This is a genomic window from Leucobacter musarum subsp. musarum (genome assembly GCF_001273845.1).
GTDB classification, from domain to species: Bacteria; Actinomycetota; Actinomycetes; order Actinomycetales; family Microbacteriaceae; genus Leucobacter; species Leucobacter musarum.
The window spans coordinates 744,518-802,188 of sequence record NZ_JHBW01000087.1 but is presented as its reverse complement, the minus strand read 5'-3'; the positions used below and the strand labels follow the sequence as shown (position 1 = coordinate 802,188).

At 67.0% G+C, this 57,671-nt stretch carries 53 protein-coding genes and 1 tRNA gene (1 of these 54 cut by a window edge); 40 read left to right on the top strand and 14 right to left on the bottom strand.

Going from position 1 to position 57,671, the window contains the following annotated elements; all coding sequences use genetic code 11:
* Positions 1-102 carry the start of a hypothetical protein gene (locus tag CH42_RS12675; protein WP_053353476.1) on the bottom strand. The gene continues 933 nt to the left of window position 1, outside the view, so the window shows 102 of its 1,035 coding nt (coding positions 1-102); the start codon lies at positions 100-102; its stop codon lies beyond the left edge, outside the window.
* A gap of 218 nt (positions 103-320) precedes the next feature.
* Here CH42_RS12675 and CH42_RS16610 point away from each other — a divergent pair, with 218 nt between their 5' ends.
* The 3 genes from CH42_RS16610 (at position 321) to CH42_RS12660 (ending at position 2,421) form a co-directional block, all read left to right on the top strand.
* Positions 321-935 (top strand): hypothetical protein, encoded by a 615-nt coding sequence (locus CH42_RS16610; protein WP_053353475.1) that lies wholly within the window; start codon positions 321-323, stop codon positions 933-935.
* Between the two features lie 125 nt (positions 936-1,060).
* Entirely contained in the window at positions 1,061-1,810 is a 750-nt protein-coding gene (locus CH42_RS16605; RefSeq protein ID WP_053353474.1) for a YcnI family copper-binding membrane protein, read from the top strand.
* Positions 1,807-2,421: a copper resistance CopC family protein gene (locus CH42_RS12660; protein WP_053353473.1), complete on the top strand. Its 615-nt coding sequence runs from the start codon at positions 1,807-1,809 to the stop codon at positions 2,419-2,421. Before CH42_RS16605 ends, CH42_RS12660 begins: the two co-directional genes overlap by 4 nt.
* A 99-nt stretch (positions 2,422-2,520) precedes the next feature.
* Here CH42_RS12660 and CH42_RS12655 read toward each other — a convergent pair whose 3' ends face one another.
* Positions 2,521-3,561 (bottom strand): GTP-binding protein, encoded by a 1,041-nt coding sequence (locus CH42_RS12655; protein WP_239684040.1) that lies wholly within the window; start codon positions 3,559-3,561, stop codon positions 2,521-2,523.
* A gap of 90 nt (positions 3,562-3,651) precedes the next feature.
* Between CH42_RS12655 and ykgO the strand changes: the two genes are divergently transcribed.
* Positions 3,652-3,774, top strand: a complete 123-nt coding sequence (ykgO, locus tag CH42_RS16075; RefSeq protein ID WP_053388021.1) for a type B 50S ribosomal protein L36 — start codon at positions 3,652-3,654, stop codon at positions 3,772-3,774.
* Positions 3,775-3,789: 15 nt separating this feature from the next.
* On the opposite strand, the gene CH42_RS12650 is transcribed toward ykgO, so the two are convergent.
* From CH42_RS12650 to CH42_RS12635, 4 genes are all read right to left on the bottom strand, one after another.
* Complete coding sequence (locus tag CH42_RS12650) at positions 3,790-5,328, bottom strand: hypothetical protein (protein WP_156322550.1); 1,539 nt, start codon at positions 5,326-5,328, stop codon at positions 3,790-3,792.
* Positions 5,318-6,115 carry a TIGR03943 family putative permease subunit gene (locus CH42_RS12645; protein ID WP_053353471.1) on the bottom strand — a complete coding sequence of 266 codons (798 nt, stop codon included), beginning with the start codon at positions 6,113-6,115 and terminating at the stop codon, positions 5,318-5,320. Before CH42_RS12645 ends, CH42_RS12650 begins: the two co-directional genes overlap by 11 nt.
* Entirely contained in the window at positions 6,105-7,109 is a 1,005-nt protein-coding gene (locus CH42_RS12640) for a permease (protein WP_053353470.1), read from the bottom strand. The genes CH42_RS12645 and CH42_RS12640 overlap by 11 nt, the downstream gene beginning before the upstream one ends.
* A gap of 83 nt (positions 7,110-7,192) precedes the next feature.
* A complete protein-coding gene (locus CH42_RS12635; protein WP_053353469.1) occupies positions 7,193-7,597 on the bottom strand; it encodes a Fur family transcriptional regulator in 405 nt (134 codons plus the stop codon).
* A 176-nt stretch (positions 7,598-7,773) separates the two neighbouring features.
* Between CH42_RS12635 and CH42_RS12630 the strand changes: the two genes are divergently transcribed.
* The 5 genes from CH42_RS12630 to gap all read left to right on the top strand — a co-directional run bounded on the left by CH42_RS12630 (position 7,774) and on the right by gap (position 14,331).
* Positions 7,774-8,262: a type III secretion system chaperone family protein gene (locus CH42_RS12630; RefSeq protein ID WP_053353468.1), complete on the top strand. Its 489-nt coding sequence runs from the start codon at positions 7,774-7,776 to the stop codon at positions 8,260-8,262.
* A 9-nt stretch (positions 8,263-8,271) separates the two neighbouring features.
* Entirely contained in the window at positions 8,272-10,173 is a 1,902-nt protein-coding gene (locus CH42_RS12625; protein ID WP_075205362.1) for an HSP90 family protein, read from the top strand.
* Positions 10,170-12,176: a hypothetical protein gene (locus CH42_RS12620; RefSeq protein WP_156322549.1), complete on the top strand. Its 2,007-nt coding sequence runs from the start codon at positions 10,170-10,172 to the stop codon at positions 12,174-12,176. The genes CH42_RS12625 and CH42_RS12620 overlap by 4 nt, the downstream gene beginning before the upstream one ends.
* 52 nt (positions 12,177-12,228) lie before the next feature.
* The gene (locus CH42_RS12615) at positions 12,229-13,170 is read left to right on the top strand and encodes a GlxA family transcriptional regulator (RefSeq protein ID WP_053353466.1); all 942 of its coding nucleotides are present in this window, start codon (positions 12,229-12,231) and stop codon (positions 13,168-13,170) included.
* A 159-nt stretch (positions 13,171-13,329) separates the two neighbouring features.
* Complete coding sequence (gene gap / locus CH42_RS12610) at positions 13,330-14,331, top strand: type I glyceraldehyde-3-phosphate dehydrogenase (protein ID WP_053353465.1); 1,002 nt, start codon at positions 13,330-13,332, stop codon at positions 14,329-14,331.
* A gap of 138 nt (positions 14,332-14,469) precedes the next feature.
* Here the strand turns inward: gap and CH42_RS12605 are convergent, their stop codons facing one another.
* The 5 genes from CH42_RS12605 to CH42_RS12585 form a co-directional block, all read right to left on the bottom strand.
* Positions 14,470-14,880, bottom strand: coding sequence for a DUF3054 domain-containing protein (locus CH42_RS12605; protein WP_053353464.1), 411 nt, complete (start codon positions 14,878-14,880; stop codon positions 14,470-14,472).
* Complete coding sequence (locus tag CH42_RS12600) at positions 14,877-15,686, bottom strand: inositol monophosphatase family protein (protein ID WP_053353463.1); 810 nt, start codon at positions 15,684-15,686, stop codon at positions 14,877-14,879. Before CH42_RS12600 ends, CH42_RS12605 begins: the two co-directional genes overlap by 4 nt.
* 71 nt (positions 15,687-15,757) lie before the next feature.
* A tRNA-Lys gene (locus tag CH42_RS12595) sits at positions 15,758-15,830 on the bottom strand.
* An 87-nt stretch (positions 15,831-15,917) separates the two neighbouring features.
* Entirely contained in the window at positions 15,918-17,159 is a 1,242-nt protein-coding gene (gene nhaA, locus CH42_RS12590) for a Na+/H+ antiporter NhaA (protein WP_053353462.1), read from the bottom strand.
* 93 nt (positions 17,160-17,252) lie between these two features.
* A complete protein-coding gene (locus tag CH42_RS12585) occupies positions 17,253-17,462 on the bottom strand; it encodes a hypothetical protein (protein WP_053353461.1) in 210 nt (69 codons plus the stop codon).
* Positions 17,463-17,625: 163 nt separating this feature from the next.
* Here CH42_RS12585 and CH42_RS12580 point away from each other — a divergent pair, with 163 nt between their 5' ends.
* The 5 genes from CH42_RS12580 (at position 17,626) to ilvC (ending at position 23,190) form a co-directional block, all read left to right on the top strand.
* On the top strand, positions 17,626-17,862 hold the full coding sequence (locus CH42_RS12580) for a hypothetical protein (protein WP_053353460.1): 237 nt from the start codon (positions 17,626-17,628) through the stop codon (positions 17,860-17,862).
* A 148-nt stretch (positions 17,863-18,010) separates the two neighbouring features.
* Positions 18,011-19,705: a dihydroxy-acid dehydratase gene (ilvD, locus tag CH42_RS12575; protein WP_053353459.1), complete on the top strand. Its 1,695-nt coding sequence runs from the start codon at positions 18,011-18,013 to the stop codon at positions 19,703-19,705.
* A 92-nt stretch (positions 19,706-19,797) separates the two neighbouring features.
* Positions 19,798-21,594 carry an acetolactate synthase large subunit gene (locus CH42_RS12570; RefSeq protein WP_053353458.1) on the top strand — a complete coding sequence of 599 codons (1,797 nt, stop codon included), beginning with the start codon at positions 19,798-19,800 and terminating at the stop codon, positions 21,592-21,594.
* 2 nt (positions 21,595-21,596) lie between these two features.
* Positions 21,597-22,106 (top strand): acetolactate synthase small subunit, encoded by a 510-nt coding sequence (gene ilvN / locus CH42_RS12565; protein WP_053353457.1) that lies wholly within the window; start codon positions 21,597-21,599, stop codon positions 22,104-22,106.
* 67 nt (positions 22,107-22,173) lie between these two features.
* Positions 22,174-23,190: a ketol-acid reductoisomerase gene (ilvC, locus tag CH42_RS12560; RefSeq protein WP_370726595.1), complete on the top strand. Its 1,017-nt coding sequence runs from the start codon at positions 22,174-22,176 to the stop codon at positions 23,188-23,190.
* Between the two features lie 94 nt (positions 23,191-23,284).
* On the opposite strand, the gene hrpB is transcribed toward ilvC, so the two are convergent.
* Together hrpB and CH42_RS12550 are read right to left on the bottom strand one after the other, a co-directional pair.
* The gene (gene hrpB, locus CH42_RS12555; protein ID WP_053353455.1) at positions 23,285-25,948 is read right to left on the bottom strand and encodes an ATP-dependent helicase HrpB; all 2,664 of its coding nucleotides are present in this window, start codon (positions 25,946-25,948) and stop codon (positions 23,285-23,287) included.
* A 45-nt stretch (positions 25,949-25,993) separates the two neighbouring features.
* Positions 25,994-26,899: a hypothetical protein gene (locus CH42_RS12550; RefSeq protein WP_053353454.1), complete on the bottom strand. Its 906-nt coding sequence runs from the start codon at positions 26,897-26,899 to the stop codon at positions 25,994-25,996.
* Positions 26,900-26,993: 94 nt separating this feature from the next.
* Here CH42_RS12550 and CH42_RS12545 point away from each other — a divergent pair, with 94 nt between their 5' ends.
* The 3 genes from CH42_RS12545 (at position 26,994) to serA (ending at position 29,589) form a co-directional block, all read left to right on the top strand.
* A complete protein-coding gene (locus tag CH42_RS12545) occupies positions 26,994-27,584 on the top strand; it encodes a hypothetical protein (RefSeq protein ID WP_053353453.1) in 591 nt (196 codons plus the stop codon).
* A gap of 3 nt (positions 27,585-27,587) precedes the next feature.
* A complete protein-coding gene (locus CH42_RS12540) occupies positions 27,588-27,908 on the top strand; it encodes a hypothetical protein (protein WP_053353452.1) in 321 nt (106 codons plus the stop codon).
* 88 nt (positions 27,909-27,996) lie between these two features.
* Positions 27,997-29,589: a phosphoglycerate dehydrogenase gene (serA, locus tag CH42_RS12535; protein ID WP_053353451.1), complete on the top strand. Its 1,593-nt coding sequence runs from the start codon at positions 27,997-27,999 to the stop codon at positions 29,587-29,589.
* An 88-nt stretch (positions 29,590-29,677) separates the two neighbouring features.
* On the opposite strand, the gene CH42_RS12530 is transcribed toward serA, so the two are convergent.
* Positions 29,678-30,343, bottom strand: coding sequence for a FadR/GntR family transcriptional regulator (locus tag CH42_RS12530; protein ID WP_053353450.1), 666 nt, complete (start codon positions 30,341-30,343; stop codon positions 29,678-29,680).
* 174 nt (positions 30,344-30,517) lie between these two features.
* On the opposite strand from CH42_RS12530, the gene CH42_RS12525 reads away from it, so the two are divergent.
* The 23 genes from CH42_RS12525 to CH42_RS12415 all read left to right on the top strand — a co-directional run bounded on the left by CH42_RS12525 (position 30,518) and on the right by CH42_RS12415 (position 57,536).
* Positions 30,518-32,005, top strand: coding sequence for an amino acid permease (locus CH42_RS12525; protein ID WP_053353449.1), 1,488 nt, complete (start codon positions 30,518-30,520; stop codon positions 32,003-32,005).
* On the top strand, positions 32,002-33,060 hold the full coding sequence (locus CH42_RS12520) for an asparaginase domain-containing protein (protein ID WP_082309422.1): 1,059 nt from the start codon (positions 32,002-32,004) through the stop codon (positions 33,058-33,060). Before CH42_RS12525 ends, CH42_RS12520 begins: the two co-directional genes overlap by 4 nt.
* Before the next feature lie 234 nt (positions 33,061-33,294).
* Positions 33,295-35,559: a polyribonucleotide nucleotidyltransferase gene (locus tag CH42_RS12515; RefSeq protein ID WP_053353447.1), complete on the top strand. Its 2,265-nt coding sequence runs from the start codon at positions 33,295-33,297 to the stop codon at positions 35,557-35,559.
* A 127-nt stretch (positions 35,560-35,686) separates the two neighbouring features.
* Positions 35,687-36,181, top strand: coding sequence for a thioredoxin family protein (locus CH42_RS12510; RefSeq protein ID WP_075205386.1), 495 nt, complete (start codon positions 35,687-35,689; stop codon positions 36,179-36,181).
* On the top strand, positions 36,178-36,699 hold the full coding sequence (locus CH42_RS12505; protein ID WP_053353445.1) for a DUF4395 domain-containing protein: 522 nt from the start codon (positions 36,178-36,180) through the stop codon (positions 36,697-36,699). The genes CH42_RS12510 and CH42_RS12505 overlap by 4 nt, the downstream gene beginning before the upstream one ends.
* Before the next feature lie 62 nt (positions 36,700-36,761).
* A complete protein-coding gene (locus CH42_RS12500) occupies positions 36,762-38,156 on the top strand; it encodes a M16 family metallopeptidase (RefSeq protein ID WP_053353444.1) in 1,395 nt (464 codons plus the stop codon).
* 46 nt (positions 38,157-38,202) lie between these two features.
* Positions 38,203-38,961 carry a 4-hydroxy-tetrahydrodipicolinate reductase gene (gene dapB / locus CH42_RS12495; RefSeq protein WP_053353443.1) on the top strand — a complete coding sequence of 253 codons (759 nt, stop codon included), beginning with the start codon at positions 38,203-38,205 and terminating at the stop codon, positions 38,959-38,961.
* The gene (locus CH42_RS12490) at positions 38,958-39,416 is read left to right on the top strand and encodes a hypothetical protein (protein ID WP_239684039.1); all 459 of its coding nucleotides are present in this window, start codon (positions 38,958-38,960) and stop codon (positions 39,414-39,416) included. Before dapB ends, CH42_RS12490 begins: the two co-directional genes overlap by 4 nt.
* 113 nt (positions 39,417-39,529) lie before the next feature.
* Complete coding sequence (locus CH42_RS12485; RefSeq protein WP_053353442.1) at positions 39,530-41,128, top strand: APC family permease; 1,599 nt, start codon at positions 39,530-39,532, stop codon at positions 41,126-41,128.
* A gap of 111 nt (positions 41,129-41,239) precedes the next feature.
* Positions 41,240-42,208 (top strand): GGDEF domain-containing protein, encoded by a 969-nt coding sequence (locus CH42_RS12480; RefSeq protein WP_053353441.1) that lies wholly within the window; start codon positions 41,240-41,242, stop codon positions 42,206-42,208.
* Positions 42,209-42,251: 43 nt separating this feature from the next.
* The gene (locus tag CH42_RS12475; RefSeq protein ID WP_053353440.1) at positions 42,252-43,061 is read left to right on the top strand and encodes a thymidylate synthase; all 810 of its coding nucleotides are present in this window, start codon (positions 42,252-42,254) and stop codon (positions 43,059-43,061) included.
* A gap of 14 nt (positions 43,062-43,075) precedes the next feature.
* Entirely contained in the window at positions 43,076-43,576 is a 501-nt protein-coding gene (locus CH42_RS12470) for a dihydrofolate reductase (protein ID WP_082309439.1), read from the top strand.
* 23 nt (positions 43,577-43,599) lie between these two features.
* Entirely contained in the window at positions 43,600-44,577 is a 978-nt protein-coding gene (dapA, locus tag CH42_RS12465) for a 4-hydroxy-tetrahydrodipicolinate synthase (protein ID WP_053353629.1), read from the top strand.
* Between the two features lie 15 nt (positions 44,578-44,592).
* Positions 44,593-46,269: a ribonuclease J gene (locus tag CH42_RS12460; RefSeq protein ID WP_053353438.1), complete on the top strand. Its 1,677-nt coding sequence runs from the start codon at positions 44,593-44,595 to the stop codon at positions 46,267-46,269.
* A 4-nt stretch (positions 46,270-46,273) separates the two neighbouring features.
* Positions 46,274-47,347 (top strand): lipid II:glycine glycyltransferase FemX, encoded by a 1,074-nt coding sequence (locus CH42_RS12455; RefSeq protein ID WP_053353437.1) that lies wholly within the window; start codon positions 46,274-46,276, stop codon positions 47,345-47,347.
* The gene (gene murJ / locus CH42_RS12450) at positions 47,347-48,966 is read left to right on the top strand and encodes a murein biosynthesis integral membrane protein MurJ (protein ID WP_053353436.1); all 1,620 of its coding nucleotides are present in this window, start codon (positions 47,347-47,349) and stop codon (positions 48,964-48,966) included. Before CH42_RS12455 ends, murJ begins: the two co-directional genes overlap by 1 nt.
* Positions 48,963-49,997: a lipid II:glycine glycyltransferase FemX gene (locus CH42_RS12445; protein ID WP_053353435.1), complete on the top strand. Its 1,035-nt coding sequence runs from the start codon at positions 48,963-48,965 to the stop codon at positions 49,995-49,997. Before murJ ends, CH42_RS12445 begins: the two co-directional genes overlap by 4 nt.
* Before the next feature lie 115 nt (positions 49,998-50,112).
* Positions 50,113-53,013: an FtsK/SpoIIIE family DNA translocase gene (locus CH42_RS12440; RefSeq protein WP_053353434.1), complete on the top strand. Its 2,901-nt coding sequence runs from the start codon at positions 50,113-50,115 to the stop codon at positions 53,011-53,013.
* A gap of 56 nt (positions 53,014-53,069) precedes the next feature.
* Positions 53,070-54,080: a hypothetical protein gene (locus tag CH42_RS12435; protein WP_053353433.1), complete on the top strand. Its 1,011-nt coding sequence runs from the start codon at positions 53,070-53,072 to the stop codon at positions 54,078-54,080.
* A gap of 10 nt (positions 54,081-54,090) precedes the next feature.
* Entirely contained in the window at positions 54,091-54,687 is a 597-nt protein-coding gene (pgsA, locus tag CH42_RS12430; protein ID WP_053353432.1) for a CDP-diacylglycerol--glycerol-3-phosphate 3-phosphatidyltransferase, read from the top strand.
* The gene (locus CH42_RS12425; protein ID WP_075205361.1) at positions 54,684-55,286 is read left to right on the top strand and encodes a CinA family protein; all 603 of its coding nucleotides are present in this window, start codon (positions 54,684-54,686) and stop codon (positions 55,284-55,286) included. The genes pgsA and CH42_RS12425 overlap by 4 nt, the downstream gene beginning before the upstream one ends.
* 22 nt (positions 55,287-55,308) lie before the next feature.
* On the top strand, positions 55,309-56,766 hold the full coding sequence (locus CH42_RS12420) for an amino acid ABC transporter substrate-binding protein/permease (protein WP_053353431.1): 1,458 nt from the start codon (positions 55,309-55,311) through the stop codon (positions 56,764-56,766).
* On the top strand, positions 56,763-57,536 hold the full coding sequence (locus tag CH42_RS12415; protein ID WP_053353430.1) for an amino acid ABC transporter ATP-binding protein: 774 nt from the start codon (positions 56,763-56,765) through the stop codon (positions 57,534-57,536). Before CH42_RS12420 ends, CH42_RS12415 begins: the two co-directional genes overlap by 4 nt.
* The last annotated feature ends 135 nt before the right edge of the window (positions 57,537-57,671 follow it).

Below are 57,671 nucleotides of genomic sequence, written 5' to 3'. Positions count from 1 at the left end.
TCCGCCCATGCACCCGCTCAGTGCCACCGCGGCTGCGAGCGCGAGCGCCGGCGCCAGGATGAAGCGGGTACGTGTTCGGGGAGAAGTAATGCGCGTGTACATGGGAACCTCGGTTTCGGCGTGCCCGGGCAACGATGCCCTTCAGTCGGAATCGATGTTGAATCGAATGTATTTTGGATAATGCCCTTACTTTAAGTGAAGCGCTGGGTGTGCGTTGCATGGATCGCCGCGGTTCCGGGATCGGATGTTGGATACCGGCCTCGCGGTGGCGCGCAGGCGACCGCAACGCAAGCGGATCGCCGCCCGGGTAGGATCGAGGCGTGGAATCGACGCGGGGCGAGCGAACAGGCCGAGGCCTGATCGCTGCGGGTGTCGCTACGTTCGTCGCTGCGTTGTCGCACTCGCTTGCCGACGGGAACCCGGCCCCGCTGCTCGGCGTTCTGCTCGCGCTCGTCTTCGCGGCTCCGGTGTGCGTTGCGCTCGCTGGTCGATCGCTCTCGTGGGTGCGCCTCGCTATCGCCGTCGGCGCCAGCCAGTTTGCCTTCCACGGGTTGCTCCTCGTTGGGCTCGGCGAAGGGTCATTCGGGTGGCCGGCATCCGGCGGCGCGCATCTGCATGCAGCCGCAGCGGCGACGATCTCGTCGGGAGCGTCACCCGCGCTCGAGGCGGTTGCGCACACTGCGCACGCCACTCCGGCGATGTGGGCGGCGCACGTCTGCGCCGCCGTCATCACGGTGCTCGCACTCGGGGCAGGGGAGCGCGCGGTCGTCGCGATCCTCGGGCTCGTCCGCCTCGCGCGCGTCTCTGCGCTGTTGCGGTGGAGCCCGCGAGCACTCGGCGATCCCGAACCCATCCCGGCGACCTGGCGCCTGAGCGCGCCCCGGCTCGCGGTGCTCACGGTGATGCGTCTGCGAGGGCCGCCCGTCGTGGCGTAACCCTCCCAGCTCATCACTCGCGTGACGGCCATTCGCCGCCGCTGAGCACTGCCCGTATCGCGTATCGCGCGGGGCCAGTGCGTGTGGCCGCCGCCGCGCACCCTCAACATCACCGGAGTTATTCCATGTCTCAGCACACCCGTACCCAGATTCTCGTCCGCACCCTGTCTGGCGTTGCCGCGGGCGCCGTCCTCGCCGTCGCCGCTCCGCTGGCGGCGTCGGCTCACGTGACCGTCACCCCTGACCAGGTCGAGTCGGGCGGATGGTCGTACCTGACGTTCCGCGCGCCGACCGAGTCGGAGGCGGCGAGCACCACCAAGCTCGAATTCCATCTGCCCGAAGACACCCCGTTCTCGCACGTCTCGTACCAGCCCGTGGCGGGCTGGTCGGCGAAGATCGATGACGAGCAATTGCCGAAGCCGGTCGAGGTGCTCGGTAACACCATCAGCGAGGCCCCGGTGACCGTGACCTACACCGCGGATGGCGCCGGCATCGAACCCGGCCAGGTGCAGATGTTTACGCTGTCGGTCGGACCGATCGCCGACACCGGTCATATCGTCATCCCGGTGACGCAGACTTACAGCGACGGCTCGGTCGTCGAGTGGCAGGCGACCCCTGAAGAGGTCGCGGCCGACGACACGCTGGAGCCGGCCCCCGTGCTCTGGGTGAATGATGCCCCGCCGGCCGACGATCACCACGCGAGCGGTGCCGCAGCGGGCGACCACGACACGGCAGCTACTGAAACGGAGACCGCAGCGGCGTCGGATTCGAGCGGCGTGACGCTCGGTCTGAGCATCGCCGCGCTCGTGATCGCTGCCGGAGGCGCCCTGCTCGGTGCCCTCGCTCTGGCGCGCACCCGCAAGGCGTCGGCGTGACGCTCGCGCATCGCATTCGGCTCGCAGCGGCGGGCGCGCTCGTCGCGCTCGTCGCGGTGCCCGTGGCGGCGACCGCCGCGTTCGCGCACGACAGTCTTGTGAGCGCGGATCCGCTCGCCGGTACCACCGTCGAGTCGCTCGACAGCATCACCCTGCAGTTCAACAACTCGCCGCTCGGTCTCGACGGCAGCAATTTGGTGCAGGTGATCGGCCCCGACGGCAAGTACTACGAGACCGGGTGCCCCACACTCGCCGGCCCCGTCGTCACCGCACCCATCGCCTTGGGTGCAGCGGGCGAGTATCAGGTCGAGTGGCGGGTGGTCTCATCAGATGGGCACCCCATCTCCGAGGAGTACACGTTCACCTACGCGCCGGCGGCGGGCACCGAAACCGCCGCCGGGTCTGAGACGCCGCAGTGCGGCACTGCCGCCGGATCGCCCGGCGATGCGGCGAACTCCGCCGCCACAGGCGGTGACACCGCCGACGAGCGCGTCGCCGAGACCCGGAGCCCCGTGAGCGGGCTCGGCATCGGTGTCGGGGTCGGTGGGTTCGCTGTCATTGCGATTGCGGCTGCGGCCTGGTTCATCCTGCGGAAGCCGCGCGGCGAGTAGCAGCGTCGAGTGACGCGTGGTGGCGCCCCAGCCGTGAGGTCTGGGGCGCCACCGCAGGGCGCGGAGTGAGCCAGGCGGTGTCGACCAGCACCGCCCGGCTCACTCGTGCGCGTCGTCAGCAGTTGCCCACTCGGGGAATGGGTCGGGAAGCGCGAGCCACGCCTCGGGCCCGGCCTCGAACTCGGCGTCGGTGAGCGCTGCCTCGTCGAGCGCTGCGCCGAGCCCGTCGCGGTCGACGTCGATGCCGATGAATGCGAGGTCTTGACCGATCGCGAGCAGCTCGGCGTCGACGCCGACTCCACTGCCGAGCGGTTCGAACGAGATGACGCGCCCGACATGATCCCAGCTCGCGACAGTGGCAGGTCGGGTCGCCAACCGACAGAACCCTGCGGAGCGCGCGACCGTGCCGAACTCGCCCGGTTCGATGCGCTGGTCGAGTACCTGTTGCAGGCGCCCGGGGTGCAGGGGGCGCTCGTGCGTGTAGCGGAAGCCGCTGACGCGTGGGTCGGTCATGTGTGGATCGAATTCGCTGTTGAGGAGCGCGATCCACCCTGCGCCGTCTTGCCCCTCCTTGATGGCATGTGTCGCGCCGCCAGCAATTGACGCCGCCCTGCCATCGAGGGAATCGCCTGCCTGCTGGAGACTGAGTCGTGCTCGAGGTGCCAGGTGATTCGCGAGAGCCATAAGCGTGGAGAGATCGGGCGTCGAGAGTGCCTCCCAATTCACGAGCACGATGTGCGATGCGAATTCGACCTGCGTGACCAGCAGTTCGGAGCGCGCAACGTGCAGTGCGCTGCCTCGCGCACGCACGTAGTCGTCGCGCATCAGGTCGGTGAGTAGGTGGCTGGCGTCGACGACGCAGACGACGCGGGTGAGGCGCAGATCGTCGGGCTCCGATGAAAACGCGCCGATGATCTCGGTGGCGCGGATGTCGGCGGGCAACTCGACGACGACGCTGGTTCCGGAGCCGGCCCAGGGTGCCAGTGCGATAGTTTCGCGAATCGGATCGATGGCGACCGCGAGGTGAGCGGCTGACAGGAGCATGGCGCGATCGCGCTCGGCCAGGCGAGCGGCGTAGGCGCGCCGCTCGGGTACGCAGGCGCCGACGACGGCGATGACGTTGATGTGGTGCTCGGACACATGAGCCTCCGGAGGTGTGGGGAGCGGCGGTACAGGGTTCTGCCTCTACTATAATGATAATTCTTATCAATAAGGATCGGAGAAATGCACATGAAAGTACGCGCGTCACTGAAGTCGCTCAAGCAGCAACCGGGGGCTCAGGTTGTACGGCGGCGAGGCCGGGTGTACGTCATCAACAAGCAGAACCCCCGGTTCAAGGGGCGTCAGGGCTGATTCGGGCCTCCGGGCTCAGCGGCACCAGTCGCTGAGCCCGCCAATCACCGAGCGCACGGTCTCGCCGGTCGTGAGGCGCACGTAGTTCGTCGTCGTATGCGAGTACCCGCCCGTGACCGGCACCCCATCGGGCTCTCCCTCGCGCGACACCGCCTCAACCGCGGCGAATTCGCCGTTCGGGGAGACGCAGACCCGCCCCACGCCCGTATCTCCGGCGGAGGGAGTGTATACGGGGGTGCCGTCGATCGGTTCGGGGTCTCCGGCGGCGGCGGTGTCAGAGGGGGCGCCGTCGTTCGTCAGGCGAAGCAACTGCCCGCCCGACGCGAGGCTGCCATTGCCGAGCTGCGACCCCGCCGATCGTGGATCGACCCGCATCGCGTCTGTCGCAAGGTCGACGCTCTGGCTACCCACGGGTGCGGCGGACGAGGCACCGGTGCGCACGAGCGCGCTGCGTGTGTCGAGCGGAAGCTTGGCGTTCGGATCGCCCGTACCGTGATCGAGCGGGGTTGCCGGCGGTGCGCCCGCGAACGTTCCGGTCACAATGCTCGAGAGATCCAGGAGTACGTCGCCCGTCGCCGTCGCGACCGCGAGGTTCGTGCTCCCGGGTGCGAAGCCGAGCAGGTCACCGGTGATGCCCAGATCGAAGCTGCGCGGCGTCGGAGCCGCCTCCCAGCCATGGAGTCGGCCATCGGGGGTCTGGAAGACGAGCGAGGTGGTGCCGGGAATGAAACGCCAATCGCGAACCGGCAGTGCGACGCCGGCATCGTCGGTCACCGTCGACACAATGATGGCTTGTGGATCGATGACGAGGAGGGTGCGGTCGTAGTGCGTGCCGTCTTCGCCGACGCCGGATCCGACCACACCGAGAACCCCGCCATCGGGTTCGCTGCGCAACTGACCGAGGTCCGCGAGCCCCATGATGCGGAACGGTTGGTCGCTCGCGCCGCCTCCAGGGTTTGCCTGCGGTCCGTGGACGGCGAGTTCTGCGCTTCCGGTGTCATCGCGGGTGATGACCGCGAGTCCGGTGGTGACCTGCGCATACTCCTGGATGTGTGGCGCGGTGAATGCGGTGCGCGTGGCCGCAGCATCGTGCACGCGGTGCTCGAGCAGGCGATCCTCGGTGTCTCCGCGTACCAGCGTGTACGTCAGCGGATCCGGGGTGCGAAATGCCGCCTCGACGGTGCCTGAGCTGCCCGTCGCCATTCCTGTGACGGACGCCGAGATGCGGTACTCCGTGTCGGTCTGGAGCATACCGGCGAATCGCAGCGTGACGGTACCGCCGTTCGTTGAGACCCCGAACGGGGCTGCGGGCGTCACGGTCACGGCAGCAGCCTCCATCTCGGTGACCGGTTGACTGAGGTGCAGCTGTACCCGCTGTGCGGTGCGCGACACCAGCAATTCGGTGTTGGCATCGGTCGACTGCAGTCGCGGTGCTTGGAGGAGGTTGGCGATCGCGAGACCCGACGCGAGCAGCACCAGGATCGCGAACACCGCGATCACGGTAACGCGAGCACGCCGGCGCGCACCGGCTTCGAGGGCCCGTTCAGTAGACATACGGATCATCCGGCTCTGCGATCGCGGTCACCGAGTAGGGGCGCAGCACGACCGGCTGGTCGCTCGTCACATCGGGGTTCGGCACGAACGCACCCTCGACCTCGACCCACGACCCGGCCGGGTGATCCTGCGACCACCCGGGTGCGAGCACCGGTACGCCGAGCGGCTGGGCGTCGACGGCGCAACACGACACGACAAAGCGTGAGGCGTAGAACAGGTCAGATTGCGCATCGGGGCCGGCGAGCACGAACCCGGTGAATCGTGCGGTACGCCCCTCGGCCTCGGCGCCGCCGTTCTGACGCAACAGCATGGCCCAGTCGCGAGGATCCCGGTCTTCATCGGCGGCGTTCATATCGGCGATGCCGCCACCTCCGCCTGCGTTGACCTCCCGCTGCTGCGCGGTCGCCGCCGAAAGCGTGGTGGGTGGCGCGATGAGCAGCGCGGCGGCGGTACCGCTGACCAACAGTGCGGCACCGGCGATGTGTAGGAGGCGGCGTGCGGTGCGGCGAGGCGCCGGGGCTGCGGGATCGCCGTGCGCGTGCGGCTCATCGTGCATTGGCCCGTGCTCGTGCTCGTGCTCGTGCTGATCTCGTGCCCGCCGCACCACGGGCACGGCGGCGATGAGGGCAATCGCGGCGATGGCGCTCAGCGACACGGTGAACCACAGGTAGCGGGGGTGCACGTACCAACTCAATCGCCCAGTGGCGGCGAGCCAGACCACGGCGGCGATCCCGATGCCGCTGAGCAGCAGGCCGCGCCAGTACTTCGAGAAGCGATCAGGCGACAAGGTTGAGCCCCCATCCGATGACGAGGCAGCAGAGGGCGACCAGCGCGGTCACGAGAACCAGCGTGCGCGCCGTGAACGTGGTGCGCAGCAGGGCCAGCATCTTGACGTCCATCATTGCTCCGAAGAGGAGAAATGCGACGATGCTGCCGGGCAAGAACGTGGCGCTCAGCGAGAGAATGAAAAACGCATCGACGCTCGAGCAGATCGCGATGACGAAAGCCAGAAGCATGAGCGCGAGCACCGACCAGAGCGGGTGCGCGCCGAGCGTCACGAGGAGGTCGCGCGGAGCCCCGACCTGAATCGCGCCGGCGATCGCCGAGCCGATGATGAGCGCAGGCATGAGGGCGCTGGTCTCTTCTGCGATACCGAGGAGACTGCGCTGCCAGCGGCTGCCGCTCTGGTGCTCGTCGGCGTGCTCGCAGTGCGCCCTGAACTCGCGAGTCAGTGCGGAAGCGGGATTCGATGAGCGGCTGAGAAGCCACCCCGCGAGGTTCGCAATGACGAACCCGCCGATGATGCGGGCGGCGAGAATGCCGTCGCTCCAGCCGAAGGCCTGATAGGTCGTGATGATCGTGACCGGGTTGAGCACGGGGGCGGCGAGGAGAAAGGTGACGGCTTCCGGTACCGAGAATCCGCGCAGCATGAGCCCGCGGGCCAGGGGCACGTTGCCGCACTCGCACACCGGGAGCAGGATGCCGGTCACCGAGAGGACGGCTCGCCGCAGCGCTGGCCTGCGGGGGAGGATGCGGTCAATGAGGCGCTGCGGAACCCACACCTGCACCGCGGTCGAGAGCAGGATGCCGAGGAACACGAACGGCAGCGACTCGATGAAGACGCTGAGCGCGAGTGTCACGAAGTCGGCGACCGCGGTGGGCAGCGCGAGGGCGGCCCCGGCTCGATCGGTCAGCGCACGGACGCCAATCGCTGCGAGCAGCGCGGCGGCTGCAATGGCGATGGGAACGGCGTTTCGCGGACGCGTGGCGGTCAGGTGCACGCCGCCTCCATACTTTCCGAGCGCAGCGGTATGGTCCTGCCGCGAGTCACGGGAGATCGATAATCGTTCTCAGTATAAGTCGGTTATGAGCGACCCGCGGCACGGCACTCCGCACAGATGCCGAAGACCTCAAGCGTGTGCGAGTGGATCTCGAAATCGTGCGTGCGCGCCACCGAGGTGAACCACGCTTCATCAGGAGGCTCGATCTCGATCGTCGTGCCGCAGCTCGTGCACACCATGTGGTGGTGATGCGTCTGCGGATCGTCGCACGCCCGGTACAACTGCCCGTCGGGAGTCGAAATCGCGTCGGCCTCCTGGTTGTCGACCAGCGTGTTCAGCTGTCGGTACACCGTAGCAATACCGATCTTCATGCCGTCATCGGCGAGGCGACGATGGAGCTCCTGGGCTGAGATGAATCCGGCCATGGATTCGAGCGCCGTGCGCACCGCAGTTCCCTGCGTTGTGCGCCGGGTGCGAATGGTCGTCACGGTGAAACTCCCGGGGGTCGATGGTCGCCTCCGATGCTAGCAGCGGCGTGTCGAGCGCGGGGGACGCCGCCAGCGAACGAAGACGGCGTGCGGAAATGGTTGGAGTCCGCCTTCGCCCCTTTCGAGCGTCGGTCGCGATCGATAATCTGGACAAACGACCGAAAGGACATTCGCGCATGGGCTTCTTCACCAAAGACACGGCAGCCGCCGGCGGCGCAGCAGGCGCCCTGGCCCCGCTTTCGAAAGACCGCATCAAGGCTGCCTTGGAGGCCGCCGGCTGGTCATACAGTGTCGACGGCGACGGCGATATCGGGGGCGGGTGGGAGTACGGCTCGTTCTTCTTCTTCGTGAACGGCAACCAGGATGAACTGCTGTGCGTGCGCGGGTACTGGCGCGGCCGACTCGAGGAGACCGACTACCTGCGGGCACTGGAACTTGCGAACGAGTGGAACGCGGAAAAGCTCTGGCCCAAGACCTATATCGGCCGTGACGACGAGGGCGCTGTGCGCGTCAACACCGAGCACAACGTTGACTACGAGCCCGGGCTGACCGATGAGCAGCTTGCGCAGCACCTGCTCTGCACCGTCAATACCAGCATGGCGTTCTTCGAACGCGTCAACGAGGTCTTCCCCGAAGCCTGGGCGACGTTCAAACCCGAAGGCTGATCGCCAACCGTGGATCAGCGATTTCAAGTTGACCTCGCCGGAATGGTTGACCTCCTCTCCCGGCATCTCTACTCGGGGCCGCAGGTGTACCTGCGCGAACTCATCCAGAACGCCGTCGACGCGGTGACGGCTCGCCGTGAGCAGGATGCCGGCGCGCCCGCGACGATCCGGCTTCGCACCTCTGTCGATGCCGACGGACACGCCCACCTTGAGATCGCCGACACCGGAATCGGGCTGACGGCCGAAGAAGCCGCCGAACTGCTCGCAACGATCGGGCGATCGTCGAAGCGCGATCCGGTGCTCGGCCTGGGCCGAGACGCGTTTATCGGCCAGTTCGGCATCGGCATGCTTGCGGCCTTCATGGTGGCAGACCGCATCGTCGTGCACTCGCGCTCTGCGAGAGGAACGGAGTCGATGCGCTGGGAAGGGCGAGCTGACGGCACATTCACAGTCGCCGTCGAGCCCGCGGGGGCGGACATCGAAGAGACCGGTCCCGGATTCACCGAGACCGGATCGACCGTGCGCCTCACGGCCCGAGCCGATGCTGCGCACTGGTTGGCGAACGACACGGTGGTCGGGCTCGCAACCGAGTTCGCCTCCCTGCTGCCATTCGACGTCGCCGTCGAAGTGCCAGTGACGGCGACCGAGCGCGCCTGGCGCAGAATCACTCAGGCTGAGCTTCCCTGGCGGGTGGCGCACGAGACGACGACGGCCCGCTCGCGAGCGCTCGCCGAGTACTGCGAGCGGGTGTTCGGCTTCACGCCACTCGGGCACATCGACCTCGACGTGCCGCTCGCCGGCACGACCGGGGTCGCATTCATCCTGCCCCAAGCCGTGTCGCCCGGTACCGGACAGCACCGCGTCTACATGAAACGCATGCTGCTCGGGCCCCGTGTCGACCGGGTGCTGCCCGAATGGGCATTCTTCGTACGCGCGGTGATCGACTCGGATGCACTCTCACCGACCGCCTCCCGCGAGCACCTCCACGACGACGAGATCCTGCTCGGCGTGCGCGAATCGCTCGGCGCGCAGCTGAAGCAGTGGGCGACGCGCACCCTGCGGCAGCCCGGTGACGTGATGAACCGGTTCATCGAGACCCACCACCTCGCGCTGCGCGCGCTCGCGGTCACCGACCCCGACATGCTCGCGCTCGTCGCTGAGGTACTGCCATTCGAGACGAGCGATGGGCCGATGACACTCGCTGGCGCCGCGTCGCACGGAGAAATCGTCTACACGGCGACGCCCGAGGCCTATCGCCGCGTGGCCGCGGTCGCACGCGCTCAAGAACTCGTCGTGGTCAACGCCGGCTACGTGTACGACGCCGACATCATGGAGCGGCTGGGGCGCCTCGACGGCTGGGCGGTCCGCGAACTCGACAGCGCCGACCTGGTGCAGGTACTCGGCGTGCCCGCCATCGAACGCGAGCTCGCCGTGGCCGATGCGGTCGCTCGCGCTCGCGAACTGCTCGAGGGCGACGACTGCGATGTGCTCGTGCGCACGTTCGCACCCGACACCGTTCCGGCAATCCTGCTGCGTGATTCCGACGGCGAGCACCGGCGAGCACTCGATCGTGAGCGTCGAGCGACACCCGACCTGTGGGGTGGGTTGCTCGACGCCTTCGCCGAGACGAACGCGGGGACGCGGCGCACCCGCACGCTCGTACTGAATGACGCGTCACCCGTCGCGCGCCGACTCTTGGCAGCGCCCGGCGGTGCGGTGTTCGCAGCCGGGCTGCGCTCCTTGTATCTCTCGGCGGTCATGCTCGCCGGTGACGGGCTGCGCGCGAGTGAATCGGCATCGCTGTCGGACGCGCTCGGCGTACTGCTCGACGCGTCGCTCGCAGACGCATCCGAGCGTGACGCAGGGCTGCCGCACCCGTCCGACCCCCGCAGACCGGAGGACCCCCGATGATGATCGACCAGCAACTCCTCGATCTGCGAGATCTCCCGTACGGCGTCGCGCGTACCGCCGCGACCGAAGCCATCGCCCGCCGCGTTGAAACCGAGGGACCGCTCGAGCACCTGGCAATGGCGTTACTCGAACTCGTCGAGGCGTACACCTTCACCGACGAGGGTGTGAAGTCGTTCGTGGTCTTCGCCCAGCTGCTGCGGCTCTGGGACGAGTCGCCCGAACTCTTCGACGCAGCCGACGAGCGCAACCTCTTCTGGGAGTTCAAATGGATCGCGGCCGATGTGCCCGAATACCCCCAGATCTCGCACGCCCAAGCGGCCGCCTTTCTCGACGACATGCAACGGCGATTCGAGCTCGCGGGGCACGGGCTGTCATCGGTGCGCATGAGCCGATTCCGGTGGGCCTGGCACGTCGGCGATCCCGAAGCCGAGGCGGCCCGCATCGACTGGGTCACCGGCATGCGCGACGAGTTCGAAGATTGCGTGGCCTGCACGATCGGCCAACAGGTCGATTTCTTCACCGAGACCGGCCGCCCCGCAGAAGCCGTGGCACTCGGGCTCACGCAGGAGTTCGACTGCAATCTTGAGCCGGCCCGTACCCGGTACGCCGTCGCACTCGCAGCACTGGAAATCGGCGATGCCGAGCTCGCCGCACGCTCGGCCGGCGACGCGCTCGCCGCAGACGACGGAGGGGCGACCGACTTCGGGCCGGCACGGGGCAAGCTCTTCGCCACACTCGCGCGGGGCGGGGACTTCGACCGCGCACTCCGAGTGCTGCGCAACGAGCACGTCGCGCTGCTGCGGGGCGGCTCAAGCCCGCTCTTCCGCTTGAGATTTCTGCTCGGGGTGCTCGCCGGGCTTTCGGCTCGGCTCGATCAGGGAGCTATGGAGACCGGTCTGCGTGACCCGGAATGGCGCACAGTCGCAGATCTGCATACCTGGGTGCACCGGGAGAGTACCGCGCTTGCCGACCTCTTGGATCCGCGCAATGGCAATCGCTACTACGCCGATGCGATCGCTGCAGCGCTCGCGACACAGCCCAGCGCGTTGCACTTGCCGACGAGCGGGCAGCCCGTCGAGGTCGCTGCGGAGCCTGCCGGGCTGGCCGGCAACGGTCCGACTGGCGAACGGTCGGCGGAGGCGGACGTCACGGCCACCGCGAGGTCGGGAGTGCGCGTCGACACCAATGCGGCCTGGATGTCAGGCGAAGCCGCATTCGCCACTGCGGAACACGCCGCCGGTCAGCGCGACCACGCCGCCGCCGCTCGAGCCTACGGGCGAGCGGCAGAGCTGTTTGAAACGGAGGGGTGGCTGGAGCGCGCCGGGTTCGCGCACGCGGAAGCCGCGCAGTGCGCTGCCCTGTCGGGCGCCGACCCCGACGCCCACCGCCGATTCGCCGCAGCGATCCCGCGTCTGCGAACGGGAGGAGCCGACCCGGAGGCGATCGTCGCGGTGCTCGCGGCCTGGGCCCCCGTGGCGTCACGCATGTCTGACCCCGAGATGCATCTGCGTGAGGTGGCGGCTGAACTCGATCGCATGATCGCGTTTGACGCCGGAGATGCTGCGGAGGCGCTGGCCGAGCGGCAGCGCGACGCGTGGAGTGCGCGGCGTGCGACGCTCAGAGACACGCTCGCCCGCTCGATCGCGGCTGCGCCGCCGGAGGTTGCCGCGGGCGCGCGAATCTCGCCAGAGACGACCGAAGCCGATCGTGACCTCTCCGTCGGGCGGGCGATCGTGGAAGCGCTGCTCGCGGGTGAGGAGTTCGCGGCACTCGGACGTCTCGCCGACGCAGCGCATGCGTTCTGGCTCGCCGGCCGCCTGCAACGCGATCAAGGCGACACCGCCGATGCGATCTGGTCGCTCGAGTCCGCATTCGAGGGCTTCACGCTGGCGCGGCAGAGGCCCGATCGCGCCCGTGTCGCCGGAGAGCTCATCGACTTGCTGCGGGCCTCGGGTCAAGAGACCCGCGCCGAGGCGATCGTCGAGACCCTGGCGAACGGCTGACGCGAGGTCGACCTCGCGATGCGTTGGCGACCGCAGCGGTAGGCTGGTGGCTATGAAACGGGTCGCCGTGGTGGTGCTCGAGGGCGCCAAGCCGATGGATGTCGGGATACCCGCGCAGGTGTTCACCCACCGCGCGAGTATGCCCTACACCGTCGACGTCTGCGGGGTGCACCCGGGGCTGATCGCCGGCGGCGACGGGCTCTCGTACCACGTCGATCATGGTCTGGAAGCGCTGGAGACTGCCGACCTCATCTTCGTTCCCGGATATCGATTCCCGGATCGCGATGCGCCTCCCGCCGCGCTCACCGCCGCACTCGGGGCGGCGCACGAACGCGGGGCGATCCTCGCCGCCATCTCGACTGGGGCATTCGCGCTCGCGGCGACGGGCCTGCTCGACGGACGCCGCGCGACCACGCACTGGCACTACGCGCGCCGACTCGCCGAGCAGTTTCCGGAAGTGCGCGTCGATGAGCGGGTGCTGTTCGTCGATGAAGGGTCGGTGCTCACCTCCGCAGGGGCCGCGTCGGGCATCGATCTCTGTCTGCATCTGCTGCGCCGGGATGCCGGTATGGCGGTCGCGAACCATGCGGCACGACGTCTCGTCGCTGCGCCTTACCGCAGTGGCGGCCAAGCGCAGTACCTGCCGCACAGTGTTCCCGAGTCGCACGGCGAACGCTTCACACAAACCCGCGAGTGGGCGCTCAGGCACTTGGGGTACCCGCTCACCATTTCACGGCTCGCTGCGCACGCGCGGGTGTCGGAGCGCACGTTCTCACGACGCTTCCTCGATGAAACGGGATACACCCCGATGCAGTGGATCATGCGGGCGCGCGTGGACCGGGCCCGCGAGTTGCTCGAAGAGACCGACCTCGGGGTCGACGAGATCTCGGCCAGCGTCGGGTTGGGGTCGGCGACGAACCTGCGCCGCCATTTTCGCCAGGTGCTCGGAACCGCGCCGACTGCGTATCGGCGTACCTTCTCGCAAAGCTCCTGAGGTGTGACCCGGGCGATTTCCGGGGTGTTTCCACCGCATGTCAGATCATGGCAGTTTCTGTTCGAATGATGGCATTGCGGCCACTGGCGTGGATGCTGTCGAGCGGCCACTCTGGAGATGGTTCATCATGCACGTCATTGTGAAGGAGATCGTGAAGCCATGACCCGTCGGGTAGCAATCAACGGATTCGGACGCATCGGGCGCGGGGTACTGCGCGCACTGCTGCAGCAGGGGAGCGACCTGGAGGTCGTCGCCATCAACGATCTGACCGATGCGCCCACGCTGGCGCACCTGCTGGCACGCGACACCCTGTACGGCAAGCTTGAGCAGCCCGTTTCGGTTGACGGCAGCACGCTCGTCGTTGGCGATCGCCGCATCGAGATCCTCGCCGAGCGCGACCCCGCCAAGCTGCCCTGGGGTGAGCTCGGTGTCGACGTCGTACTCGAATCCACCGGCTTCTTCACCTCCAAAGAAGGCGCGAACAAGCACATCGAAGCGGGCGCGAAGCGCGTGCTCGTCAGCGCCCCCGCGAAGGGTGCCGACCTGACCATCGTGGTCGGCGTGAACGACGACCTGTACGATCCCGAGCAGCACCGCATCGTGTCGAACGCGTCGTGCACCACAAACGCTCTCGCGCCCCTCGCCAAGGTGCTCGACGACCTCGCCGGAATCGAGTGGGGCACCATGATGACGGTGCACGCCTACACGCAGGATCAGCGTCTGCAAGACGCCCCCCACTCAGATCTGCGCCGTGCACGCGCCGCTGCGCTGAACATCGTGCCGACGTCGACCGGCGCGGCGACCGCGATCGGCCTCGTGCTGCCCCAGCTCGACGGCAAGCTCGTCGGCGGCTCGCTCCGCGTGCCGGTTCCGGTCGGTTCCATCGTCGAGCTCACTGCGGTGGTATCGCGCGAGGTCTCTCGTGACGAGGTGCTCGCGGCCTACCGCGCCGCTGCAGACGGCCCGCTCGCCGGAGTGCTCGAGTACTCGGAAGAGCCGCTCGTCTCCTCTGACATCGTTGCGAACCCGCACTCCTCGATCTTCGACTCGGAGCTCACCTACGCCGACGGCAAGCACGTCAAGGTGACCGCCTGGTACGACAACGAATGGGGCTTCTCGAACCGCGCCGCTCAGGTGCTCGGAACGCTCGCCGCGTCGTAATCGACGGCACAGAACAGCCCCGCCCCGGATACGTCCGGGGCGGGGCTGTTCTGCATGCGCTCGCCCGCAGCCTCTGGGCGATTGCGCACGCGCGCGGTGCGATAGGGTGGCGCGGTTAGGCGGGGTTGGACGGCCCAGTTAGGCGGCACGGCGTCGCAGGCGAAGCACCAGGGCCGCAATTGCGCGCCAGCCGAGGACGAAGACCGCGAGTGTGATCGTCGCGACAATGATGAACGCCGGGGCGATACTTGCACCGGTCGCGGCGCGGAGCAGCATGCCGATCACGACCGTGCCGATCCATACCGGTAGCCCGGCTCGCAGCACGGAGAGGGGGTGCCGTGCGACGCGCAGCGCCAACCACGTGATCGCGAGGCCGACGAGAAACGGCCAGGCGGTGCTGAACAGGCCGATCAGTGACGCCTCGCGCTCGTGACTGCTGCGACCGATGCCGGCGAACAGCAGCACGAACGCGATGTCAGCGCACAGCGCAAGCGTCACGGTTCGAGCGAGGGAGCACTGTGCGTCGGCCCGGTGCGCCGTCGAGCTCATCGCGACTCCTGTTTCGACGTCGTGGCGACGTGCTCGAGCACCGCATCGTGCAGGGCCCCGTTGGTCGCGAGCGCGCTGCCATTCCAGGCGCTCGACGCGCCGTCGATGTCAGTGAAGCGGCCTCCGGCCTCTCGCACGATGGGCACCAGCGCGGCGAGGTCGTAGGGCTTCACATCGAACTCGGCAACGATGTCGACGAGGCCCTCTGCGAGCAGCATGTACGACCACATGTCGCCGTAGGCGCGGTCGCGCCAGACCGCGCGGGTGAGCGAGATCAAGGGATCCAGATACCCTGCAAGATCCCATTGCTCGATGCTCTGGAAACTGAGGGAGGCGTGTTCGAGGTCGGATACGCCCGAGACGCGCAACGGGCGCGGCGCCTCGCCTTGACGCTGCCCCCAGGCGCCGGAGCCGGTCTCGGCCCACCAGCGTGCGCCGAAGCCCGGCGCTGACACGACGCCGACGGTGGGTTGACCAGCCACCTCAAGCGCAATCAGCGTCGCCCAGTTGGGAACACCGCGGAGAAAATTCGACGTTCCATCGATCGGGTCGATGATCCACCGCCGTTCACCGCCGTCGACGACGCCCGACTCTTCGCCCAAGAAGCCGTCTGCGGGGCGCTCCGTCTGAATGCGTGCGCGCAGTGCCGCTTCGACAGCCGTGTCGGCGTCGGTCACGAACGTGCGGTCGGGTTTCGTATCGATCGTGAGGTCTGCTGCCTGAAATCGGGGCAGCGCGATGCTGTCGGCGAGGTCGGCGAGTGCGAGTGCGAACTCGAGATCGGCTGAGGGGGCGTGAGTGGTCATGGCGCCTGCCTTCCGGGACCGGTGGCGGATATGCGAAAAGCCCGGTAGTAACTACCAGGCTTTTCGATCTGTGCGCCCTCACGGGCTCGAACCGTGGACCCGCTGATTAAGAGTCAGCTGCTCTACCAACTGAGCTAAAGGCGCATTTTCGCTGATTCAGAACGTGATTCCCGCGCTGAGCAACGGATGAAACTCTAGCACGGGGTTCACGAACCGTTCAAATCGGTGTCGTCATCCCGCGCGCGTCGCGCGTCGCGGGCGGTACAGCAGCGCGGTCGCGAATGCGACGGCGACCAGCGAACCCACCATGACGGCGAGTCTCGCGGTATCTGCGTCGCTCGGGTCGGGCAGGCTCAACTCGGTCACGAGCAGCGAGACGGTGAATCCGACACCGGCCAGAGCGGCGACGCCGATCAGCTCCCGCCACCGAACGGCGGCGTCGAGCTCGGCGCGGGTGAAGCGCGTGACGAGCCAGGTCGTGGCGGCGATGCCGACCGGCTTGCCGACCACGAGACCGAGCATCACGCCGATGGCGATCGGGTCTGCGGGGAAGCGCGAAGCGCCACCGAGTGCAACGCCGGCGGCGAAGAACGCGAACACCGGCACGGCGAACCCGGTCGACAGCGGACGAATGCGGTGCTCGAGCGATTCGGCCAGGGCGGCACCACGACGGCCTCGCACGGGGATGAGGAAGGCGAGGAGTACGCCGGCGATGGTGGCATGGATGCCCGAGGCGAGCACCAACGCCCACACGATCACGCCGACGGGCAGGAGCGCCACCCAGGGCAACCAGGGCAGTCGCACCAGCTGGGGTGCGAATCGGTGCGCGATCCAGCCGAATACCGCGAGGGGGAGGAGGGCAATGAGGAGCGGCAGGAAGCTGAGTTGCTGCGTGTACACAATGGCGATGATGAGGATCGCGATGAGGTCGTCGACGACCGCCAGCGTCAGCAGGAAGAGGCGCAGAGCCGGAGGGACTCCCGGGGTGATGACCCCGAGTACCGCGACGGCGAAGGCGATATCGGTGGCGGTCGGGATCGCCCACCCGTGCAGGCCGCCGCTCTGGGCATTGACCGCGGCGTACACGAGAGCGGGCACGACCACGCCTCCGACTGCCGCCGCGACTGGAACGATGGCCGTCGAGACGCGGCGCAATTCTCCGGCGACGAACTCGCGCTTGAGTTCGAGACCGACGATGAAGAAGAAGATCGCGAGGAGCCCGTCAGAGGCCCAGTGGCCGATGCTGAGATCGATGCCGATCGCCGGAATGCCGATATGGGCATCTCGCAGTGCACGATAGGCATCACCTGCGGGGGAGTTGGCCGCAAGGAAGCCGAGCGCCGCGGCGATGACCACGATCGCACCACCGATCGACTCGGTGCGCAGAAGCCTGCCGAGTCGGGATGCCTCTCGTCGGCTCAGCGCGGCAAGAACGGTGCGGCGGCGTGCGGGAGGCGATGCGGGTGAGGTCACGGTTGGCCTTTCCGAGTGGAGACGACTGTATCAATCGTCGACCAGGCTTCCCGACTCACCACCGCCCATTCTACTGGGCGAGGCCGCGCGACGTCACTCCGTGTCGGAGTCGTGCGCGAATTCGTCGTCACGCTCCTGCATGGCGACGCTGGCGACGGCGAGTGCGAGCCCGGCGATCCAGACCCCCCAGACGAGAAAACGGCGCCAGTCCTTGCGCATGGACTGCGTGCGGCGTGCCGTGCTGACGGCGCCGAACGCGGCTCCGAGTACTCCGGGGTTGGTGACGTACTTGCCGATCGACACGGTGACTCCCTCGAATTCGGTACTGCGACATCTTCAGCCTATCGTTCGGGTCACGGGCGACGAGGGGGTTGCGGTAGCCTGGGGGCACGAGATTCCGCGCGCGCGGAACCCCACCCGAGCGACCGCGATGCGGGCGCCGAGCCACGATAAAGGAGAAGCCAGCATGGCGAAGGAGAACGGCGCACTGTTCGAGGAGAGCTCGCAGGGTGCGGTGAGTGCAGTCACCGGCATCATCTTCATTCTCTCGATCGTGCTGGCCTTCGGCGGGTTCATCGTGATGAGCTACGGCGTGAACCCGGAACTGGGCGCGGCTGAGATCTGGACGTTCGTGGCCGGTCTCGCAGCGACTATCCTCGGTTTCGCGCTGCCGTTCACACTGCTGCCCGCCACCGGCAAGTAGTCGACGCGTACGAACGGGGCCGAGGGAGCAATCGCTCCCTCCGGCCCCGTTCGTCATTTTCTGCGGTGCGCGGGTCGGTTGACGTGGGTGCGCGCCGGCGTCGTGACCCCGCGCCTGTGCGGCATGCGGGTGCCTCTAGAATGGCGGCATGGCAGAGATTGACATGAAGCCGCGCAGTCGCGACGTCACCGATGGAATCGAGAAGGCTGCGGCGCGAGGCATGCTCCGTGCGGTCGGCATGGGAGACGAAGACTGGGACAAGCCCCAGATCGGTATCGCCAGCTCGTGGAACGAGATCACTCCCTGCAACCTGAGTCTCGATCGCTTGGCGCAGGGCGCCAAGGAGGGCGTGCACTCGGGTGGCGGGTATCCGCTGCAGTTCGGCACCATTTCGGTGTCTGATGGCATTTCGATGGGCCACGAGGGCATGCACTTCTCGCTGGTCTCGCGTGAAGTCATCGCCGATTCCGTGGAGACCGTCATGATGGCGGAGCGCCTCGACGGTTCGGTGCTGCTCGCGGGGTGCGACAAGTCGCTGCCCGGCATGCTGATGGCCGCTGCGCGTCTCGATCTGGCCTCGGTGTTCCTGTACGCCGGTTCCATCGCCCCCGGTTGGGTGAAGCTCACCGATGGCACGGAGAAGAAAGTCACGATCATCGACGCCTTCGAGGCCGTCGGCGCCTGCAAGGCGGGCACGATGAGCGAGGAAGACCTCAAGCGCATCGAGTGCGCGATCGCTCCGGGTGAGGGCGCCTGCGGTGGCATGTACACCGCGAACACCATGGCCTCGATCGCCGAGGCGCTCGGCATGAGCCTGCCGGGTTCGGCCGCTCCGCCCAGCGCTGACCGCCGCCGCGACTACTTCGCGCACCGCTCCGGCGAAGCTGTGGTGAACATGCTGCGTCTCGGGATCACCGCGCGCGACATCCTCACGAAGAAAGCGTTCGAGAACGCGATCACGCTGCTCATGGCCTACGGCGGGTCGACGAATGCCGTGCTGCACCTGCTCGCGATCGCCCGCGAGGCTGAGGTTGATCTCACCCTCGAGGACTTCAACCGCATCGGAGCGAAGACGCCCCACCTTGCCGACATGAAGCCGTTCGGCAAATTCGTGATGGCGGATATCGATCGCCAGGGCGGCGTGCCCGTCGTGCTGAAGGCGCTGCTCGATGCTGGGTTGCTGCACGGCGACGCACTCACGGTCACGGGCAAGACCATGGCCGAGAATCTCGCCGAGCTGAACCCCGACCCCATCGACGGCACGGTGATCCATCACCTCGACGATCCGATTCACGCGACGGGCGGCCTCTCGATCCTGCACGGTTCGCTGGCTCCCGAGGGGGCGGTCGTCAAGACCGCGGGCTTCGACGCCGAGCTCTTCGAAGGCCCGGCGCGGGTGTTCGACCGTGAGCGCGCCGCCATGGACGCGCTGACCGAGGGACGCATCGGCAAGGGCGACATCGTCGTGATCCGCTACGAGGGTCCGAAGGGCGGGCCGGGCATGCGCGAGATGCTCGCGATCACCGCGGCCATCAAGGGTGCGGGCCTCGGCAAAGATGTACTACTATTGACGGACGGACGATTCTCAGGCGGCACAACCGGCCTGTGCATCGGCCATATTGCACCTGAGGCAACGGACGGCGGTCCGATTGCCCTGGTTCGCGACGGAGACCTGATTCGGGTCGATATCGCCGCACGAACGCTCGATCTGCTGGTAGACCCCTCCGAGCTTGAGGCCCGCCGAGAAAACTGGGCCCCGCTTCCTCCGCGGTACACGCGCGGTGTGCTGGCGAAGTACGCCAAGCTCGTCAAGTCGGCGTCTCACGGCGCCGTCACCGGCTGATCTGAGTCAGTCGATGTGCGCGCGATTCGCTCACGTCGGCCGGCTGCACCAGCCGCGTACCGCGACATCACCTCCGATCACGAAAGCTGGACATGACCTCGGAATCGAGTGCACTCCCATCACCCTCCGCCGCGCAACGCGGCGAGCGGATGACCGGCGCACAGGCCGTCGTTCGCAGTCTCGAAGCCCTCGGAATATCCGATGTCTTCGGGCTGCCGGGCGGTGCCGTGCTGCCGCTGTACGACGCGCTGATGAGCGCGGAAAAGCTGAACCACATCCTCGTCCGTCACGAGCAGGGGGCGGGTCACGCTGCTGAAGGTTTCGCGAGCGCGAGCAACACCGTCGGTGTGTGCATCGCGACTTCGGGACCTGGCGCAACGAACCTGGTCACCGCGATCGCCGACGCCTACATGGATTCGGTGCCGCTCCTCGCGATCACCGGCCAGGTCTTCTCGCACCTCATGGGCACCGACGCATTCCAGGAAGCCGACATCGTCGGCATCACGATGCCGATCACGAAGCACTCGTTCCTGGTGAAGCGCCCCGAAGACGTTCCGGAAGCGATCGCCGCTGCGTACCACCTCGCATCCACGGGCCGCCCTGGCCCGGTGCTGGTCGACATCACGAAGGACGCGCAGGAGGGGGAGCTCGACTTCGTCTGGGATCCGCGCGTCGACCTCGCCGGGTACCGCCCGATCACGAAGGCGAACAGCAAGCAGATCCAGGCCGCAGCCGACCTCATCGCCGACGCGAAGCGCCCCGTGTTCTACGTGGGCGGCGGTGTCGTGCGCGCCGGAGCGGCCGAGGAGCTCAAGCAGCTCGTCGAGCTCGTGGGAGCGCCGGTCGTGACCACGCTCATGGCGCGCGGTGTCTTCCCGGACTCGCACCCGCAGCACCTCGGCATGCCCGGGATGCACGGAACGGTGCCCGCAGTGCTGGCGCTCCAGGAAGCCGACCTGCTGATCACGCTCGGCGCGCGATTCGACGATCGTGTCACGGGCCGCGCTGCACTGTTCGCCCCTGAAGCGAAGGTGATCCACGCCGACATCGATCCCGCCGAGATCGGCAAGATCCGCGCGGCCGATGTGCCGATCGTGGGCGACGCGGCAGAGGTGATCGCCGACCTGATTGCCGCGATGACGACGGCGCAGGTGAGCCGCGAGTGCGCGAACATCAGTACCTGGTGGGAGCGTCTGCGCGGGCTGCAGCAGCAGTTCCCGCTCGGGTACCAGGAGACGAGCGACGGTCTCCTGTCGCCGCAGCACGTGATCCAGCGCATCGGTGAGCTCACCGGACCCGAGGGCATCTATGCCGCGGGCGTCGGTCAGCACCAGATGTGGGCCGCGCAGTTCATCAAGTACGAGCGCCCCGGCGCGTGGCTGAACTCCGGTGGCGCGGGAACCATGGGGTACTCCGTACCCGCCGCGATGGGGGCCAAGGTCGCCGAGCCCGACCGGGTGGTCTGGGCGATCGACGGTGACGGCTGCTTCCAGATGACCAATCAGGAGCTCGCGACGTGCGTCGTGAACAACATTCCGATCAAGGTCGCGGTCATCAACAACTCGTCGCTCGGCATGGTGCGACAGTGGCAGACGCTCATCTACGACGGCCGCTACTCCAATACCGAGCTCAACACGGGCCACGGTTCGCAGCGCGTGCCCGACTTCGTGAAGTTGGGCGAAGCCTACGGCTGCCTGGCGATCCGCGTCGAGCGCGAAGACCAGGTCGATGAGGCGATCCAGCTCGCTCTCGCGACCAACGATCGGCCGGTGCTCATCGACTTCGTCGTGAGCGCGGATGCCATGGTGTGGCCGATGGTGCGCCAGGGCACGTCGAACAGCGACATTCAGTACGCGTTGGAGCACAGCCCCGAGTGGGAGGGAGAGTAACCATGAGCCGTCACGTTCTCAGCCTCCTCGTCGAGGACAAGCCGGGTCTGCTGACCCGGGTGGCCGGGCTGTTCGCCCGACGCGGATTCAACATCGAGTCGCTGGCCGTCGGCCCGACCGAGATGCGCGGCCTGTCACGCATCACGGTCGTCGTCGACCAAGACGACATCCTGCTCGAGCAGGTCACTAAGCAGCTCAACAAGCTCGTCAACGTGATCAAGATTGTTGAACTCGAAGCCGGCACATCGGTGCAGCGCGAGCACGTGCTCATCAAGGTGCGGGCCGACAACCAGTCGCGTTCGCACGTGCTCGAAGCCGTCAACCTGTTCCGCGCTCGCGTCGTCGACGTCGTGCCCGACGCGCTGACGATCGAGGTGACCGGAGACCGGGGCAAGATCGAGGCCTTCCTGAAGGTGCTCGAACCCTACGGCATCAAGGAGATCGCCCAGTCGGGGCTCATCGCCATGGGCCGTGGCGCGAAATCGATCACCGAACGCGTCTTCAAGAACTAGCGGAACCCCGTTCCGCTGCAGTACCCGTAACGAATCACCAAACGAAGGAGAGTCCCAAGTGGCTGAGATGTACTACGACGCCGACGCAGATCTGTCGATCATCCAGGGCAAGAAGGTCGCCGTTGTCGGCTACGGTTCGCAGGGCCACGCCCACGCGAAGAACCTGCGCGACTCCGGTGTCGAGGTCGTCATCGCGCTCAAGGAGGGCTCGAAGTCCACCGCCAAGGCCGAAGAAGCCGGCTTCGAGGTCAAGAACGTGGCCGACGCCGCGGCATGGGCCGACCTCATCATGATCCTCGCACCGGATCAGCACCAGCGCAGCATCTTCAACGAGTCGATCAAGGATCAGCTGACCGAGGGCAAGACCATCGCCTTCGCCCACGGCTTCAACATCCGCTTCGGCTACATCGAGGCACCGGCGGGCGTCGACGTCATCCTCGTCGCTCCGAAGGCCCCGGGTCACACCGTGCGCCGCGAGTTCGAGGCCGGCCGCGGCATCCCCGACATCATCGCCGTTGAGTCGGATGCGTCGGGCACCGCGTGGGAGACGGCGAAGTCGTACGCGAAGGCGATCGGCGGCACCCGTGCCGGCGTCATCAAGACCACCTTCACCGAGGAGACCGAGACCGATCTCTTCGGCGAGCAGTCGGTGCTCTGCGGTGGCACCAGCCACCTCGTGCAGTACGGCTTCGAGGTGCTGACCGAAGCCGGTTACCAGCCCGAGATCGCCTACTTCGAGGTGCTGCACGAGCTGAAGCTCATCGTCGACCTCATGTGGGAGGGCGGCATCGCCAAGCAGCGCTGGTCGATCTCTGACACCGCCGAGTTCGGCGACTACGTGTCGGGCCCCCGCGTCATCGGCCCCGAGGTTAAGGAGCGCATGCAGGAGGTGCTCGCAGACATCCAGTCGGGAGCCTTCGCCAAGCGCTTCATCGATGACCAGGACAACGGTGCCGTCGAGTTCGCCGAGCTGCGCAAGAAGGAGGAGTCGCACCCGATCGAGAAGACCGGTGCCGAGCTCCGCAAGCTCTTCGCATGGCAGGCGCAGGACGAGGACTACGTCGAGGGCTCTGCCGCTCGCTAATCCGCGTCACACGCAGTGAACGCCCGTCGGGAATCTCCCGGCGGGCGTTCCGCATTTTTGCAGTGGAGTCGCGGGCCGCGGCGGCCGAGGCCGGTTACCCGGAGGCGCGTTTCGTGCGCGCCGTCGCGGGCGCCGTCCACGGATCCTCGGGCCACGGGTGCTTCGGGTAGCGCCCGCGCATCTCCTTGCGCACCTGCTGGTACGGCCCGTTCCAAAACGACTCGAGGTCATCGGTGACGGCGAGCGGACGGCGTGCGGGGGAGAGCAGATGGAAGAGCACCGGCACCCGGCCATCGACGAGCCGCGGGGTCTGCGCGAGGCCGAAGAGCTCCTGCAGCTTGACGGCGACGACCGGACGATCTCCATCCCCGGCATTGTGGCCGGAAGCGGAAGCGGAAGCGGAAGCGGAAGCGGAAGCGGAAGCGGAAGCGGAAGCGGGGTAATCGATGCGTGCGGTGTTGCCCGACGGCACCTCGAGGCGTTCGGGCACGAGCGCGTCGAGACGCGCGGCGTCGGGCCAAGGCAGCAATCGTCGCAGTGCGGGGGCGAGGTCGAGCCGATCGAGCGCCGCCCGAGGGCTGAGTCGTTCGAGATCCGGGCCGAGCCAGTCGTCCAGGTCGATGAGCAGCGCTGCATCGTCGACCGCCGGCCATGGCGCTCCCAGTTCGCGGTGCAGCAGTGCGAGGCGATGACGCAGTGATGCGGCACCGTCGCTCCAGGTGAGCGCCCGCATCCCGGAGGTCCGCACCAGCGCGGTGATCGCCGGGCGCGTATCGGTGGGACGTGCTGCAACCGGTGTCTCGGCGAGCAGGATCGCACCCAGGCGCCGTTCTTCTCGCACCTGAACCCGACCCTCCGCAATGGTCGCGGTGCGCCGGTCGCTGCGCAGCCCCGCGCCGAGACGCAGTGCAGTCGGGTGGTCGAGGGGTGCGGCGAGGCGAATCACAGCTCCGGTTCCGTCAGCGGCCCGCCCGGCGGCGCGCTGCACGTCGTGCACCGCGATCCATTCGCTTCCGATGAGCGTGCTGCCCTCGGGAATCACCGCGCGGGTGCCGCTCGCGAACAGATACACGCGCGACGCAGGTGCGACGCGACGAGCGAGCCATTCGGGTCGCGCGAGTGCGAGCACAGCCCCGGGCGCGAGTGAATCGGGAGTCGCCGAGGCCAGCACGCCGTCGTCGCCCGGTGTACCCGCAGACTGCATTGCGATCTCGCGCAGACGCGCGGATTCACGGCGCCACCGGTCAGCGCCGACGGTCCGCCCGGCGCGCAGCTCCCGGAGCAACACTGTGAGATCGGCCCCTGCTTCACGGAAGTCGCCGGTGAACGCCGCCACGATCTCCGCAGCAGCTCGCGCGCCGCCGGCCTCGCTGCTGCCGGCGAGCAGCGCACGAGCGGCGCGCGCTCCGACCGGTAACTGCGCGACGGTGATCCCGGTCGCCGTGACTCTGCCGTCTGCATCGACGAGGTCAAGGGTGCGCAAGACCGTTTCGGCTTCACGCATGGCAGTGGGTGGAGGTGCGGTGGGCAACCGAAGCCCGTCGCCGCGCGGTGTGCCCCACGCGGCGAGCATCAGTGCGGCATCGGTGAGGTCGGCTGCGGCAATCTCGGGCGGTGCGTTCGCCGGCATGCGCGCGAAGTCTGACTCGGCATAGGCGCGGATGACCTGGCCCGGGCCGAGTCGGGCCGCGCGCCCTCCGCGCTGTTCAGCGCTGGCGCGCGAGGCGCTGACGGTGACGAGGCCGGTCATAGCGCGCGATTGGTCGCGGCGCACTTCGCGAGAGAGCCCGGCGTCGATGACGAGTCGCACCCCCGGTACGGTGAGCGAGCTCTCGGCGAGCGAGGTACTCACCACGATGCGCGCGGGCTCACTCCCCGTTCGGCCCCGCACGGCGCGGTCTTGGTCACGTGCCGGAAGCCGTCCGTGCAGGGGAAGCACGTCGATGTCGTGCGGCGTGCCCGGAGCATTGAGTCGCGCGCGCAGCAGCCGCACCGTCTCATCGACTTCCCGCACGCCGGGCACGAAGACGAGGGCGTCGTGCCCGGAGCGGCGCTGCGCGTCGACGGAGATGTCGGCGAGGTGGGCCAGAAATGCGCGTGAGACGCCACGGTCATCGAGTCGTGGCCCAGGTGCCGGGGCGTAGTCGATGCGAAGCGGATGCAGTGCGCTCGCGATGTCGACGACTGCGGCGGCAGATTTCTGCCCATCCGCTCCGCCGAGCAGTGCGGCGAACCGCTCCGCCTCGAGCGTGGCCGACATGGCGATCACGATGAGGTCGTCGCGGAGCGCACGTGCCTCGGCGATCATGCCGAGCAGCAGGTCGCCCTCGAGTGAACGCTCATGCACCTCATCGAGGATCACTGCACCGACGCCCGGCAGGTCAGGGTCGCGTAACAGGCGACGCAGCAGCACACCGGGAGTCAGCGCCTCGATGCGATCGTCGCGGCCGACCAGGCGCTGCCCGCGCACGGTGAAGCCGACCGCGTCGCCAACGGCGGTGCCGTCGAGCTCGGCGATGCGTGCGGCAGCCGCACGAACGGCGACGCGACGGGGCTGCGTGAGGAGCACGCGCGTTGCGGCGCCGCCGTGCTCGAGCAGCAGGTTCGCGACGAGCGGTGGCACGTACGTCGACTTGCCCGTGCCGGGAGGGGCCGTGACCACCGCCGCTCCTGAGAGCGTCGCCGCGCGTATCTCATCATGTGCGTCGGCGACGATGAGCCCGAATCCGATGGCCGGGAGGTCAAAGCGATGCGGCATGCGCTCCAGTCTAGGAGCGCATGCCGCATGGCCGTGCGGTGTGCGTTACTCCGCAGGCGTCTCGGTGGGCTCGTCTGTCGACGTATCGGTCGAGTCGTCGGCAGCGGGGGCCTCTTCGAGCACGGCGACATCGCCTGCCAGCGCTGACTCGACGGCGTCGACCTGCTCCTGCGTGTAGCCGCAGTAGTTCACGGCCTCGCGCTGCCAGTAGCTGACGAGCCGGTCCTTGCCGGCCTCGTGCGCAGCCGCGACCGTACCCTGGTAGATCTGACCGTCGTTCGATTCCTTGTTGACGTCGGGAACCGCATCGCAGACGTGGAAGACCGAGCCGCCCTTGACCCAGAATACCTCGTCTGCGCCGGTGAGCTGTTCGACGATGTTCGTCTCAGCGGCGTACTGCTCTTGCGACGGCGACTCGAACGACGCGCCGAAGAAGCCGGCGACGAGCAGCACGACGACGCCGATGCCACCGGCGAGCGCCTTTTGCTTGCCGTTGAGATTCTTGTTCGTGAAGATCAGGATGATCAGCGGCAGGAACGCGATGATCGCGATGATCGCGCCGAGCTGGTTCTGCACGAAGAAGCGAACGGCGTCACGCTTCGATGCGGGGTCGAGGCGGTTCGCCTGCTTCCACAGCAACGAACCGACCATCGAGAGCACACCGGTGACCACGATCGCGCCGATGAGCAGCAGCATGTTGACGGGAACCTGCTTGAGCACCCAGAAGATCGCGAAGATCTCGATGGCGATGGCGAGCACCCACAGCCCGGCTGCGATCCACCGGAACTTCGTCGCTTTCGCCTTGGACTCCGGTGTCGGAGTCCAGACCGGCTCGTCGGGTGCGCCGGCTTCGGAGGCTCGTGCACCGCCCGCGGGGGCAGTGCGCGATGCCGCCGGAGTCTTGGGCGACTCGACGCGGACGACCTTTTTCTTCTTCGGCGTTTCGGCCATGCTGTCCCCCCGGGAAGTCGAATACGGCTCCCAGCATATCCATAAGGTCCCCGCTCCCGGCAGTCTCAAAGACATCGAGAGTTACCCTGTAAGGATGAAGCAGAAGCCGGGCCGCGCGTCGCGGGAGTCGCGGTCACGGGATGCTCGAGAGAGCACGCTGGCCAGCGGGTGGACCGTTGAGGGGGAGCGGAGTACCGACGCACCCGACGTGACGGGCGACGACCACGCAGTGGTGACCAGTGATGGCGGATCGCCCGGCCCCGAGGTCGCTCCGCCAGACCCGGCGGCTGTCGACTCGACGGTGGGCCGCGACACAACGGAAGAGACGCTCGGCGATGCGCTCGACGACGTGGCAGACGCGGCCGAACCCCGAGCGCAGGTCTCGAACGGCGCTCTGGTCGTGCTGGGCGTGTTCGGTGGCCTCTATTTGCTGTACACCTGGGGATGGTTCATCGTGGCGCAGGCCTATTCCGCGGTGAATGCGGTCACCGCGGCTGGGAGCGGCGTTATCGGCGGCGTGCTGCAGCAGATCGTCTTCTGGGCGGCACCGATGGCGGCACCCCTCTGGTTCTTCACCGCACTCGCGCTCAGCCGCGGTGGCAAGACGAAGCGCCTGGCGATCCTGCTCGTCGTCGGCGCAGTGGTGCTGCTGCCGCTGCCCATGCTCATCGCGAGAGGGGCCTGATCCGTGCTTACACGCATTCTTTCGTGGATCGGCGGGCTGCTGCTCGCCCTTCTGTACCTCTACGCGGTCGTCACCGGAATCGGCAACTTCGTCGGCTTTGTGGGTCTGAGCGGTGCGCTCGACACCGACCTCAGCGCGCTGGGCCGCATCTGGTTGATCGTCGGCATCGCTTTCCCACTGATCGTGTTCGTGCTCGCGCTGCTCGCCGGGCGACACCGCAGTGCGGGCGTGCGCATTCTGCTGCTCGCTGCGGGTCTCGCGCTCGTCGCGGCGTGGCAGATCGACATCATGCACGTCATCCCCGAGTCGTCATATTTCGCGTAGCCGCGGGTCGTCACGAGTGCGCCGCTAGACTGGTGGCCTGCGTGCTCCGCACGCATCGTCCTCGTTATCAACCCGAAGGATCTGCTTGATGTCTGCGCCGGTCGTGCTGATCGCCGAACAACTCTCGCCCGCCACCATCGCCGCACTCGGCCCCGACTTCGAGGTGGTGCATGTTGACGGCACCGATCGCGACGCACTGCGGTCGGCGCTCGGTTCGGCTGATGCGGTGCTCGTCCGGTCTGCCACGCAGATCGATGCCGAGGCTCTCGGGTGGGCCCCGAAGCTCAAGGTGATCGCTCGCGCCGGAGTGGGTCTCGACAACGTCGACATCAAAGCGGCCACGCAGGCCGGCGTTATGGTCGTCAATGCACCGACCTCGAACATCATCAGCGCCGCCGAGCTCACCGTGGCGCACATCCTGGGCCTCGCGCGTCACTTGCCGCGCGCCCACGCGTCGCTGTCGGCGGGGGAGTGGAAGCGCTCCTCATTCACCGGCATTGAGCTCTACGAGAAGACGGTCGGCATCATCGGTCTTGGCCGCATCGGCGCACTGATCGCCGAGCGCCTGCGCGGCTTCGGCGTCGAGCTCATCGCCTTCGATCCGTACGTGACCGCGGCCCGTGCGCAGCAGCTCGGCGTGCAGCTCGTCACGCTCGACGAGCTCATCAACCGCGTCGACTTCCTCACCATCCACATGCCCCGCACGCCCGAAACGCTCGGCATGATCGGTGCGGAGCAGCTGCGCGCGATGAAGAACACCGCGTACGTCGTCAACGTCGCTCGCGGCGGACTCATCGACGAAGAGGCGCTCGCCGAGGCGCTCGCGAACGGCGAGATCGCCGGCGCCGCGCTCGACGTGTTCGTCAGCGAGCCCCCCGCCGACACCCGGCTCACCGGCCTGCCGAACGTCAACGTGACCCCGCACCTCGGTGCGTCGACCGATGAGGCGCAAGAGAAGGCCGGCGTCTCGGTCGCGAAGTCCGTGCGTCTCGCGCTCGCAGGCGACCTGGTGCCCGACGCGGTCAACGTGGCAGGCGGCGTCATTGACGAGTACGTGCGTCCGGGCCTCCCACTCACCGAGAAGCTCGGCCAGGTGTTCGCCGGTCTTGCCGACGGCGCGATCGCCTCGGTCGACATCGAGGTGCACGGCGAGCTCGCCGAGCACAAGGTGGAGGCGCTGCGCCTCGCCGCACTCAAGGGCATCTTCTCGAAGATCGTCAGCGACCCGGTGTCGTACGTCAACGCGCCGCTGCTCGCCGAGCAGCGCAACATCGAGGTGCGCTTCAGCGTCGATGCGGTGTCCGAGAGTTACCGCAACGTCATCACGTTGCGCGGCGCCCTCACCGACGGCACCGCGATCTCGGTCTCGGGTACGCTCACCGGCCCGAAGCAGGTCGAGAAGATCGTCGAGATCAACGGCTACGAGGTCGAGTTGCCCATTCCTGAGCACCTCATCGTCTTCAGCTACACCGATCGCCCCGGCATCGTCGCGACGTACGGCGGCGTGCTAGGTGAGGCGGGCGTCAACATCGCCGGTCTGCAGATCGCCCGCGACGAAAAGCAGGGCACCGCGCTGTCGGTGCTCTCTATCGACGCCCCGGTCGAAGAGGCGATCATCGTCGCCCTGCGTGGTGCGATCGGCGCCGAGAGCCTGCACACGATCGACATCGACGCGCTCTAACTCGTCGACGCCCATGCCGGCGGTTCCCTCGGGGGAGCCGCCGGCATCGCTGTGCGCGGCGCAGACGAGTGCGCGGGTCGGCGCGCGTTCAGCGGCCGGCGCGGATCGCCGAGGCGACCGCGTCGATGTGGTGCAGCGCGGCGCGCTCGGCCTCGAGCCGATCGCCCGATTCGATCGCGGCGAAGATCTCGGCGTGCTCGACATCCGAGGTGTGCTGACGCGCCTGCGTGATGTTCAGGAACTCTGACTGCAGGTCGAGCGAGCGACGCATGGAGGCGGTGATGCTCAGCAGTACCGAGTTGCGGCTCGCCTCGGCGACGAGGGTGTGGAAGTCGCGGTCGAGCCGCACCCATTCGTGCAGCACCGAGGTGTCGCGCATGCGGGCGAGCAGACGGCGCATGGCGTCGAGTTCTTCGGTGGTGCGGCGCTCTGCGGCGTGGCCGGCGGTGGGCACCTCGACGTGGATGCGTGCTTCCATCAGGTGATCCGGATCGAACCCGCCGAACTCCGAGACACCCGACGGCGTCTTCGAGAGCACGTAGGTGCCGCTGCCGCTGCGGGTCTCTGTGAGGCCGAGCGTTGCGCAGGCATGCAGCGCCTCACGCACCACGGAGCGACTCACACCGAACTGCTTGGCCAGTGCGAGCTCGCCGGGAAGCCGGTCGCCCACGGCGAGCGTCTGATCGTCGATGAGTCCCCGAATGGCGCTGAATGCGGCTTCGGTCGCGCTGACGCGCTGAACGGGGGAGTGCATGTTGGGGGAACCTTTCGGGAGCGCGTCGCGGTCTCCCTGGCGGAGTGGTCGGCGTCGGCGCAGATCTACTCGAATAAGGATATTGAGATTCTATCGGATTCGGGTAATCTGTCTGACAGCCGGACAGATGTGCGCACAGCGGCGCCACCGAGCGACAGAGAAGGGTCTCGACTCATGAACAAAGAAGTTCTTCCGCCCCACGCGGCGTCGGGCGAAGCCGTCGACGCCGGCGATAGCGGGTATCACCGCGGTTTGAAGCGCCGACACCTCACCATGATCGCGATCGGCGGCTCGATCGGCACGGGCCTCTTTCTCGGCGCCAGCGGCCGCATGGAGATCGCCGGACCGTCGCTCGCCTTCGTCTACATCATCTGCGGCATCTTCGCGTTCCTCGTCGTGCGCGCGCTCGGCGAACTCGTCATGTATCGCCCCTCCTCTGGGGCGTTCGTCTCGTACGCGCGCGAGTTCATGGGGGAGAAGGGCGCCTACACCGTGGGCTGGCTCTACTTCCTGAACTGGTCGACGACGGTCATCGCCGACATCACCGCCGTCGCGCTGTATCTGCACTTCTGGGCGGTCTTCGTGCCCGTGCCCCAGTGGCTGCTCGCGCTGATCGCACTCGCGATCGTCTTCGCGATGAACGTCGCCTCCGTCAAACTCTTCGGCGAGATGGAGTACTGGTTCGCGATCATCAAGGTCGGCGCGATCGTCATCTTCGGCCTGATCGGCATCTATCTCGTCGTCACGCAGACCCCAGTCGATGGGCACACTCCGGGTTTCCAACTCATCACCGACAACGGCGGCTTCTTCCCGAACGGGATCGGTGCGATGTTCGTGATTGCGCTCGGCGTGGTGTTCGCGTTCGGCGGCACCGAGATGGTGGGCGTCGCGGCGGGCGAATCGGAGAACCCGCGCGCGGCGATCCCGAAGGCCGTCAACTCGATCATGTGGCGCATCATTCTCTTCTACGCGGGTTCGGTGATCCTCTTCACCCTGCTGCTGCCGTGGAACGCGTACTCGGGCAGCGAGAGCCCCTTCGTCACCGTGATGAACTCGATCGGCATTCCCTACGCGGGCGACATCATGAACGTTGTGGTGCTGACCGCGGCCATGTCGAGCCTCAATGCGGGGCTGTACGCCACGGGTCGCACGCTGCGCTCGATGGCGGTCGCGGGTACCGCGCCGGCGTTCGCGAAGCGCCTCAACTCCGCAGGGGCGCCCTACGGTGGCATCATGATCACCGCGGCGATCGGTGTGGCCGGTGTCGGGCTCAACTTCATCGTGCCGGCGCGCGCCTTCGACATCGTGCTGAACCTCGCGGGCATCGGCATCGTCGGCACCTGGGCCGCGATCATGGTCTGCCACTGGCTCTACGTGCGCCGCACGCAGCGCACCGGCGAGAGCCGCCCCACGTACCGTTTGCCGTTCGCGCCGATCACCAACAGCGTGACGCTGATCTTCCTCGTCGGTATCGTCGTGCTGATGGCGCTCGACGCCGCAGTGGGCCAGATCACACTGCTCGTGTTCCTCGGGGTCGTCGTGCTGATGGTGCTCGGCTGGTTCGTCGTGCGTCGCCGCATCAACGCGGCCGCCTTCACCTCGGCATTCGCGATTCCGGAGGCCGCGCTCGACACCGACGAAGCGGATCGCGACGTTCGATGATGACGAGTGACGAGCAGCGCCGACTGCTGGTGGTGTACTGCGGGGGCACGTTCGGCATGCGCGAATCGGGCCATGGGCTTGCGGCGCAGACCAATTTCGGGGCTGAGCTCGCCGCGCTCGTGCGCGAGGCCGAGCGGGTGATCGGGCGACCGGTCGTGTGGGAGCTCGCCGAGCCGGCCGAGATCATCGACAGCGCGGAGGCCGGCCATGGCACGGCGCTCGAAATCGCCGACATCGTGCGCGAACGTGCGGTCGCGGCGGCGGCTGCGGGATCGCCGCTGGTCGGTGCGCTCGTCGTGCACGGCACGGACACGCTGGCGCACAGCGCGGCGCAAGCGGCCTTCGCCTGCGCCGATCTCGCGCTGCCGATCGTCTTCACGGGCGCGCAGCATCCGCTCGGAACAGCCGGCGGTGACGCGGGCACCAACTTCGTGGACGCGTTCGCGGAAGCGACCGCGGACGGCGCTGCGGGAGTGCGCATCGTGTTCGGCGGCCGGTCGCTTCCGGCCGTGCGTGCCGTGAAGCGATCGAGCGAGGCCGACGACGCGTTCGATGCGCGCCGGCCGCTCGGCGAGGGCGCGGTGCTCCCGGATCGCGCGGCGGCAGCACTTGCCGGCGCCGCGCGATCGGCGGCGCCGCGCGTCGGCATGCTGAGTGCGGTTCCCGGCCTGCCGCCGAAGCTGCTCGAAGCGGCGATCGATGCCTTTCCTGACGGGCTCGTGCTCGAGTGCTACGGCGCTGGCACTGCGCCGTTCTCGGGGGAGCGGGCGCGCGAGGTGCTGCACGCGGCTGGGGAGCGCGGTGTGCCGATCCTGGCGATCACCCGGTGCGAGGACGGTGCCGTCGAACTGCCGAGGTACGCGGTCGGGGCCGTGCTCGCCGATGCCGGGGTCGTCGGCGGAGCCGATCTCACAGCGGAAGCCGCGATCGCGAAGCTGCGGGCGCTCGTGCGGGCGGGCTTTTCGGGGGCGCAGCTGCGCGCGTTGCTCAGCGAGAACCTGATCGGCGAGCAGCGCCCCGCCCGAGCGGATGAATCGAGCCCCGACTTCCGCTGAATCTCGGGGCTTCTCCGGGCATGAATGCTACGCTGGTGGGGCGGGCAATCGCCCGCAGCAACGAAGAATCGAGCACGTCGGCAGGCGGGCTGGTCTTCGGTGGTGGATCCCTCTGAATCCGAGCGCGGTTGCAGGGTGGTCGTCTACTGAACATCAGCTCCCGCGCACGCCGCACGCCAGGTGCGTCCTCTCCGGGACTGTCGGCCGCGTGCTCTCGTGAGTAAGGAGAACCCTGTGGAGGGTCCTGAAATCAAGTTCGCCGAGGCCGTTCTCGATAACGGCAAGTTCGGCAAGCGCACCATCCGGTTCGAGACCGGCCGTCTTGCACAGCAGGCTCAGGGCGCCGTCGCGGCCTACCTCGACGAAGAGACGATGCTCCTCTCGGCCACCAGCGCATCGAAGCAGCCGAAGGATCACTTCGATTTCTTCCCGCTGACCATCGACGTCGAGGAGCGCTCGTACGCCGCGGGTAAGATCCCCGGCTCGTTCTTCCGTCGTGAGGGCCGCCCCTCGACCGAGGCGATCCTCGTCTGCCGTCTGATCGACCGCCCGCTGCGTCCCTCCTTCGTGAGCGGTCTGCGCAACGAGGTCCAGGTCGTCATCACCGTGCTCTCGATCGCACCGGGCGAGTTCTACGACGCTCTCGCAATCAACGCGGCTTCGGCATCGACCCAGATCTCGGGCCTGCCGTTCTCCGGTCCGATCGCCGGTGTGCGCCTCGCGCTCATCGGTGACCAGTGGGTCGCGTTCCCGAATGTGGAGCAGCTCAAGGATGCCGTGTTCGACCTGGTCGTGGCCGGCCGTGTCGTCACCGACGCGCAGGGCAACGAAGACGTCGCGATCATGATGGTCGAGGCCGAAGCCACGGAGCAGAGCTGGGAGCTCATCCGCGGTGGCGCGACGAAGCCCAACGAGGCCGTCGTCGCCGAGGGCCTCGATGCAGCGAAGCCGTTCATCGCGCAGCTCGTCAAGGCTCAGTCGGAGCTCGCCGCGCAGTCGGCGAAGGAGATCGCTGACTACCCGGTCTTCCTGCCCTACACCGACGAGTTGCTCGCGGCGGTCGACGCCCTCGCTCGCACCGAGCTCGCACCGATCTACCAGATCGCCGACAAGCTCGAGCGCCAGGACGCCGATGACGCCCTGAAGGCTCGCGTCAAGGAGGCCATCGCGGCCAAGGTCGAGGCCGGGGAGCTCCCCGCATCGGCCAACGCCGAGGTTTCGGCCGCCTACAAGTCGGTCACCAAGGACATCGTGCGCAGCCGCGTGCTCACCGAGGGCGTCCGCATGGACGGCCGCGGCACCAGCGACATTCGCGCGCTCGACGCCGAGGTTCAGGTCATCCCGCGCGTGCACGGTTCGGCCATCTTCCAGCGCGGCGAGACCCAGATCCTGGGCGTCACCACGCTGAACATGCTCAAGATGGAGCAGCAGATCGATTCGCTGTCGCCGATCACGAGCAAGCGCTACCTGCACCACTACAACTTCCCGCCGTACTCGACCGGTGAGACCGGCCGCGTCGGCTCGCCGAAGCGTCGCGAGATCGGGCACGGCTTCCTCGCCGAGCGCGCGCTCGTGCCGGTGCTGCCGAGCCGCGAGGAGTTCCCCTACGCCATCCGCCAGGTCTCCGAGGCGCTGGGCTCAAACGGCTCGACCTCGATGGGCTCGGTCTGCGCTTCGACGCTGTCGTTGCTCAACGCCGGTGTGCCGCTGCGCGCACCCGTTGCCGGCATCGCCATGGGCCTGGTCTCCGACCAGGTCGACGGTGAGACCCGTTACGCCGCCCTCACCGACATCCTCGGTGCGGAAGACGCGCTCGGCGACATGGACTTCAAGGTCGCCGGTACCTCGGAGTTCATCACCGCGATCCAGCTCGACACCAAGCTCGACGGCCTCCCGGCCTCCGTGCTGAAGGGTGCGCTGACTCAGGCGCACGAGGCTCGCCTCACGATCCTGGGTGTGCTGAACCAGGCGATCGACGTCCCCGACGAGATGGCTCCGACCGCGCCTCGCGTGATCACGGTGAACATCCCCGTCGACAAGATCGGTGAGCTCATCGGCCCCAAGGGCAAGACGATCAACGGTATTCAAGACGAGACCGGTGCCGACATCTCGATCGACGACGACGGCACCGTCTACATCGGCGCCACCGATGGCCCCGCGGCCGAGGCTGCGCGCGCGCAGGTCAACGCGATCGCCAACCCGCAGAACCCCGAGGTCGGCGAGCAGTACCTCGGTACCGTCGTGAAGAACGCCGCATTCGGCGCCTTCGTGTCGTTGCTCCCGGGCAAGGACGGCCTGCTGCACATCTCCGAGGTGCGCAAGCTCGCCGGTGGCAAGCGTATCGAGAGCGTGGACGACGTGCTCTCGGTCGGCCAGAAGATCCTCGTGAAGATCACGAAGGTCGACGATCGCGGCAAGCTGTCGCTCGAGCCCGTCATCGACGAGGCTCCGGCGGAGGCTGCAGCCGAGGCTTCGGAAGAAGCTCCGGCCGCCGAGTAATCTCGACGCCTGAACGACAGCGCCCGCCGATCCGTCCTGCACGGATCGACGGGCGCTGTCGCGTGTGTCGACCTGTTTCGTCATCTGAATACACATCGATGCATTCGGGTGCATAATGGGTCACATTATGCAAGCGAATGTAGTGGTTGTCGTGCTCGCGGCGCTCGTCGTCGCGTCCCTCGGTCTCGGATGGGTGCTGCACCTGACGCGCACGCGTGTGCGTACCCCCGCGGCAGCGGACTCGGAACGCCTGCGGCCTGAGGCGTTCACGGTTCCGGGAAGTCATGTGGCACGGTTCGGGGAGCGACTCACGCTGGTGCAGTTCAGCACCGAAATGTGCGCGCGCTGCCCGGCTACGGCGCGCACGCTGAGCCGCGCCGCCGACACGCACACCGGTGTGGCGCACGTCGAGGTCGACGTCACCACACGCGATGACCTGATTTCGCGCTTCAACATCCTGCGTACGCCGACCGTGCTGATCCTCGACGGATCCGGCCGCCTGCGTACCCGTGTGTCGGGCCCCATCAGCGCAGCGCAGGCGACTCAACTGGTCGATCTCGCCCTCGCACCCGAACGCGACCCCCAGACCGAGGCGCGCCTGCTCGAACGGAGCTACCTGTGACGACCGCATCCGCAACACCGGCGCTCGTGCGAGACCGCGTCGACCCTCGGGGTCCCCGCTTCGCGGCAGCCATTACCGCGACACTGCTGTTCATCGCGGTCGCACTGTCGCTGGCAACGGGTTCCTCCGTCGACCCGACCGAATTGGCTCAGCGGACTCCGCTTGCGCGCCTGCTCGAGCCGGGTGCGCTGCTGCTGCTCGCATTGTTCGTGCTCTTCGTGTGGGGAGCTGCGGCGGGCGTGCGTCGGCACCCGTTCGGGCTCCTCTTCGCCGTGGCGATCCGACCCCGCCTCGCGCCGCCCACCGAGCTCGAAGCCGCGGCGCCGCCGACCTTCGCGCAGGGGGTGGGCGCATTCGTCACGGGAGTCGGGTTGCTGCTGCACGTGCTCGGCGTGCCGTGGGCCCTGCCGATCGCGGCCGCAGCCGCATTCATCGCCGCATTCCTGAATGCGGCATTCGCGTTCTGCCTGGGTTGCGAACTCTACCTGCTGCTGCGGCGCGCGCGGGTGATCCGCTGAATCAGTCGCGCGACGCATGGTGCCGGATCGCCGCGCCCGGCTGAGGCCCTAGGCTGAGGGGCATGCGTGCACCCATCCAGCTTCCACTCGACCAGGCAGAACTCACCGCAGATCTGAGCGGGGGCCTCGTGCGGCGCACCGTGCACCCCAGCGGTCTGCGCGTGCTCACCGAGCGTATGCCCGGTGCACGCAGCGCGTCGATCGGATTCTGGGTGGGCGTGGGGTCGCGTGATGAGCAGGCCGAGCGCGGGGATGCCCCGGGCAGCCTGGGATCGACGCACTTCCTCGAGCACCTCCTGTTCAAGGGCACCCCTTCGCGCGACGCCTATACGATTGCGACGGAGTTCGACCGCATCGGCGCCGAGCACAACGCGCTGACGGCCAAGGAGTACACCTGCTACTACGCGAAGGTGCGCGACGCCGACCTCGAAGTCGCCGTCACTATGCTCTCCGACATGGTCGCGAACTCGGTGATCGACGCCGATGAGTTCGAAACGGAGCGCGGGGTGATTCTCGAAGAGCTGGCGATGGCCGCCGACGACCTGGCCGACGTTGCGAACGAGCGCTTCTTCGAGGCCGTGCTCGGTACGCAGCACCCGCTCGGCCGACCGATCGGGGGGTGGCCGCAGACGATTCAGGAGGCGCGTCGCGACGACGTCGATCGGCACTACCGCGACCGGTACGATCCGTCGACGCTCGTCGTCACCGCGGCCGGCGCAGTCGATCATGATGCGCTCGTGGCGCAGGTGGTCGCCGCGCTCGATGCCTCAGCGGAAGAGCGGTGGCACACCGACCGTGCGGGGGCGCCCGTGCGCCGCCTGCAGCGCGCGGATACCGACTTCGCCGAAGCTACGTCGCTCGACGCGGCGCAGGCCGCCGAACCACGTGTGCAGATCACTGAGCGACCCTCTGAGCAGCTCAACCTGCTCATCGGTACGCACGGCTTCAGCGCGAACGATCCGCGCCGCTTCGCATTCGGCATCATGAACTCGGTGCTCGGCGGCGGCATGTCGAGTCGACTCTTCCAGGAGATCCGCGAGAAGCGCGGGCTGGCCTACACGGCCTACTCGTTCGGCGCGAGCTACTCCGACGCCGGGCTCTTCGCCATGTATGCCGGGTGCGCTCCGCAGAAGGCGGCAGAGGTCATCGAGCTGAGCCGCCTCGAACTGCGCGCCCTCGCGGATCGCGGCATCACCGCCGACGAACACGAGCGCGCGCTCGGCCAAATCGCCGGATCAACCGCGCTGGCGCTCGAAGATTCGGATACGCGCATGGGGCGACTCGCGCGTGCGGAACTCGGCAGCGGGGAGCTGTTCGATCTCGACGCGTCGCTGGAGCGCTTCGCCGCGGTCACGCTCGACGATATTCGCGACGTGGCGGCGCAGCTGGCCGCGCGCCCGCTCATGGTGGTTGCGGTGGGAGACGCGTCGCGATCCACCATCACCGAGCACGCCTGAGCCCGGCCAGTCCGAGCGTGCACCCGGCGCCCGGTAGCCTGGACGCATGACGCATCGTGTAGCCGTTTCGGGTTCGACGGGCCGCCTGGGCCGCCTCGTGTGCGAGGTGATCGAGGAGCACCCCGATTTCGAGCTGGTCGCACGCCTGCGCAGCTCGTCGGCGCCAGAGGAAGGGGCTGACGCCGACATTCTCATCGACGTCAGCCGCCCCGACGCGTCTCCTGAGATCGTGTTGCGGGGGCTTTCGCGGGGGCAGCAGATCATCGTCGGCACCAGCGGCTGGTCGTCGGAGCGCCTGGCCGAGCTCGAAGCGCGGCTCACTGAGCAGCCGGATCGCGGCGTGATCGTCGTGCCGAACTTCTCGCTCGGTTCGGTGCTCGGCACGGCGCTCGCACGCATCGCCGCCCCGTACTTCGACGCCGTCGAGATCATCGAGGCGCACCACCCCGGCAAGGTGGATTCGCCGAGCGGCACCGCAGTGCGCACCGCGGAACTGATGGCCGAGGCCCGCGCAGGTCGACCGGTCGACGCGCCGTTCGCCGAGCAGCCGGCGCGCGGCGAACTCGTTGCGGGCATTCCCGTGCACAGTCTGCGGCTCGCCGGAGTCGTCGCCAAGCAGGAGGTGCGCTTCGGCGGGCCCGGCGAAGTGCTGACGGTGACCCACGACACCCACTCGAACGAGGCCTATCGTGCGGGAGTGCGAGCCGCACTTGAGGCGATCGTCGCAGCGCGCGGCCTCACCGTCGGGCTCGACGCCCTCCTCGGGCTCGGCGCCATCGGCGCGCGCTCGGGGGGCGCAGCGTGAGCGGCCGCACCCGAGCCATCATTGGCGTCACGATCATGAGCGCCGTGCTCGTGCTCTACTTCGTGTTCGTCGGCATCCGTGCGATCGCCCTGCTCGGTTCCGGCGAGGTCGTTGCGATCGTGATGGGTGCTGCAATGCTCGTGCTGCCGCTCATCGGTGCGTGGGCGCTGCTCCGCGAAATACGCTTCGGCAGCTCGGCGACGCGTCTGGCGGATCGTTTGCAAGCCGAGGGAGCGCTCCCCGAAGAACCGGTGGCCACCCACCCGTCCGGGAGGCCGGATCGCGCGGACGCCGACGCGGCGTTCCCGCGCTACCGCGACGCCGTCGAAGCCGCGCCCGAGTCGTGGCGCGACTGGATGCGCCTCGGAATTGTCTACGACGCGTGCGGGGATCGGAAGCGCGCGAGGGGTGCGATTCGTCAAGCAATCGCGCTTGAACGACAGGATCTTCGGTGAGGTCCTCCACCGTTTCGTGAATCACTATCCACCTGCATAGACTCGATGCCCGGGCCACCACGTCCGGAGCATTCTGGAGCGCGCAATGATGCCCCGAAGTCTGGAAAGGTGACATGGCGAAGTACGATCTCAACGCACCGGAGCCCGCGACGCGGACGCTCGATTCCGTCAGCGGAATCAGCAAGAAGGGGCTCCCCTCCGGCACGGTCGGCGTGCTGGGTGCCCTCGTCATTGGCCTCTCGACGTGCGCCCCGGCATACACCCTCACGGCAGCGGTCGGGCCGGCGGCCAGCGAAGTCGGCTATCAGACCCCCGCGATCTTCCTGATGGGCTTCATTCCGATGCTGCTCGTCGCGCTCGGCTATCGCGCGCTGAACACGGCGATGCCCGACTCCGGCACCTCGTTCACCTGGGCGACTCGCGCGTTTGGCCCCTGGATCGGGTGGATGGCCGGGTGGGGCCTCATCGCCGCCACGGTGCTCGTGCTGTCGAACCTCGCCGGCATTGCCGTGGAGTTCCTGTTCCAGTCGCTCAGCATTCTGATGAACGATCACTCGATCGCGGAGCTCGCGACCAACAAATTCATCAACATTGCGGTGTGCCTCGGGTTCATGGCCCTCGCGACGTTCATCTCGTACCGGGGCATGACCTCGACCAAGATCTTCCAGTACGTCACGGTCGTCTTCCAGATGGCGGTCATGATCTGGTTCATCGTCGCGATGTTCGTCGGCTCGGGTGACCCCGCCAACGTCGAGGGCCGTACCCCTGAGCTCTCGTGGTTCAACCCGTTCGAAGTGTCGAGCTTCAGCGCCTTCGCCGCGGGCATCGCGGTCTCGATTTTCGTTTACTGGGGCTGGGACACCGTGCTCACGATGGGGGAGGAGACGAAGCCGTCGAAGGGTCGGCTCTCGACCGAGAGCAAAGCGGCGATGATCCTCATCGGTATTCTTCTCGTACTCTACGTCGGCACCGCGACGGCGACGGTCGCCTACGCGGGTCTCGGCGATGGGCCGACGGGCCTCGGCAACTCCGCGATCGTGGAGAACGTCTTCGCCGCCCTCGCGCATCCCGTGATGGGGCCGGCGGCGATCCTCCTGTCGCTCGCGATTCTCGTGAGCGCCATGGCCTCGATCAACTCCACCGCCATCTCGCCCGCGCGCACCCTGCTCGCGATGTCGCACTACCGCGCGCTGCCCGCAGCGATCAAGCGGGTGCACCCGAAGTACAAGTCGCCGCACATCGCGCTGCTGCTCTCGTCGATCGTCGCCTCCGTGTTCTATGCGGTGATGCGGTTCATCAGCGAGGACGTGCTGTGGGACACGATCACGGCGCTCGGCATGATGGTGTGCTTCTACTACGGCATCACGGCACTCGCGAGCCCCTGGTACTTCCGCAAGACGGCGGTGCGCGAGGGCGTCGGCTCGGTAATTTCGAAGCTCGTGCTGCCGGGTATCGGCGGTCTGCTGCTGCTGATCGTGTTCGTGAAGACCACCATCGACGCGATGGACCCGGAGGCCGGGTCTGGCAGCAGTATTGCTGGAGTGGGGCTCGTCGGCATCATCGGTGTCGCCGTGCTTGCCATCGGTGTCGTGCTGATGCTGCTCCAGGCGAAGGCGTCACCGGCGTTCTTCCGGGGCGGGGTGCTCGCGCGCGTCGATGCATCGAGCGACACCTCGGCCATGCCGGTGTTCGACGACGGCCTCGGCTCGTAGTTTCACGGGCTCCCGGTCGGCGGCGCACGATTCGTCGTGCGCCGCGCGGCATTCCAAGTGCATGTTCACCGGTCATGACATAGGATCAGATCTCTGACAGACGGGTGGGGCATGATCGCGGTGATTCACAGGATTCGTGCGCGCCAGAATGATCGCTCGATCGCGACGCTCGCGTTCCTTGCCGCGGGCATGCTCTTCGCGGGCGTCAACGCGACGCTGTTCCTGCCGCCGGGCGATCGGCGACCCGATCTCGTCGCGGTCGCTTTGGCCTGCCTGGTGCTCGCCGTCGCGGTCGCGATCGCGGGGGAGCGCTTCTCTGCGACGGCAGCGGGCATCCTCATGGTGGCCGCTTTCCTGGTGGTGGTTCCCTCGGTGCTGCTGGCCCCCGATCGCGTGCGCGCCCTGAACACGGCGCTCTTGTTCGGGCCGTTCTTTCTCTACCTCGTCTGGTTCTTCCCGATGTGGTTCGCGCGTCTGCTCGGCTACGCATGGATCGGGTTCGTCGACCTGTTCATCCTGCTGCGTCACGGCGTGGAGATGTCGTCGGTGCTGCTCACGCTCACGACGACGGGTCTGCTGCTCGGGGAGCTCATCGGCCTGTTTAAGCGTCGTCTCGAACGCGCGTCGCTGACCGACCCGCTCTGCGACGTGTGGAATTCGCGCGGATTCGCACGACTGCTTGAACGCGAGGTCGCGGGATCGCAGCGCAGTGGCCGACCGGTGACGCTCGTCTACCTCGATCTCGACGATTTCAAACTGATCAATGATCGACTGGGGCATTCCGAGGGCGATCGCGTGCTGCGCGACTTCGCGACGCAGATGCAGGATCGCTGCCGCCCCGGCGACGTCTTCGCCCGCTTCGGCGGAGACGAGTTCGCATTGCTGCTCGTCGATGCCGACGCCGACATGGCGCAGACCATCGCGGCGCGTCTGCACCGAGAAATTCCGACCCCCGGCTGGTCGTACGGAATCGCCGAGTGGCTGCCCGGCGAAAGCGCGGACGCGTTCATTTCGCGCGCCGATCTCGGCATGCTCACCGCGAAGCGTGCGCGCAAAGCGAACGACGGCGACGGGGCCTAACATCGGGCCGAAGCCGAGCCCGAGCCGCGATAGACTCCTGCTCGTGAGTGCGAATGCGATCCTGACCCCCTACGAAGATCTGCTGCGAGAGGTGTACGAGCACGGCACACAGAAGTCGGACCGTACCGGCACGGGCACGCGAAGCCTCTTCGGGCGGCAGATCCGATTCGATCTCGCGGAGTCGTTCCCGCTCATCACGACCAAGCGCGTGCATTTCAAGTCGCTCGCGGTCGAACTGCTCTGGTTTCTGCGCGGGGAGGGCAACACGCGGTATCTGACCGATCAGGGCGTCACCATCTGGGACGAGTGGGCCGACGAGAACGGCGACCTCGGCCCGGTCTACGGTGTGCAGTGGCGCTCTTGGCCGACACCCGACGGCGGTCACATCGATCAGATCGCGAAGGTCGTCGAGCAGTTGCGCGACACCCCCGACTCGCGCCGTATCATCGTGTCGGCCTGGAACGTCGCGGAGCTCGACAAGATGGCGCTCGCGCCGTGCCACGCGTTCTTCCAGTTCTACGTGGCCGACGGCAAGCTCTCGTGCCAGCTCTACCAGCGGTCGGCAGACATGTTCCTCGGCGTGCCCTTCAACATCGCCTCGTACGCGCTGCTGACGCTCATGCTCGCGCAGCAGGTCGGGCTGGAGCCCGGCGAGTTCGTGTGGACGGGCGGCGACTGCCACATCTACGACAACCACGTCGAGCAGGTGGAGCGGCAGCTGTCGCGAGATGCGTTCGCGTACCCGAAGATCGAGATCCGCAAAGCCGAATCGATCTTCGACTACACGCTTGAAGACTTCGACGTCGTCGGCTACGAGCACCACCCCGGCATCAAAGCGCCGGTCGCGGTCTGACCGTGCGCATCGGAATGATCTGGGCGCAGGCCCGCGCCGGAGCGATCGGCCGCGATGGTGACATGCCCTGGCGTCTGCCCGAAGACGCCGCGTTCTTCAAAGAGCAGACCCTCGGCGCGCCCGTCATCATGGGGCGCAGCACTTGGGAATCGCTGCCGGAGCGATTCCGGCCGCTGCCGGGCCGCGCGAACCTGGTGGTGACGCGCAACCCCGTGTTCGACGCCCCGGGTGCGCGCGTGGTGAGCTCGCTCGATGATGCCATCGCTGCGCTCGCGGGTGAAACCGAACCCGCAGATCGCGTGTGGGTCATGGGCGGCGGGCAACTCTACCGAGCGGCCATGCCGATCGCAGATGAACTTGTGGTGACGAAAATCGACCTCGACGTGCCAGACGCCGACACCTTCGCGCCCGAGATCGGCCCGGAGTGGCAACTCGTGGACCCCGGCACCCCGCAAATCTCGCGCACCGGGCTCGCATACCGCTTCGAACGCTGGGGCCGCGCGCGTTCCGTGTGAGATCGTCCGGTAGCCTAGTGTTCGTGGCACACCCAGAGAATCCGTTCGGTCAGGTCCTTGTTGCTCTCATCACGCCGTTCCAAGCTGATGGCGAAGTCGATTGGGCCGCGACCGAGAAGCACATCGACGACTGCATCTCGAACGGTGCGGACGGCATCGTGGTCACCGGCACGACCGGCGAGACCAGCACGCTGACCGACCCCGAGAAGCTCAAGCTCGTCGAGGTCGCGAAGTCGGTGTCGGGTGGGCGCGCCAAGATCATCACGGGCGGCGGGTCGAACGAGACCGCGCACGCAATCGAGCTGTACCGCGCCAGCGAGAAGGCCGGCGCTGACGGCGTCATGATCGTCACGCCGTACTACAACAAGCCGACCCAGGCGGGGCTGCTGACGCACTTCCGCATGGTCGCCGACGCGACCGACCTGCCGGTCATCCTGTACGACATTCCCGGCCGCACCGGTGTGCCGATCAAGTACGAGACGATCCTGCGGCTCGCGAAGCACCCCAACATCCTCGCTGTGAAAGACGCCAAGGGCGACTTCAGTGAGGTCAGTCGCGTGCTGAACCAGACCGATCTCATGTACTTCTCCGGCGATGACGCGAACGTGCTGCCGCACCTCTCGATCGGCGCCACCGGGCTCATCGGCGTGACAGCCAACATCGCCGCAGCACCGTACCGCACCATCATCGATGCGGTGAACGCCGGTGACCTGCACACGGCGCGCGAAGTGCATCAGCGACTCGAACCGCTGGTTCGCGCGGTCATGACCCACGTGCCGGGTACCGTCGCCGCCAAGTACATCCTCCACGGCCTCGGCCGTATCGGCAGCCCGCGCGTGCGGCTGCCCCTCGTCGGCCCGGAAGAGTGGGAGGCGGCGCTCATCGAAGACGAGCTCGCCCTCATCAAGGACTTCCCGGGTGTCGACCTCTCGAACTTCAGGCCGGACCGCAACGCGGCTGCCGGCGGTGCCCTGCCCCAGATCGCAGGCACCACCCGCTAACAAACAGGAGGCCCAGTGCCCAACCCCGTAATGACCCCGCCCAAGCTCGAGGCGGGAACCCTGCGCATCACTCCGCTCGGTGGTCTCGGCGAAGTCGGTCGCAACATGACCGTTTACGAGATCAACGGCAAGTTGCTCGTGGTCGACTGCGGTGTGCTCTTCCCCGAGGAGCACCAGCCCGGCGTGGACTTGATCCTGCCCGATATCTCGAAGATCGAGCACCGACTCGGCGACATCGTCGCGGTCGTGCTCACCCACGGTCACGAAGACCACATCGGCGCAGTGCCGTATCTACTCAAGCGACGCGAGAACATTCCGCTGATCGGTTCGAAGCTGACGCTCGCGTTCGTCGAGGCGAAGCTCAAGGAGCACCGCATTCGCCCGGAGACCCGCGTGGTCGCCGAGGGCGATCGCATCACCACCGGTCCGTTCGATCTCGAATTCATCGCGGTGAACCACTCCATCCCGGACGCGCTCGCGGTCGCGATTCGCACCGAGGCCGGCCTCGTCATCGGCACCGGCGACTTCAAGATGGATCAGCTGCCGCTCGACGGCCGCATCACCGACCTCCGCGCCTTCGCCCGCCTGGGCGAAGAAGGCGTCGACCTCTTCATGACCGACTCGACCAACGCCGAGGTTCCGGGCTTCACCGCACTGGAGAAGGACATCGGGCCGGTGCTCGAGCGCGTGATCGAAAAGGCGCCGGGCAAGGTCGTGGTCGCGAGCTTCTCGAGCCACGTGCACCGCGTGCAGCAGGTGCTCGACGCCGCGCAGAAGAACGGCCGCCGCGTCGTGCTGCTTGGCCGCTCCATGGTGCGCAACATGAAGATCGCGTCTGACCTCGGCTACCTCACCGTGCCCGAGGGCGTGCTGGTCGACCTGAAGAAGAGCGGCGACATCCCCGACGATCGCATCGTCTACATGTCGACCGGTTCGCAGGGCGAGCCGATGGCCGTGCTCTCGCGCATGGTCAACCAGGAGCACCAGGTCGAGATCGGCCCCCGTGACACCGTGATTCTGGCCTCGAGCCTGATCCCGGGCAACGAGAACTCGGTCTATCGCATCATCAACGGACTCATGAAGCTCGGTGCGAACGTCGTGCACAAGGGCAACGCCAAGGTGCACGTCTCGGGGCACGCTTCCGCGGGCGAGCTCATGTACTGCTACAACATCGTGCGCCCGAAGAACGTCATGCCGATTCACGGCGAGTACCGTCACCTCATCGCGAACGCTCGCGTCGCGATCGAGACCGGTGTGCCCCAGAACCGCACCGTCATCGCCGAGAACGGCACCGTCGTCGACCTGGTCGACGGCGTCGCACGCACCGTGGGGCAGCTCGAGATCGACTTCATCTACGTCGACGGCAAGAGCGTGGGGCGCGTCACCGACGACGACCTGCGCGATCGCCGCACGCTCGCCGAAGAGGGCTTCATCTCCGTCATCACGGTGGTGGAGACGAGCCTCGGTCAGATCGTCTCGGGCCCCGAGGTGCACGCCAAAGGGGTCGCCGAAGACGACCGGGTCTTCGACAAGATCAAGCCGCAGATCGCCGATGCGCTCGAGCAGGCGATGAAGGAAGGCGTCACCGATCAGCACGCGCTGCAGCAGATCACGCGCCGCACCGTCGGACGGTGGGTCGGCACGAAGCTGCGCCGCAAGTCGATGATCGTTCCCGTCGTGGTGGTGGTGTAACGCCGTGGCTCATGCTTCGGCGGGTGCGCATGCGCGCCTGGCCACCGCCGCCGAGCGCGCCGACTGGGATGCGCTCATCGCGGCGAACCCGGGCGGTGGCGAGGTCTGGCAGGGGGCCGAATACCTCACCGTGAAGCGTACGCAGAACCGGTACAAGGATCTCGCGGTGGTTGTCGAGCGCCCCGGTCGCCCGTCGCTGGCCGTCGGCGTGCTCGCGAAGCGGGTGCCGCTGCTCGGCTCATGGTGGCACGTGCCGGCCGGGCCCTCTGCTGAGGGCACGGATGAGGTGCTCGAGGCGGCCGGCGCGATCGGAGAGCTGGCGCGCTCACGCGGCGCGTTCCTGGCGAAGATCGAGCCCCGGCTCGGGCTGGCCGCGGTGCCTGAGATCCAAGGTGCCGGGTACGCGAGCACCGTGCGCATCATCCCGAACCCGTCGACCATCTTGGTCGATGTCTCCGGAACCGAAGACGACGTCTTCGCGCGTCTCGGTAAGAAGGCTCGCAACGCCATCAACCGGGCCCGCCGCGACGGCATCGTCGTGACCCGGGTCGATGCGACCCCCGAACACGCGGCCCAGCTCTATCGGCTGCTGCAGGAGACCGCTGAAGGCCGCTTCGTGCTGCGCTCCGAGCAGTACTACCGGGAGTTCTGGCGAGAGTTCTCAGCGGCGGGGCAGGGACAGATGTTCCTCGCGCATCGCGACGGCGCGCTCGTCGCCGGTGCGTATGCGATGGGGCTCGGCGCGAAGACGACCTACAAAGACGGCGCCTCGGTGCGCGCGAAAACGGCGTACGGCGCCTCGCACGCGCTGCAATGGGAGGTGCTGCGCTGGGCCAACGAGCGCGGTGCCGTGGTGCACGACCTGTGCGGAGCACCGCCCGCCGACCGCGCCGACGACCGGGAGCACCCGCTGTTCGGCGTGGGCCAGTTCAAGCGTTCGTTTGCGTCTGAGATCACCGACTACGCGGGGGCGTTCGACCTGCCGCTCAGGTCGTTGCCGTATCGTGCATGGGTCACGCTCGGCGACCGTCTCGCGCGGCGCGCCTCGCTCGCCCTCCGGAAGGATCCGTACTACTAATGGCCGCTGGTCTCATCCGCGCGAGCGCGATCATGGCGTCGGGCACGATGGTGTCGCGCGTGCTCGGGCTCGTGAAAGCGGTGCTGCTCGCGTACGCGATCGGAAACGTCGGCTCGCTCTCGGCCGACGCGTTCGCGAACGGCAACCTGCTGCCGAACACGATCTACATGATCTTGCTCGGCGGTGTGTTGAACGCCGTGCTCGTGCCCCAGATCGTGAAGGCCGCGCACGGAGCTGATGGCGGCGCCGGCTACATCAACAAGATCCTCACTCTGGCGACCACGGCGCTCGTCGGCATCACAATCATCGCGATGCTGGCGGCGCCGTGGCTCATGCACGTGCTGGTTGCGGATTGGAGCGAACAGCAGATCGCCCTGGCGACGGGGTTCGCCTACTGGTGCATTCCGCAGGTCATCTTCTATGGCATCTACACGGTCATGGGGGAGGTGCTCAACGCGCGCAGCATCTTCGGCCCCTTCACCTGGGCGCCCGTGCTCAACAACCTCATCGCTATCGCCGGCATCATCGCGTTCATCGTGATGTTTGGTTCGGATCCGAAGGGTCTGCTCGCCGTGACGGGTTGGTCGCCGGTGATGATCGGCCTGCTCGGGGGCTCAGCGACCCTCGGCATCGTCGCGCAGGCGCTCGTGCTCTTCGCGTCCTGGCGCAAAGCCGGCATCCGCTACCGTCCCGACTTCTCCTGGCGCGGTGTCGGGCTCGGGCACACCGCGCGCATCGCCACCTGGACGCTCGCCATGGTCGGCGTGATGCAGATCGGCGGTGTGCTCACGAACCGCATCGTATCGATCGGCTCAGGGGCTGGCCCCTCGTCAAGCGCGATGCAACTGGTGTGGCTGATCTTCATGATGCCGCACTCGGTGATCGCGGTGTCGCTCGCGACCGCCTACTTCACCCGGCTCGCGGAGTGGGGGCAGTCGCGACGCATGGCCGAGTTCCGGGAGGATCTCTCGGCCTCGCTGCGCCAGGTGTCGCTGGTGATGATGCTCGCGTCGATCGCGATCATCGCGGCGGCGCCGTTTGTCAGCCGCATCATCAATGTCGGAGCGAAAGAGGAGCAGGTCGACCAATTCACCGAACCGCTGATCGCCTACGCCGTGAGCCTGGCCGCCTACAGCTTCCTGTTCGTCGTGCAGCGTGCGTTCTACGCGCTCTCTGACACCCGCACCCCGTTCGTCTTCACGACCATTCAGATGGCGATCGTTCTCGTGCTCTCGTTCGGCATGACGTTCGTGGTCGAGCCGCGCTACATCGGGCTCGGTTTCGCGGCAATCTGGTCATTTGCCACGATCGTCGAGACGGTACTCGCCGTCTGGCTGCTGCGTCGCCGCATCCAAGCCCTGGACGGACTCCGCATTTTGCGCAGCATCGTGAAGTTCGTGCTCGCGAGCATTCCGGCGCTCGGCATAGGCTTGCTCGTGACCTGGCTGTTGCGCATGCAGTTCGGGCAGGTCAACGCCGTGGTTGCCGTCGTGCTGGCACTCGTGGTCGCCGCTATCGTCACCATCATCTATCTCGGGGTGCTGCGCCTGCTGCGCTCGCCCGATCTCGCGGAGCTGACCGGATTCATCAGCCGCAAACTTGGAAGGACCCGATCGTGACCACCCTGAACGTCGCCCCCTGCACCGACCGGGCGCTCTGGGACGCCACCGTTCGCACTCTGGGTGGCCATCCGCTGCAGCTCTGGGGCTGGGGCGAACTCAAGTCGGCGCACCGCTGGAGCGCGGAGCGTGTGCTCGTGCGATCCGGCGATGCGAGCGATGCGCCAATCGTCGGCGCCGCGCAGCTGCTCACCCGGGCGCTGCCCGGGCCGCTCGGCGGCTTCGTGTACGCACCTCGGGGCCCGGTGGTGGCTCGCGAGCCCGGTGCCGAAGACACCCCGGCGACCGTTCCCGGGAGCGCCGCGGTCTCGGACGCCATCGCCGCGCACGTGCACCGCACGCGCCGCGCAGTCGCGATGTCGATCGAGCCCGATGAAGATGCGGGAGCGTTTCCGCTCTCGCACACGTGGCGCACGGCCGAGACGTCGGTGCTGCCGGCGCGGACGCTGATCCTTGATCTCCGCAAATCAGAAGATGACCTGCTCGCTGACATGTCGAAGAAGCACCGTCAGTACGTGCGCAAGGCGGGCCGCGAAGAATCACTCGAGATTCGCCCCGTGGAGACGATCGCGCAGCTCGATGTGTGCCTCGAGGTCTACCGGCAAACGAGCGAGCGAGCCGATTTCGGCCTGCATGAGGATTCGTACTACCACGACGCCTTCACCATGCTCGGCGACGATTCGCCCGTGTGGGCGGCGTATGTCGACGATCGCCCCGTGGCCTTCCTGTTCATGGCGAAGTCCGACCGCACCGCGTTCGAACTTTACGGCGGCATGGACGAGACCGGGCAGCGCCTGCGAGCGAACTACGCGCTGAAGTGGCACGTGATTCGGCACATGAAGTCGATCGGCATCGAGCGGTACGACTTCGGTGGGCTCATCAACGACGGTGTGACGACGTTCAAGAAGGGGTGGGCCTCGCACGAGAACCTGCTCGCCGGCACCTGGGATCGCCCGGGCCCCGGGTATGCGCTCTGGACGAAGGGCCTACCGCTCGCGAAGCGTGCGGTGCGCGCGCTGCGCCGACGCTGATACGGCTGCCAGCACGCCGCTGCGCGGTCTGCAGTGATGCGGCGGAGTGCGGCGATTCCGGGGGAGCCCGGAGCGTCAACTCGCCAATGTCGGCGGTCGAACGTACCCTCTAAGCATGGCCAGTAAAGCTTCGTCGCGCCAGCAATCGGGCAAGACCGCGGCACGGGGTACCCGTTCCACGGCAACCCGGGCGACCGCAAAAACGAAGGTGCTCGCCGAGCCGGTGCACACGGACGGGGTGCTCGTGCGCGCCTGGAACGGGCTCGCACACGCCGTAGGCGCTGCCGCCCGCGCGTTCCGCGTCGAGCCGCTGGCACCTGAAGATCGCCGCGATGGTGTGCCATTGCTGCTGGTGCTGCTGGCCGTCGTCGGAGCCGTCATTGAGTGGTTCTTCATCGGCCAGCCGTTCGCCGTCGCAATGGATGCATGGTCGTTCGGCGGCCTCTTCGGTCGTGTAGCCTTCGGGTTGCCCATCGTCATGGTCGGCTTCGCACTCTGGCTCTTCAACCATCCGTCGAGCGTGCACGACAACCGGCGCATCGCGACCGGTCTGACGCTTGCGGTGCTCTCGGTCGCCGGCCTCTGCCACCTGTACGGGGGGCGCCCGAATCCCTGGGAGCACCCGCAAGAGCTCAGTGCGGCCGGTGGTGTATTCGGATGGCTCGTCGGTGGCGCACTCGGCTATCTCACGTTGTGGGTGGCAGTGCCAGTACTCTCGATCATCATTCTGATGTCGGTGCTCATCATCACGAAGACGCCGCCATCGCGCATTCTTCAGCGCCTGCGCGAGGCCTACGCGTTCTTGTTCGGAGTAAGCCCCGCGGAGCCGGGTGACGCTCAAGCCAGTGAATCCCCGCGCCGTGGGCGCGGAGCGGAGAAAGACGAGCCCCAAGCACTCTTCGATCTCGAATCCGAAGACGGTGACGGCGGATCGATTCCGTGGTGGCGGCGCACGGCGTCGGGTCGCGAGGAAGACCCCGAGTACGCGGGCGATCGCAATGGTCTGGACGCCGTGCTCGGGGGCCACGAACCCGAGCCTGATCGCGGGGGTGCGTTCGAGAAGGCCCTCGAGCCTGAGACCGTCACCGACGTGTTCCCGTCCGACTTGTTCGATGATCTGGATCAGGCCGAGGCGGCGGTGCAGGCGGCGACGCCCGCACCCGCATCGGGTTTGGGAGATGACTCCTGGGACTCTTTCGGCGAGCCAGCTCAGACCGCCGTCGTTCCGGTGGAATCGGCTGACACATCAGCCGACGCTGACGCGTCCCCCTTCATCGTCGCACCTCCGCATGATCCGGTTAGCCAGGCCGCTTACCGGCTTCCCGATCAATTCGCGCTCGCCACCGGCGACGCGCCGAAGACACACACCGAAGCCAACGACCAGATCATGGCCGCGCTGGCGCGCGTCTTCGAAGAGTTCAAAGTCGACGCCCGCGTCACGGGGTTCTCCCGCGGCCCGACCGTGACCCAGTACGAGGTCGAGCTCGGCCCGGGCGTCAAGGTCGAGAAAGTCACCGCGCTCTCGAAGAACCTCTCCTATGCTGTGGCGTCGAACGAAGTCCGTATTCTGTCTCCGATCCCGGGCAAGAGCGCCATCGGTATCGAGATCCCGAACCAGGATCGCGAGAACGTTGCGCTCGGCGATGTGCTCCGTTCGAACAAGGCGCAGCGCAGCACGCACCCGATGACCATCGGTGTGGGTAAGGACGTCAAGGGCGGGTTCGTCGTGGCGAATCTCGCGAAGATGCCGCACCTGCTCGTCGCCGGTGCGACCGGTTCGGGCAAGTCGAGCTTTATCAACTCGATGATCACGAGTCTGCTGATGCGCTCCACGCCGGCCGAAGTGCGCATGGTGCTGGTCGACCCCAAGCGCGTCGAGCTCACCGTCTATCAGGGCGTGCCGCATTTGATCACCCCCATCATCACGAATCCCAAAAAGGCCGCCGAAGCGCTGCAGTGGGTCGTGAAAGAGATGGACATGCGGTACGACGATCTCGCGAGTTTCGGCTTCCGCCACATCGACGATTTCAACGAAGCCGTGCGCTCAGGCGGCATCGTGCTCCCCGAGGGCAGCCAGCGCGTGCTGAAGCCCTACCCGTACCTGCTCGTCGTTGTCGACGAGCTCGCCGACCTCATGCTCATCGCGCCTCGCGATGTTGAGGACTCGATTCAGCGCATCACTCAGCTCGCTCGCGCGGCGGGTATTCACCTCGTGCTCGCGACCCAGCGCCCCTCGGTGAACGTGGTGACGGGCGTCATCAAGTCGAACGTGCCGAGCCGATACGCCTTCGCCGTGGCCTCGGGAACGGACTCCCGGGTCATCCTGGACGAGGTCGGCGCTGAGCGCTTGATCGGTCAGGGCGACGGACTCCTGCTGCTCAACGGAGAATCGACTCCGATGCGCGTGCAGGGCGCCTGGGTCGGTGAAGCCGAAATCGCTCAGGTCGTGGCGCACGTCAAAGCGCAGGCGCAACCTGAGTACCGGGCCGACGTGCAGCAAGTCGTCGAGAAGAAAGACATCGATGAAGACATCGGTGATGATCTCGAGGTGCTGCTCGCGGCGATTGAACTCGTGGTCACCTCGCAGTTCGGCTCCACCTCGATGCTGCAGCGCAAACTCCGTGTCGGGTTCGCCAAAGCGGGTCGGCTCATGGACCTGATGGAGTCCCGCGACATCGTCGGCCCGTCGGAAGGTTCGAAGGCCCGTGACGTCCTCGTGAGTCCGGAACAGCTTCCCGAAGTTATCGCACGCATCAAGGGCGGAGGCTCGCCGGCAGCGTCGGCATTCGTCACGCCAACCGGTGCCCCTGTTGCGGCTGCTTCGGCTTCGGCGGTCGTCGACCCGACACCGACGACGCCCCTCGACGCCGCGACTGATGTCATCGAACCGCTGGGCACCGAACACGGCTATGGCGACACGAGGTACGACGACCCCGTCGCGCAGTACCAGGCTTCGCTCGAAGAAGTGGACGGCGATACCGATGAAGACGCCTGGCAGCTGACCGGACGCGATTGACGATGCGCCGGCCAGCTCTGCAGTGATCACCCGATCGACCGACTCGAGGAGGACCCATGACCCTGGCAGATGAGACGGCGGAGCGCACGAGTTCTCCGAAGTGGATGTGGGGAGTCACCGGGGCGCTCGCGGTCGTAGTGCTCGGGGGAGCCGGTGCCGTTGTCGCGATCGATGCGCAGGGCAACGATCGCGGAGCGGTGCGAGCGGTTGCCGAGTCGTATGTGGCCGCGGTCGAATCCGGCGACGTCGCCCGAGCGGAAGCGCTGTTCGATGGCCGGGAGACGTCGGGTGCAGTGGTCACCCTGTCACCCGAGGTCGTCGGTTCGGCCGCGCTGATCGCATACCCCGAATTGGAGCAATTCCGCGTCGACTTCGACGGTGGTCGTGCAGCGGCAGACGTGCGGTTCGAACTCGATGGGGAACCCTACTCCGACCTGCTCCAGCTGCGTCGCGATGCCGAAGGCGACTGGCGGGTGACCGGAGGTCTGCGGTACGAGGTCGAGCTCGATTCGGCGTCCCGCGGAGCGTTGGCGTTCCGAGGCATGGACCGCGCGTTCCCGAATGACACCGAGTCGCTCACGATGTACGCCGGCGTCTACACGTTCGTCTCACATAACAAGTACTTCATCACCGACAACGATGCGGAGTATGTTGCCGCATCGCCGTACGGGTCGATCTACGCGACGGACTGGTTGCGCCCCGGCCCCGGGTACGACGCCGAGGTGCAGCGTCAAGTTGAAACGGTGTTTGCCGAATGCGCGGAGTCAGGCACACTCGATGCCCTGCGCAGCTGCGGCATTGAGGGGCCCGAACCTGACGCGAGATTCGCGAGTTCGTCAGAAGTGTCGATCTCCGTTGAGATGGAGCGCGTACCGACCGCCAGAGTCGAACCTGGCAGCACGGGGTGGGCGACTCTTGCGGACCGTGGCAGCTTCGCTCTCACCTACACCGGGCGCGATGCATCGGGTCAGCGGGTGACCGATCAGACCACGGCTTCGGCGCAGTACGCCGACCTCGAGATTGCCGCGACCGAAGACGGCCTCAGCGTCGAAGTACTGAACTACTAGGCTGCTCATCATGACCGGCATCGAGCAGCCCGCTGCTGCACCCAGCAATTGGAACGCCCCGAATATCATCACCGGCGCGCGAATCGTCGCGACACCGTTCTTCCTGTGGATGCTGCTTGCCGGAGGAGCCGACGGTCCGTGGCGATGGGCCGCGGCCGTGTTCTTCGTCTTGGCGATCGCCACCGATGCCTGGGACGGCCATCTCGCCCGGTCTCGGGGCCTGATCACGGATCTCGGCAAGCTGCTCGATCCGATCGCCGACAAATTCTTGACGGGCGCTGCGCTCGTCGGGTTGTCGATCCTGCTCGAACTGCCGTGGTGGGTGACGACGGTCATTCTGGTGCGCGAGATCGGCATCACCATCCACCGTCTGATGGTGGCGCACGATGTCGTGCTGGCCGCAGCCTGGGCCGGGAAGCTGAAGACGGTGGCACAATCGGTCGCGATCACGCTCGCACTGCTCCCGCTGGCCAGCGTGATGGGGCCCGCCGCGCCAATCGCGGTGTGGGCCAATATCATTACGATGACGATCGCTCTTCTCCTCACCATTTACAGCGGCATCGATTACGTGCTCGGCTACCTGCGGGCCCGAAACGCGGCGCGATGACCACATCGCGACTCGGGCAGGAGGTCGTGTCGCGCGCGACCCGCCTCACCGCGCGTATCGCGATCGCGGAATCTCTGACTGGTGGGATGCTGACCGACGCGATCGTTTCGATTCCGGGGGCCTCGCACGTGCTGAACGGGGGCATCGTGGCGTACGACACGTCGCTCAAACGAACGTTGCTCGGCGTGGATGCCGAGCTCCTGCGCCGACAGGGTCCGGTCGACCGCGAGGTGGCGATCCAAATGGCAGCCGGCGTGCGCGTCGCCTGCGCGACGCCGCGCACGACATCAGCCGCCGCACCCGCCGAGTTCGGCATCGCCACGACAGGCGTCGCTGGGCCGGACCCCGATCCGCAGACCGGGCAGCCTGCAGGTACCGTATGGATCGCTGTCGCCTGGGACGGGGGCGTCGAGTGCGAAGAGCTTGCCTGCTCGGGCGACCGTGCTGCGGTGCGCGAAGCGACCGTCGTGCGAGCCCTGCAACTTCTGCACCGAGTGCTTGAGATCGTCGAGTACGCCGCACCGCACCGTGCCTGCCCCGACTCTCGCTACGCTGGAGGCGAAACGGTCACCGCAGATCGCGGCGACCCCGTTCCGTAAAGGGGAAACGAGAGTGCCGAAAATGAAACGCTGGAACCGCGTGCGCGCGGGGCTCGCGGCGGGCTTTGCAGCGGTACTGCTGCTGGGAACCGCTGCAGCTGCGACGGCGGTCGCGCCGACTCAGGCCGAGGGGAAGACCTTCGTCATCGCGACCGATACGACGTTCGCGCCGTTTGAGTTCCGAGATCCGTCAACGGGTGATCTCGTCGGTATCGACATGGATCTGATCAACCAGATCGCTGAAGATCAGGGCTTCGACGTCGAGATCCGCTCGCTCGGGTTCCAGGCTGCGCTGTCCGCGCTGCAGTCGGGCCAGGCCGACGGCGTCATCGCCGGCATGTCCATCACCGACGAGCGCAAAGAGATCTTCGACTTTTCCGAGCCGTACTTCGAATCCGGCGTACAGATGGCGGTCGCCGCGAACAACTCGACCATCTCGAGCTACGAAGATCTCGAGGGTGAGACCGTCGTCGCGAAGTCGGGCTCGGAAGGGCTCGCTGAAGCCGAGAAGCTCTCCGGTGAGTACGGATTCACCGTGAAGGCACTGGACCAATCGGCGACGATGTACGAATCGGTCAAGAACCAGTCTGCGGTCGCGGTCTTCGACGATTACCCAGTGCTCGCCTACGGCATCACCCAGGGCAATGGTCTCAAGGTCGTGACCGACAAGATTCCGGGTGGCGAGTACGGCTTCGCCGTATCGAAGGGGAAGAACCCGGAACTGCTCGCCGCGTTTAACGATGGATTGGCAAAGCTGAAAGCCGACGGCGGCTACGACGACATTCTGAACACGTATCTCGGCGACACCGAGGCGACGTCGAGTGCCGGCGGAAACATCTTTGCCCTCGTGGGGCAGAGCTGGCCGGCGCTCTCGAAGGGCCTCTGGAACACCGTGTCCATCACCGTTGTCTCCTTCGTGATCGCGCTCATTCTCGGTCTCGTCTTCGGGTTCATGAAGATCTCCACCTCACGAATTCTGCGAGGGATTGCAAGCGTGTATGTCGCGGTCTTCCGCGGTACCCCGATTCTCGTCTGGGCATTCCTGTTCTACTTCGGTCTGCCGCAACTCACCGGAGCGCCGGGCAACGTCTTTATGGCGGGCGTTGCGACGCTCGCGTTGAACGCAGGCGCCTATCTGACGGAAATCGTGCGCGGCGGTCTGCAATCGGTCGACCCGGGCCAAATGGAAGCGGCACGGTCGCTGGGGCTCGGCTGGGGGCGTTCGATGCAGCGCGTTGTCATGCCGCAGGCCGTGAAGATGTCGATGCCTTCGATCATCAACCAGCTCGTCATCACGCTGAAAGATTCGTCGCTGCTGCTGACGATCGGATTCGCCGAGCTGCTGTACCAGGCGCAGCAGATCTACGCGGCGAACTTCCGCACCACCGAAATGCTCATCATCGTCGGTGTGATGTACTTCATCGTCATCACCCTGCTGACCTGGCTCGCGAACATCGTTGACAAGAAGGTGAACAAGTGACCGAGAGAATCGTGACCGAAAACCTCGTGACCCACAACGGAACGCCGGCGATCGCCGTCACCGGGCTGCGCAAGTCGTTTGGCAGCAATGAAGTGCTCAAAGGGATCGATTTGACGGTCGAGGTGGGGGAGGTGGTCTCTCTCATCGGCCCGTCGGGTTCGGGGAAGTCGACGATCTTGCGATGCCTGAACCGTTTGGAAGAGCCTTCCGGGGGGAGCGTCGTGGTGGGTGGCGTTGAGATCACCCAGGGCAACGTCGATATCAATGCCGTGCGTCAGCACATCGGAATGGTCTTCCAGCACTTCAACCTGTTTCCGAACATGACGGTGCTCGAAAACATCATGCTCGCGCCGGTCGATCTCAAGAAGAAGTCGAAAGCCGATGCCCGTGATGCTGCCCTCGCGCTGCTCGAGCGCGTCGGCCTCGCCGAGAAGGCCGATGCGCGGCCCGCTTCGTTGTCCGGTGGACAGAAGCAGCGCGTCGCCATCGCCCGCGCGCTGGCGATGGAGCCGAAGATCATGCTCTTCGACGAGGCGACATCGGCGCTCGACCCCGAGATGGTGGGGGAGGTGCTGCAAGTCATCCGTGACCTTGCCGCCTCGGGCATGACGATGGTGCTGGTGACCCACGAGATGGGTTTCGCTCGCGAAGTCTGCGATCGAGTGGTGTTCATGGCAGACGGCGTTGTCGTCGAATCGGGGCAGCCGGAAGCCGTGTTCGGAAACCCGCAACAGCCGAGAACTCAGGAGTTCTTGTCGAAGGTGCTCTAGCACTCGAGCTGTGAATCGGTGATGCACAAGCTGGATCTTCGCTGAACTTGAGTCGCCTTGACTCAAGTTCAGCGAGATTTCAGGAATACAACGGTTATGCTCGGAGTTGTTCACAGTACGGCGATCGAAATTCGG

Coding starts and splice junctions, on each gene's coding strand:
- ilvN (WP_053353457.1), top strand. CDS start 21,597: ATGAGCCGTCACGTTCTCAGCCTCCTCGTCGAGGACAAGCCGGGTCTG.
- CH42_RS12470 (WP_082309439.1), top strand. CDS start 43,076: ATGATCTGGGCGCAGGCCCGCGCCGGAGCGATCGGCCGCGATGGTGAC.
- CH42_RS12500 (WP_053353444.1), top strand. CDS start 36,762: ATGCGTGCACCCATCCAGCTTCCACTCGACCAGGCAGAACTCACCGCA.
- CH42_RS12630 (WP_053353468.1), top strand. CDS start 7,774: ATGGGCTTCTTCACCAAAGACACGGCAGCCGCCGGCGGCGCAGCAGGC.
- CH42_RS12530 (WP_053353450.1), bottom strand. CDS start 30,343: ATGCACTCCCCCGTTCAGCGCGTCAGCGCGACCGAAGCCGCATTCAGC.
- ykgO (WP_053388021.1), top strand. CDS start 3,652: ATGAAAGTACGCGCGTCACTGAAGTCGCTCAAGCAGCAACCGGGGGCT.
- CH42_RS12520 (WP_082309422.1), top strand. CDS start 32,002: ATGATGACGAGTGACGAGCAGCGCCGACTGCTGGTGGTGTACTGCGGG.
- CH42_RS12485 (WP_053353442.1), top strand. CDS start 39,530: ATGGCGAAGTACGATCTCAACGCACCGGAGCCCGCGACGCGGACGCTC.
- CH42_RS12615 (WP_053353466.1), top strand. CDS start 12,229: ATGAAACGGGTCGCCGTGGTGGTGCTCGAGGGCGCCAAGCCGATGGAT.
- serA (WP_053353451.1), top strand. CDS start 27,997: ATGTCTGCGCCGGTCGTGCTGATCGCCGAACAACTCTCGCCCGCCACC.
- pgsA (WP_053353432.1), top strand. CDS start 54,091: ATGACCGGCATCGAGCAGCCCGCTGCTGCACCCAGCAATTGGAACGCC.
- CH42_RS12425 (WP_075205361.1), top strand. CDS start 54,684: ATGACCACATCGCGACTCGGGCAGGAGGTCGTGTCGCGCGCGACCCGC.
- CH42_RS12435 (WP_053353433.1), top strand. CDS start 53,070: ATGACCCTGGCAGATGAGACGGCGGAGCGCACGAGTTCTCCGAAGTGG.
- CH42_RS12440 (WP_053353434.1), top strand. CDS start 50,113: ATGGCCAGTAAAGCTTCGTCGCGCCAGCAATCGGGCAAGACCGCGGCA.
- dapB (WP_053353443.1), top strand. CDS start 38,203: ATGACGCATCGTGTAGCCGTTTCGGGTTCGACGGGCCGCCTGGGCCGC.
- CH42_RS12525 (WP_053353449.1), top strand. CDS start 30,518: ATGAACAAAGAAGTTCTTCCGCCCCACGCGGCGTCGGGCGAAGCCGTC.
- CH42_RS12510 (WP_075205386.1), top strand. CDS start 35,687: ATGCAAGCGAATGTAGTGGTTGTCGTGCTCGCGGCGCTCGTCGTCGCG.
- CH42_RS12605 (WP_053353464.1), bottom strand. CDS start 14,880: ATGAGCTCGACGGCGCACCGGGCCGACGCACAGTGCTCCCTCGCTCGA.
- ilvD (WP_053353459.1), top strand. CDS start 18,011: ATGGCAGAGATTGACATGAAGCCGCGCAGTCGCGACGTCACCGATGGA.
- gap (WP_053353465.1), top strand. CDS start 13,330: ATGACCCGTCGGGTAGCAATCAACGGATTCGGACGCATCGGGCGCGGG.
- CH42_RS12570 (WP_053353458.1), top strand. CDS start 19,798: ATGACCTCGGAATCGAGTGCACTCCCATCACCCTCCGCCGCGCAACGC.
- CH42_RS12620 (WP_156322549.1), top strand. CDS start 10,170: ATGATGATCGACCAGCAACTCCTCGATCTGCGAGATCTCCCGTACGGC.
- CH42_RS12600 (WP_053353463.1), bottom strand. CDS start 15,686: ATGACCACTCACGCCCCCTCAGCCGATCTCGAGTTCGCACTCGCACTC.
- CH42_RS12420 (WP_053353431.1), top strand. CDS start 55,309: ATGAAACGCTGGAACCGCGTGCGCGCGGGGCTCGCGGCGGGCTTTGCA.
- CH42_RS12580 (WP_053353460.1), top strand. CDS start 17,626: ATGGCGAAGGAGAACGGCGCACTGTTCGAGGAGAGCTCGCAGGGTGCG.
- CH42_RS12545 (WP_053353453.1), top strand. CDS start 26,994: ATGAAGCAGAAGCCGGGCCGCGCGTCGCGGGAGTCGCGGTCACGGGAT.
- CH42_RS12480 (WP_053353441.1), top strand. CDS start 41,240: ATGATCGCGGTGATTCACAGGATTCGTGCGCGCCAGAATGATCGCTCG.
- ilvC (WP_370726595.1), top strand. CDS start 22,174: ATGTACTACGACGCCGACGCAGATCTGTCGATCATCCAGGGCAAGAAG.
- CH42_RS16605 (WP_053353474.1), top strand. CDS start 1,061: ATGTCTCAGCACACCCGTACCCAGATTCTCGTCCGCACCCTGTCTGGC.
- CH42_RS12550 (WP_053353454.1), bottom strand. CDS start 26,899: ATGGCCGAAACGCCGAAGAAGAAAAAGGTCGTCCGCGTCGAGTCGCCC.
- CH42_RS12650 (WP_156322550.1), bottom strand. CDS start 5,328: ATGTCTACTGAACGGGCCCTCGAAGCCGGTGCGCGCCGGCGTGCTCGC.
- murJ (WP_053353436.1), top strand. CDS start 47,347: ATGGCCGCTGGTCTCATCCGCGCGAGCGCGATCATGGCGTCGGGCACG.
- hrpB (WP_053353455.1), bottom strand. CDS start 25,948: ATGCCGCATCGCTTTGACCTCCCGGCCATCGGATTCGGGCTCATCGTC.